This is a genomic window from candidate division KSB1 bacterium, from assembly GCA_034506255.1.
GTDB classification, from domain to species: Bacteria; Zhuqueibacterota; Zhuqueibacteria; order Zhuqueibacterales; family Zhuqueibacteraceae; genus Coneutiohabitans; species Coneutiohabitans thermophilus.
This window is the reverse complement of the sequence record JAPDPX010000001.1, coordinates 173015-230685: the sequence shown is the minus strand read 5'-3', so window position 1 is coordinate 230685 and position 57671 is coordinate 173015. Positions and strand designations below refer to the sequence as shown.

Sequence of the window (57671 nt, the reverse complement as noted above, 5' to 3'; positions counted from 1 at the left end):
GGGCAATTGCTCCGGCGGCAGCGTGGCCTCATGCAAAATCACCTTTGCGTCCAGCGCCAGCAACCGCTCCCCGGAAACAAACAGCGGATTGATTTCGATCTCCCGAATCTCGGGACGCTCCACCACCAGCCAGCTCAGGCGCACCAGCAGTTGCGTCAGGGACTCCAGATCGAGCTTGTGCTGCGTCGCGGCTTGTTGCAGCGCCGGGAAGATGCGTGTGCGTTCCATCATGCGGCGCGCCAGCGTGGTGGTGAGCGGCGGCAAAGCCAGGCTGTAATCCTGCAGTGCCTCCGCCAGCAAACCACCGGCACCGAACAGCAGAACCGGGCCGAATTGCGGATCAATCGTGCTGCCCAGGATCAATTCAATGCCGGGCGGCGGGATCATCGGCTGCACGGTGACGCCCTGAAAATCGCCGCCGCCGGCTTGCCGCGCAGCGGCAATCTCGCGAAATGCCCGGCGCACGGCCGCGGCATCGTGCAACATCAGCCGCACGCCGCCGCTGGCGGTTTTGTGTGTCACGGTCGCAGAAAGCAGCTTGAGCACCACCGGGTAACCGAGCTGTTCCGCCAGGCGGACGGCGTCCTGCTCGCTGGTCGCGGCATAGGTGCTCACCACCGGCACGCCATAGGCAGCCAGCAGGTTTTTGGCTTCCACCTCGTTGAACCAAGCCCGGCCGGCTTGCCGCACGGTCTGGATGATTGTCGCGGCTTGCTCCCGTTGGATGGCGCCGTCATCGGCATGCGCCGGCAGCATGGGCGTTTCATACAAGCCGCGCAGGTTCTCGGTGTATTGCCACATGTAGGCAAACATGCGGGCGGCCGTGTCGGGAAAGGGGAAGACTGGAATGCCGGCGCGATCGAGAATCGCCTCCCCTTCAGCCACCCCGGCGCCGCCCATCCAGCTTGCGAGAAGCGGTACGCCAAAGGCTGCCGCCTTGTCTTTGATGAGTTCTGCGGTGGCCGTGGGATCCGCGGTGGCTTGTGGCGTCAAAACAACCAACAGACCTTCGCTGTTGGCATCCTTCGCCGCCAGCGCCAGGGCTTGCGCATAGCGCGCCGCGTCGGCATCACTCAAAATGTCGATGGGGTTGCCATGACTCCAGTGCGCCGGCAGCAGGTGATCGAGCCGGTCGAGGGTATCCGGCGAGAGCGACGCGAGCCGGCCGCCGCTGGCGAGCAGGGCATCGGCTGCGAGCACGCCCGGGCCGCCGGCGTTGGTGAGAATGGTCAGCCGCGGTCCGCGCGGCCGCGGCTGTTTGTCCAGCACCTCTGCCATGTAGAACAGCTCGGCAATGGTGTTGACGCGCAGCACGCCACACCGTCGAAAAGCGGCTTCCACCACGCGATCACTGCCCGCCAAACTGCCGGTGTGCGAGGCGGCAGCCTGCGCGGCCGCAGTGGTGTGGCCGGCCTTGAGCACGATGATCGGCTTGCGGAAAGCCACTTCGCGTGCGGCCGACAAGAAGGCGCGCGCGTCATCAATGGTCTCCATGTAAATGATGATGCTCTTGGTGCGCGGATCATCGCCGAGGTAATCGATCAAATCGCCCCAGCCGATGTCCAACATGTTGCCCACCGAGATGAAGGCGCTGAGGCCGGCATTGGCCTTCAGGCTCCAATCCAGAATGGCGGCGCCCAGTGCGCCACTTTGGCTGAGCAAGGCGACATGGCCGGACTGTGCCATGGCGCGTGCAAAGGTCGCATTGAGCCCGAGATGCGGCAGCATCACCCCAAACGAATTGGGGCCGAGAATGCGCAACCGGCCGCCGGCCTGTGCGAGCACGCGCTGTTCCAAAGCGGCGCCGGCCGCCCCGCGTTCGCGAAAGCCGGCCGCCAAAATGATGGCAGCGGCCGCGCCAGCGGCGGCACATTCCGCGATCACATCCGGCACGGTTTCCGCCGGCGTGGCCAGGATGGCGAGATCAACCGGACTCGGGAGGTCAGTCACGTGGGGATGGGCCGGCACCCCCAGCACGGTTTTGCGATGGCGATTGACGGGAAAGAGGGCGCCGCCAAATTTGCCGCCCAGCAGATTCGACATCACCGCGCGGCCCACGCTGCCGGGCCGTTCGGTGGCACCGATCACGGCGATGGATTTGGGCTGGAAAATTGCCTCAAGCGACTGGCGTTGATGGCGCAAAAAGTCGTGCGTGGTGTTGCGACCGGCCTCAGTCGGATGGTTCATGGCACAAGGCTCGTCTCACGGGATAATGATCTGCGCACCGGCCCAAGGTAAGGTCTGCGATCAAAAAGTCAATGGCTGCAGCGCGGGAATTTCCGGCTGGTGCGCCGGCGCAAACAGGTGCAGATCACGCATGACTTGCGCCAGCACCCCGGGCATTGCCTGCGCCACGGCCGCGGAGAGCGGTGCGCCGGGAGTGAAATTCACACCTTCGATGCCATAGACAATCAAATGGCGCGGCAGGCGATGCAAGGCGCGCCCGAGTTCGATGGCGCCGGCCAGGCTGAAGGCGTGGGTGGAATAGTGAAACAACTGTGCGGGGATGGCCTGCAGCGCGGCGTCGCAGCGAAAGATCGTGCCGGCCGGCGCGCCGGATTGCACGGCATCGAGGACGATCACCAGCTCCGCCCCCTGCCAGGCTTCGAGCAGAGCGGTGCCGTCGCCATTGTGCTCGACAACCGCAACATGTGGCGGTGCCTGTGGCGCCAGCAGCCGGCAGAGCAGAATACCCACGGCATCATCGCCGCGGTACTCATTGCCCACACCAAGCACCAAAGCACGCTGACAGGTTGGGGATTCGTGTGCCATCTCTGTCACCCTGCCTCATGGGGAGGCAACCGGTTTGCGGAGATTGCGAGACCTGGCAAAGTGAGATGCGGGTTTGCCGGGTGAAACCGGCCTTTCCTGTCACCAAGATGGCGGTGAAAGGCGTGCACCGCGTTTTTGCAAAAAGTCATTCGCCTTGCACATCATTCTGTTGACCGGGAAAGTTGAAATGAAAAAACGTTCGATCACTCGACATGACAACCTGCGCATCCCGTTCGATCGGACGAATTCTCCCGGCGCGTGGCATACCGACCACCGCAATTGCCCTCGCAGATGGAAAGGCGGCTTGCCGTGTGACCGGGGCGGCGAGGGTGCAGGAGGGCCAATCGTGACCCGGCCGGAGAGCTACTCGCGCACCACCTGCAATTTCAGGAAATGCGTGGCACACGAAATACACGGGTCGTAATTGCGAATGGCCTGTTCACACTGCCAGGTCAGTTGCTCATGGGGCAGGTCCAGGCGGCCTGCCACAAAGTGCCGCAGGTCGCTTTCCATCGTCTTTTGATTTTGCGAGGTCGGCGGCACGATCCTGGCGTCGTGAATCATGCCATGATCGTCGAGACGGTAGCGATGATACAGAATGCCACGCGGCGCTTCGGTGCAGCCGTAGCCGATGCCGGCGCGGGCATGCACACTGACCGCGGGCTTTTGCGGCTTTTCATACGCGGCGATCAGGCGCAGGGCTTCTTCGCAGGCATAGAGGGTTTCCACACTGCGCACAATGATGCTCTTGAAGGGGTTGCGGCATTCGCGTCCCAAACCGGCATTCAATGCGGCTTCCTGGGCGAGCGGGGTGAGACGGTCAAAATTGAGATTGTAACGCGCCAGCGGCCCGACGAAATAGGCGCCGCGCGCGCGCAGCAGGGAATGCAGCGCATGGGAATGCTGCATGTGTTCTTCGACAAAATGGTTCTCGTAGTCGCGCACGGCGATGTCCAGGCCTTTGTTGGATACCAGCCGGCCCTCGTTAAACGGGTATTCCTCGGGATGGCGCAGCGCCACGAACTCATAGTCCTGCTCGAAGTCGGGATAGTCCAGCGTCGCGGTCCATTGCACCGTGGCGAGCGCGGCCGCACGCGCCCACTTCAGTTTCTCGGCCAGCTTTTCCAATTCTGCGCGCTCCGGGGCCTTGTAGAAGCCGCCAACGCGCACATTGATGGGATGAATCTCGCGGCCGCCAAGCAGGGTGACGAGATCATTGCCGATTTTTTTCAACTGCAGGCCACGCTGCACCACTTCGGGATGATCTTGCGCCATCGTAATGGCGTCCTGGTAGCCGAGAAAATCCGGGGCATGCAGCAGGTAGATGTGCAACGCATGGCTTTCGATCCATTCCCCGCAATACAGCAGGCGGCGCAAGGCGCGCAGGCCGCCATTCACCTGCACACCGAAGGCGTCTTCCATCGCGTGCACCGAGCTCATCTGATAGGCAATCGGACAAATACCGCAAATGCGCGCGGTGATGTCCGGCGCCTCGGAATAATGCCGGCCGCGGAGAAAGGCCTCAAAGAAGCGCGGCGGCTCGAAGATTTTCAGCTTGACTTCGGAGACGGCGTTGTCCTTGATCTTCACCAACAGCGCGCCTTCGCCTTCCACCCGTGCAAGATAGTCGACTTTGATCGTTTTCGTCGCCATGGTCGTTTCACTCTTTTCGCAACGCGGACGGCCGGTCAGCAACCCGAGCGGGCGGGATGCCGCAAGATAACCAGCCTGCCAAAATTGTTCCCGCCCCGTCTGAGCCGGGCTTTCCAAAAGCACACGGCTCGTGAAAAGGCCGGGGTATTTGAGGCAACGGCCAAGCCGTTGCAAGAGCATTTTTTCAAAGTTCACGTTTCGGACGGACATCAACCATGCCGGCAGGAGGCCTGCGCCGCGGCTCTTTTCTCGCGCAGCCGCGGCGGTTTTCACGCGCCGGGCAGCCGGCCCTCACGGGCCTCGCTCTCTTTGCGGAAAGCCTCGGCATAGGCATTGAATCCGCGAAACGCACGCACCAGCCCGGTTTGCGAAACACCCAACTGGGCCCAGCGCGCGCTCAACGACTCGGTGTTCGGCGTTTCCTTGGGCCCGAAGCAGGCATAACAGCCGCGATCGTATGCCGGGCAGAGAGCGCCGCAACCCGCCTGGGTGACCGGCCCCAGACAGGGAACGCCCTGCGCCACCATCACACAAACCGTGGCGCGCTGCTTGCATTCCAGACACACGCTGTAGCGCGGCACATTGGGCTTGCGGTGATTGAGAAAGGCACTGATCACCTCCACCAGTTGCCTCTTGTTGACCGGGCAGCCGCGCAATTCAAAATCGACGAACACATGATCGGCAATGGGGGTGGATTTGTTGAGTGTCGCGATGTAACTCGGCGTGGCATAGACCACCGCAATGAATTCGCGCACCTCCTTGAAATTGCGCAGCGCCTGAATGCCGCCGGCGGTGGCGCACGCGCCAATGGTGACGAGATATTTCGAGACGCGGCGGACTTGATGGATGCGTTCCGCGTCATGCGGCGTGGTGATCGAGCCCTCCACCAGCGACAGATCATAGGGCCCCTTCACCACCGCGCGCGAGGCTTCCGGGAAATTGGCAATTTCGACTGCGCCGGCCACCGCCAGCAACTCCTCCTCGCAATCCAGCAGGCTCAACTGGCAACCGTCACAGGAGGAGAATTTCCACACCGCGAGTTTCGGCTTGCGCGGGGCGCCGGAGGCAGGTTTCCTGTTGTTTGCATCCGCCATTTCAGATCTCCCACCTGGTCATCAACTCCTTCACCTCGGTGTAGGGGAAAACGGGGCCGTCCTTGCAGACGAAGGCCGGGCCAAACTGACAGTGGCCGCACCAGCCGATGCCGCATTTCATGTTGCGCTCCATCGAGACGAAGATCTGCCGGGAGAGCACGCCGCGCTTCTCCAGCTCGGCAACCGTGAAGCGCATCATCACCTCCGGCCCGCAGACAAAGGCCACGGTGTTGCGCGGGTCAAAAGGCGCCTTGGGAATCAGCTTGGTGACCACGCCAACGTTGCCGCGCCAGGCGCCGGTGGCGCGGTCAACGCTGACATACACTTCCAAATCGAACTGCGCCCGCCATTGTTCAAGCTGGCGGCGGAAGAGGATGTCAGAGGGGGTGCGCGCGCCGTAGAGCAGCACGACTTTGCCGAATTTTTCCCGCTGTGCCAGGATGGCATACATCGCCGGCCGCAGAGGTGCCAGACCAATGCCGCCCGCCACGATCAAAACATCCTGCCCCTCCGCTTTTTCCACCGGCCAGTGCGTGCCGAAGGGACCGCGCACGCCCAGCGCCTGGCCCCGTTTGAGTGCGCGCATGGCATTGGTCACCACGCCAACCGCGCGGGTGGTATGCACCAGCGGCAGGGGCCGGGTCGGATCCCCGCTGATCGAGATCGGGATCTCACCCACGCCGAAAAGATAGAGCATGTTGAATTGCCCGGGCGCAAAAGCCGGATGGTGATGGCCATCGTCGGGTTCGAGCTCGAGCGTGAAGGTATCGGGCGTTTCTTTGCGCACCTGTCGAATCACATAAGGATGCGGCAGCATGGGATGGGAAAGAGTCTCAGCCATAAAATTTCTCACTCGCACACACGACCCTCTCCGGTGCACTCATCCGGGCGGGAAATGAAATCATGACGCCACGCTTCGCCGCGGCAGGCACCGGAGCATCAGCCGCGTCAACTGCCGTAGAGATCCAAAAGCTGCAAGCGCGTGGCCTGCAGGCGCTGTTCGATGAGATGGACAAAACGTTTCAACAATTCATAGCCCAAATCGTGGTCGCTCTCGCATTTGTTGCGCAGGCATTTGCCATCCAGTGCGATGGCGCGGGTGAGCTCGAGCGCGCGCGCGTTGAAATGCCAGTGATAGGGCGGCAGCAGCCACGACCACCCCAGAACTTCGTCATTGCTCAGCGTGTCGATGATAATCGAGCCGCGCTGCGGGGTGACGATTTCCAGCGCCACCTTGCCCTGGCGCACGATGTAAAACTGATTGGCCTCCTCGCCCTCCCGGAAGATGTACTGGCCCGGATCAAAACGCACATTGGAGGCGCAGCCGACCAGCAACTGCAGTTGCGCCGGCGTCATGCCTTTCAAAAAAGGATGCTCCGCGAGAATCGGTTCGAGTGTTTCCATGGTTCTCCCTCAGTATCGTTAATCTCTGCCTGCAGGATGGGTTGCCGGTTACACCCCGGCACCGTTTCGGACTGCGGCGCACGGCCGGGACCCTGCCGGCTCACTCACTTTGCTTCGCTCTCGCGGATTGCCTGCGCCTCGGCGGTGAGATCGATGCCCACCGGGCACCACGTGATGCAGCGGCCGCATCCGACACAGCCAAAGGTGCCGAACTGATCAACCCAGGTGGCCAGTTTGTGCATCAGCCACTGGCGGTAGCGCGCCCTGGCGGAGGGCCGCACACTGCCGCCGTGGATGTAGGAAAAATCCAGCGTGAAGCAGGAATCCCATTTGCGCCAGCGCTCGGCGTGTTCGCCGCGCAAATCGGTCACCTCCTCGATCGTGGTGCAAAAACACGTGGGGCAGACCATGGTGCAGTTGGCACAGGTCAGGCAGCGGTTGGCCACGCTCTCCCAGCGGGGATTTTCGGTGTTGCGATAGAGCAGCTCTTTGAGACCCTCAGTTGCGAGCTGCCGCCCCATTTGCCGGCGGGCGCGCGCCACCTGTTCCTCGGCAAGGCGCCGTTCTTCCTCGCCCGCTTCCTGATGGGGAATTTCATTGAGCACTTCCTCGCCGGCGGCGCTGCCGGTTTCAACAACAAAATAATGGCGCTGCCCGGTGATCACCTCCGTGAGCGCCAGATCGAACCCGGCGGTGGCTTTCGGGCCGGTGTGCAGCGAGGCGCAGAAGCAGGTGGCGCCGGCCTGGCTGCAATTGACCGCCACGAGGAACAACTTCGTGCGCCGCTCCCGGTAATCGGGGTCGACATGGACGCCCTGCAGGAAAACGCGATCCTGAATCGCGAGCGCATGCAGTTCACAGGCGCGCACGCCCAGGACGGCCAGGCGCGGCATGGGGGCCTGCCCGGCTTCAATCACAAAGCTTTCGCCGTCGCGCCGGGCCTGCCATAATTTCAGCACGGACGGGAAGAGAAATTTTTTCAGGGAATGGGGGCCGACATTGTAGCCAAAGAGCGCCCGATCGGCACGCGCTTGCAAGCGGTAGTGGCCGCCCTCCTGTTCATCCGTGAGGCCGGCGGGGAGATCGGCGGCGGTCTGGAGTTTGTCATAGACGATCGCGCCGTCCCGCACCTTCGGGCCCAGGATGTCATCAAAACCGCGGCGCCTTAGGGCGGCAATCAAATGATCAATGCTGCTCGGTTCAATCGTTTTCATACCGTCTCTCGTTCTCAACCATCCACCCGTCCGGCGCCGCTGCCGCCCGGCGGCTGCAGTCAGGGCTGCAGCGCCGGGGCGCAGAAACGGACACAGGGTCATTGCAGCCGCAGGTAGCCGCTTCTGGAGTGGCGCTTGGGATCGCGCAGGAACGCCTTCTTGCAATCCGGGCACTCGAAGTAGTAGGTCTTGTCGCCGTGTTGCGCCCAGAGATTGTTGCGGAAAGCCACCGTGGTATTGAGCGGAGCGCCGCAAATTGGGCACACACCGTCGAGACTTTCGAGATTGACCGGTGTGTTGACCTTGCCATGCAGCGAGGCAATGTACTGGGTCACGGCACTGACTTCTTCCGGCGTCAGCGGAATGGGTGGCATGCGGGAGGAATCTTCCAGGCTTTGCAAATGCCGTTTGACATACAACGTGTCCATCGCCAGCATCAGGGCGGAGAGCTCGCCGCCTTGAAACTCCTCATTGCCGTGTCCAAGGCGGTGGCAATCCCCGCACTCTTCGCGCTGAAAGATTTGTTCGCCCTGCCTGATCTGCTGCACCAGATTTGCCGGCAACGGCGCGGGATCCTGCTTGCAGCCCGCCGCCAACACCAGCCCCACCATCCAACCCAGCGGTAGAGCCAACTTCAGCAACCGCATGACAGACTCCTTTCTCCCAAGAGGTGAAACAGCATTTACTGCACCAGCGATTTCCCGAACGTTTTCACCGTGAACACCGGGCAGGGTGCGTGGCGCACGACTTTTTCAGTGACGCTGCCAAGCAGCAGATGTTTGAAACCGGTCAAACCATGGGTGGCGATCACGATGAGGTCGATGCCCTGCTGGCCGGCAAAGTGCACGATGTCGTGCGCGGCATATCCCTCCAGCAGATGCGTAATCACCGGCACGCCCGTCGCCGTCAACTCTTCGCGGAGCTGTTGCAGCGCCCGTTCCACGCGCGCCTTGCGGTCGGTTGTCATCTCGGGCCCGGCAAGCTCGAGGCCGGTGTAGAAAGGAGGCAGGGCACCGCTCTCGAACACGTGCAGCAAATGAAGGTGCGCACCATAAGAACCGGCAAAGTGCTGCGCGTAACGCAGCGCCTCCCGGGCATGTTCGGAGAAATCCATCGGCACGAGAATTTGACGAATGGCATCCACCGGCCGGGGCTCCCTGCGCTCACGAATGGTGAGCACCGGGCAGGGGGCTTCGCGTACGATTTCCTCGGCGACACTGCCCAGAAAGAGATGGCCCAGGCCGCGGCGGCCGTGGGTGCCCATGACGATGAGATCGATGTCTTGCTCTTCGACATATTGCAAAATCGTGGGGGCAATGGAGATGCCTTGACGCTGCACCGGGATGACCTGCAAATCGTCCACACCCCGCCCGGCGAGCGCCGCTTTCATGCGGTCCGAGGCGATTTGCTCCAGCCGCGCCGTCAACGCCGCCGGATCGGGGAAGTGATGGCCGGGATTGTTCACATCATACTCCAGCGGCACGAGAGCGTGCAACATATGCAATTCGGCGCGATTCTGCCGTGCGAGGTACAGGGCATGATCGAGCGCCTGATCGGCACAGCGCGAAAAATCCGTGGGGAACAAAATCCGTTTAATGGTCAGCATGGTTGCCCTCCTTCCCTTGCTGTTGCCGCCGCGTACACGGCAAGCCAGTGCCCGCTGCGCTGCGGCTAGCAGCGTATTGCGCTTCACCGGCTTGGTGAGATAATCCAAAGCGCCGGCGGCCAGGACAGCGCGGCGGATCATCGCGTCACTGCAGGCGGTGACCACGATCACTTGGGACCCCGGACTCGCCTGGCGAATGTCGTGCAACAAATCGAGTCCAGAACCTTCCGGCAGTTTGAGATCCAGCACAATGACCGGATAGTCGTGTTTGCCAAGCAAAATCCCGGCCTGGCTGCCGGTGGCGGCTGTGTTTACCAGGAAACCTTCTTTTTGGAAGATCTTGGTCAGCGACCGCCGGAACTCACGATCATCGCCGATGATCAAAATGCGTTGCTGTTCGCTGGCTGGCAAGCGGACCTCCTGTGCTCTGTCCTGCCCGCTCAAATCTCAAAAAGCATACCGCTTCTCTTCCACAAACAGAAAAGCCGCTTGTAACGGTACAAACGGCTGTAAAAGAAAGCGATGGAGAATTCGCGCACCAGCGCATTTCACCCTCGATTTAGAGCATGTTTTTCTTAGGGTCAGTAAAATGATTTCGGCGGATTCCCATTTTTGAGAAGAGGCCAGCTCAATAAAATGAAATCAAGCGGGAGAGAAAGGCGGCAGTGACTTCAGGGGGGCAAAGCAGGCCGGGCCGTCAGAATAATCCTTCGGTAACATGAGGCGCAGCGCAGGCGTGTCTGCGCCAAGTCACCACACGCAACTGAAGTGTTACCCGTCAGGACGCCAACGGCCGCCGGCGCGCAAAGCCATACGGGTGTGCCGCCGCGCCGGAGCGCAGCCTCACCATCGTCCAACATTGCTGAGAGCTTGTCCTGCCTGTTGCCGGCGACCTCGCAGCCTGCCGGTCACTTTGCCGCTGGCGGGGTCGGCACAAGCGCCCTTGCTTCGCCATACCCGCAGTCGGGCAAAATTACTGCTCTTTGCCCGGACCACGCCAGCAAAGCAAAGGCGCTTTGCAGACATGACGCGAGCGCCGTGCTATTCCTTGCTGGGAATGCCCAGCTCCGCCATTTTGCGATAGAGCGTGGAAAGGCTCATGCCCAACAGGCTGGCGGCTTTGCTCTTGTCCTGGCCGGCTGCCTGCAGCGCCTTGAAAATGGCATCGCGCTCGAATTTTCGCACCGAGCCTTTCAAGCCGCCCTCGACCTCCTCCAGGCCGGGTTTGGCCAGAAACATCGGGGGAAAGTGGGCGAGCTGCAGCATGTCGCTGTCGCACATGATCATGGCGCGCTCCACCACGTTTTCCAGCTCGCGCACGTTGCCTTTCCACTCATAGGTTTTGAAAGCATTCAACACCGCCTCGTGGGCGCCGCGAATCTGCTTGTTCAATTGGGCATTGTAGACTTTGATGAAGTGATTGACCAGCTCGGGAATGTCTTCCACCCGTTCGCGCAGGGGCGGGATGTTGATGCCGACCACATTCAGGCGGTAATACAAATCCTCGCGGAAGTTGCCCTGCGCCACCTCCGCCGCCAGGTCCTTGTTGGTGGCGGCAATGATGCGCACGTCGATGATTTCCGGCCGCGTGCTGCCCACCGGCAGAATCTCCTTTTGCTCGATGGCACGCAGCAGTTTGACCTGCAGGTTGAGAGGCACACTCGAGATCTCGTCGAGAAAGAGCGTGCCGCCGTCCGCCACCTTGAACAGGCCCTGCTTGTCGCGCATCGCGCCGGTGAAGGCGCCCTTGACATGGCCGAACAGCTCGCTCTCGATCAGGTTTTCCGGAATGGCGGCACTGTTGACCGGAATGAAGCGGTTTTTGGCGCGCGGGCTTTTGCGGTGTATGGCGCGCGCGATCAGCTCCTTGCCGGTGCCGCTTTCCCCGGTGATCAAGACCGTGGAAATCAACGGCGCGACGCGCTCGACCATCTGCATGACCTGCTGAAAGGCCTGGCTCCTGCCGATGATCTCTTCATAATCGCCGCGGCCCAGTTGCGCTTTGAGATACTTGTTCTCCTGCGCCAGATTCTGGCGTTCGATGGCGCGCTCCACGGTGCTCAGGATCACCGCCTTTTTGGGCGGCTTGGTGATGAAATCATAGGCCCCCTCCTTGATCGCCTCCACCGCCGTCTCGATGGTGCCATAGCCGGTGAGCACGATCACCTCGACGTCGGGATACTTCTTCTTCAGGCTCTTGAGCAGGTTCATGCCGTCACCGTCTGGCATGCGCAAATCAGTCAGGACGATGTCGGCGGCGGCGGCGGACATGAGCGCCAGGGCCTCCTCACCGGAGCTGGCACTGCGCGTGACGTAACCCGCCTTGCGCAGCACCCGCTCCAGCGAATCCCGCACGCTTTCCTCGTCATCGACGATGAGAATGGATTTTTCCTGCACGGTGTTGCCCTCACTCGGTTTCGTGCACGGGAAGGATGATGGAAAAAGCCGTGCCCTGGCCGACCTTGCTGGTGCAGAAAATCCGGCCACCATGCTCAGTGATGATTTGCTGCACGATCGCCAGGCCCAGGCCGGTGCCGACCTCCTTGGTGGTAAAAAACGGCTCGAAAATCTTGCCGATCACCTCCGGCGGAATGCCGACCCCAGTATCTTCGATGTGAATGATCACACTTTCGCCCCGTTGTTCCACGCGAATGCGGAGCCGGCCGCCGCGTGGCATGGCCTCCGCCGCGTTGCGAATGAGATTCAATAGCGCCCGCCGCATCTGCACCCGGTCGAACTGCACCTCCCCCACCTCCTCCGGCAAATGCCATTCGACCTCCACCCGCTTCTGCCGCAGCTCATGCCGCAGAAACTCGACGGTCTCTTCGATCAGGCGCACGAGGTTGCCCCGCACCAGCCGCGATTCCGGCAGCCGCGAAAACTGCAAATATTCCTCGGTCAGCGCCGTCATACGGTCGATTTCCGCGATGATCGCGCGCAGCAGCGCACGCGCCTCCTCGACATTCACCGCCTCATAGGCGCTGATTTCATCCTGCAGCATCTCGGCGTTCAGACTGATGGAGGAAAGCGGGTTGCGAATCTCATGCGCCACCTTGGCCGCCATCTTGCCGATGGTCGCCAGGCGCTCGGCTTGCAACACCTGTTTCTCCAGCCGTTTCTGATCGGTGATGTCGATGCCGATTGCCAGCACGCCGGTGACCGCCTGGTGTTCATCACGGATGACGGTGTTGGCCCATGAAATCAGCCGTTCATCCCCCCGCCGCGTCATGATATGGTTCTCATACTGCGAAGGCAGCTCGCCCCGCACCACCGCCTGAAAAACCTCGTTGACCTCCGGACGCAGATGCTCCAGCAAAAAAATCTCAAACCAGTTCCGGCCCAGCACCTCGTAGCGGGAATAGCCGGTAACTTCCTCCGCCTTGCGGTTGAACAGCGTGATTTCGCCGGCCAGGTTGAGGCAGACAATCAGACAGTTGGCGGTTTCAATCAGCGAGGCCGAAAATTCCCGTTCGCGCTGCAGCGCGGTCTCCATCCGCTTTTTCTCGGTGAGATCGATCTCCACTCCCATGTAGCCGATCTTTTCCTCCCCCTGGAAGATCGGGGTGATGGAGAGCAGGATGGGGATCTCATGGCCATCTTTGTGCCGATTGATGATCTCGCCCACCCATTTGCCCCTGCTGTTGATCGACTCCCACATTTGCCGGTAGAAGTCATCGCTGGTGTGGCGCGAGCGCAAAATGCGGGTATTCTGGCCCACCGCCTCCTCGCGCGTCCAGCCGAACAAATTGGTGAAAGCCGGATTCGCCTCGATGATGGTTCCCTGCAAATCTGTGAGAATGATGGCGTCGGTGGAATACTGGAAGGCGTTCAGAAAAAGATGGAACCGGCGTTCGCGGCGCGATTTCTCTTTGGCGATGACCCGCATAAATACTCGGAAATCTGCGAAAAGTGATGACGTTTTCCGGAAGATCAGGCCGCTTAAGAGTAATAAGCACGCGGGCAAATCTCAAGAAATATTTCCATGCTCATTCTTTCAATCCGGCCGCCATGATGCCGCTGAGGTAGTATTTCTGCAGTGCGACAAAAATGATCATGACGGGCAGCACGGTCACCACCGCCCCCGCCATCATCAACTCGGTGTCCTGCACGTGTTCGCCGGTGAGGTTGGCCAGCGCCACCGGCAGGGTGTACATCGCGTCGTCGGTCAGTACGATCAGCGGCCAAAGGAAGTCGTTCCAGGTCCCCATGAAGGTGAAGATCGCGAGGGTGATGAGGATGGGTTTGCACAAGGGCAGGATGACGGACCAGTAAATGCGGAAATCGCCGGCGCCGTCCATGCGCGCCGCTTCCAGGAAGCTGTCGGGAATGGCAAGCGCGAATTGGCGAATCAAAAAAATGCCGTAAATGGTGGCCATGCCGGCCACCATGACGCCAAAGTAGGTGTTGATCAACCCGATTTTGTTCAGCATGAGAAAAAGCGGCAGCGTGGTCACCTGTGCCGGAATCACCATCTCCGCCACCAACAAGCGAAACAGGCGGTCACGGCCGGGAAAGCGGTATTTCGCAAAGGCATAACCCGCCATGGAGTTGAGGAACAGGGAGATCAGCGTGATGCTCACGCTCAGGATCAGACTGTTGACAAAATAGCGCAGCAGCTGCAGCCGGGTGAAAAGCGCGACATAGTGCTCGAGCGTCGGCCGTGCGGGCAGCAGCCGGGGCGGAAAGGTGCTGGCTTCGCCCGCGGCCATAAACGAGGCCGAGACCATCCACAAAGCCGGCGCCAGCGTGGCGGCAGCCAGGAAGACGGCGAGCAGGAGAAGCAAAATTTTAGCGAGACGGGGCATCAGGCCTCCCGGCGTTTTTGCAGCCAGGACTGCAGCACGGAACCGGCGAGAATGATCCCGAACAGCACAAACGCGATCGCCGCGGAATAGCCCAGATTCCACCAGCGAAACCCCTGCTGATACATCAACAGCACCAGGCTGAGCGTGCTGTTGACCGGTCCGCCCTGCGTCATCACGTAGGGCTCGGTGAACAACTGGAAGTTGCCGATCATGGCGATGATGCTGACGAACACTGTGGTGGGCATCAGCAGCGGCAGGGTGATGCGGGTGAACTGCTGCCAGGCACCGGCGCCGTCCAGGCGTGCGGCTTCATAAAGCTGATCGGGAATGTTTTGCAGGCCGGCCAGGAAGATGATCATGTTGTAGCCGAAGTTCTTCCAGATCGACAGCAGGATGATGGCGGGCATGGCCCAGACCGGATCGCCCAGCCAGTCGATCGGGTCGATGCCGAACAAGCCGAGCAGATAATTCAGCAGACCAAAACGGGGATGATAGAGAAAGCGCCAGACCACGGCCACCGCCACCAGCGTGGTCACCACCGGCGCGAAGTAAACTGTGCGAAAGAAAGCCTTCCAGCGCATGACCCGGGAATGGAGCAGCAGCGCGGCTCCCAATGAGGCGGCAATGGCGAGCGGCCCGCCGAGCAGCACGTAATAAAAGGTGTTGGCCATGGCCTTCCAAAACAGCGGGTCCTGCAAAAGCTGGACATAGTTCTTCCCTCCCACAAAGCGCATGTACTGAAAATTGCCGAGCGCATAAATGTCGAAATCGGTGAAACTCAGCACAAAGGCAGCGAGCGCCGGCACAAAGAAGAACAGGAAAATCGGAAGCAGCGCGGGTGCGAGAAAGAAGTAGGCGGCGCGCCGCAAGCTTTTGATTTCCGCCTGCAGTGTGCGCGACCGGCGGGACTCAGTCATGGGATCTCACCTCCAGCAGCCACCGCCGTTTTTCCAGAATCAAATCGACTTCGCGGTCGAGCGCCGCCAGCACCTCCGCCACCGGCCGGCGCTGCAAAGAGCCGATCTCGGCGTATTGCTGCACCTTCATCGCAATCTGCTCCCATTCGGGGATTTTGGGCGTGGGCACCACGTGCTCGAGCTGGCGATAAAACGCCTGGACATGGCGATTATTGGTGAGTGAGGTATCCTGCCAGGCGGCGCGCACTGCCGGCAAGTCACCGGTGATCCGGTAGAAGGCAAGCTGTTGCCGGGGTTCGGAGAGATAGGCAATCAGCTTCCAGACTTCCGGTTTGTGGGGCGAGCGCTTGAACATCACCAGGCTCGAACCGCCGGCGAGCGAGACGCCGGGCGTGTGTTCCTCCGGGCCGGGCAGGGGCGCCGTCATCCAATCATCCTGTAAGTCAGCCGGCAGGCGCTTGCGGAATTCGCCGATGTTCCACGGCCCGGTGAGGTACATCGCGAAGAAACCTTCGGCCATGCCCTGATAGATGTTGGTCACCTGGGTGATGCCCACCGGCGCCAGTTTCTCCCGATAAAACTGCATGAGAAACTCGAAGGCACGGGTGAAAGCCGGGTTGCTGAAATCGCCATAGCGATTGTCATCGCGCAACAGGCGCGAACCGGCCTGCAAACCGGTGATCACGAACGGCGCCCATTCATTGGTTGGCAACAACAGGGCGTATTTGTTTTCCCCGCCCGGCAGTTGTTTGATGCGGCGTGAGACCTCGAGCCATTCCTGCCAGGTGCGCGGCGCCTGCTCCCAGCCGGCTTGCTGCAGAATGTCTTTGCGATAGAACAACACCCGGGTATCAACATACCACGGAATGCCGAAGACCGCGCCCTGCAGCACGTTGGTGTCCCAGATGCCGGGAAAGTAGTTTCGCGGCTGAATCACGCGCGAGCTGTCGATCCAGGGTTGCAAATTCTCCAGTGCCTGCAGCAGTACAAACTCGGGAATCCAGGTGTTGCCGAGCTGGCACATGTCGGGCAGGGAATTGCCGGCATAGGCGGTGAGCAATTTCTCGTGCGCGGCCGTCCACGGAATGCTTTGAATCTTGACGGCGACGCCGGGGTGGCGGCGGTGGAATTCCGGCAGGAGCTGTTGCACGTATTCGCCTTCCGCGCCCATGGCCCAGAATTTAATGACAGTTTTCTCCTCCTGGTCGGATTGGCACGCGCTCAGCGCAAGTGCACACAACATCGCCAGGGCATTCTGCAGCCGGCCGGCATGCCCCGGCCTTGCAGAGCTGCCGCGGCGTGCCACACACCGCCAATTATGACAGCGCAACCGCCGCACACCGGCAGGCGCGGCCGGGCGGGTGTTATTCCACCAACTCAAAACGCGCCTCCAAAACCTCATTGGAGTTTTTGCCGACGAAGACTTTGAATGTGCCCGGTTCCGGCGTCCATTTCATGTCGAGATTGTAGAAGGCCAGTTGCATGGGGTGCAGGACGAAGGCCACGGTTTTGCTCTCCCCCGCAGCCAGCGCCACACGGCGGAAATCCTTGAGCTCTTTCACCGGCCGGGTCACGCTGCCGACCTCGTCGCGCACATAGAGCTGCACAATCTCTTCACCGCTGCGGCTGCCGGTGTTCTGAATCTCGACCGACACACGCAGGGAATCCTGCCGGCGGATTTTTGCGGCGCTCAGGCGCAAGTTGCTGTAGGTGAAAGTAGTGTAGCTCAAGCCGTAGCCGAAGGGAAAGAGCGGCGTGCTGGTGAAGTCGAGATACTTGGAGGTGTATTTGTCCTCCCCCGGCGGCCGGCCGGTTTGTTTAAAATTGTAATACAGCGGAATCTGGCCTTCGCTGCGTGGAAAGGTGACAGGCAGCTTGCCACTGGGATTGACTGCGCCGAACAGCACGTCCGCCACGGCATGGCCGTGTTGCACGCCGAGAAACCACGATTCCACCAGCGCCGGCACCTGCTCCGCGAGCCACGGCACGGTCAGCGGCCGGCCATTCATCAATACCACAATCACCGGTTTGCCGGTGGCGTGAATCAGGCGGACGAATTCTTCCTGCACCCCGGGCAATTGCAGATGCGCGCGACTGGCGGCTTCGCCGCTCATCTCTTCATTTTCACCGACCACCAGAATCACGGCCTCGGCCTGCAGAGCAAGGCGCCGGGCTGCGGCAAAGCCGCGGGTGTCATGGCTGTCCACCGGACAGCCGCGAGCGTGCAGGACTTTGGTGCCGGGGGAAACGGCGGCTTTGATGCCCTGCAAAACCGTGACCACGTCTTCGGGTTTGCCGTCGCAATGCCACGGCCCCAGGGGTGCGGAGCGATCATCGGCGAGCGGCCCCAACACCGCCAGCGTGCGCATGTCCCGGCGCAACGGCAGGAGATTTTTTTCATTCTTCAGCAGCACAATGGCTTTTTGCGCCAGCTCGCGCGCCAGTGCAATGTGCCCGGGATGCAGGAGCATGGCTTGCTCGCGAGCCTTGCTGCTTCCGCGGAAAGGATCGCCGAACAGGCCCAGCCGCTGCTTGGCCTGCAGCACACGGCGCACAGCCTGATTGATGAAATCCTCCGGGAGCCTTTTTTCGCGTACCAGGGGCGCCAGGTCCTGCAAATAGATGCGGCTTTCCATGTCCATGTCCACTCCGGCCTGCAGGGCGAGCGCCCCCGCAGCGGCGCGATTGGCGGCCACACCGTGCGCCAGCAATTCGCCTATGGCATTCCAATCACTCACCACAAAGCCGTTGAAATGCCACTCTTCGCGCAAAACTTTGGTGAGCAACCAATGGTTGGCAGAGCTGGGCACGCCGCCGATTTCGTTGAAGGCGGACATCAGACTGCCGGCGCCGGCCGCCACCGCCGCTTGAAACGGCCGCAGGTAAATTTCGCGCAGCGTGCGCTCGGACAGGTCGACCGTGTTGTAATCACGGCCGCCTTCGGCACCGCCATAGGCGGCGAAATGTTTGGCGCAGGCCAGCAGCGCATCCGGCGCTTGCAAGTCGGTTCCCTGAAAGCCGCGCACCCGCGCCACTGCCATAACCGCGCCCAGATGCGGGTCCTCGCCCGAGCCTTCGGCGATGCGGCCCCAGCGCGGATCACGCGCGATGTCAACCATCGGTGCAAAAGTCCAATGTATGCCCGCGGCCGTGGCTTCCAGCGCGCTGACGCGTGCCGCCCGTTCCACCGCCGCCACGTCCCATGTTGCGGCCTCGGCCAGCGGGATCGGAAAAATAGTGCGAAAACCATGAATCACATCCAGGCCGAAAAGCAGCGGAATTCGCAGCCGCGATTCTTTGAGGACGATTTCCTGCGCCTCGCGCGTGCCCTCCGCACCGACGACATTGAGCAACGAACCGACTTCCCCCCTGCTGATCATCGCCTTCAGTTCAACGCTCAGCGTGTCACGCCACGGGCCGGAAAGCTGATTCAGTTGACCGAGCTTTTCCTCCAGGGTCATGACCGCCAACAACGAGTCGATTCGGCCCTCGGCAGCAGGCGGGACACGCTGCTGCGTCCAAGCCCTGCCGCTGCACGTCAGGATGAGCATAAGCGATGCAAGCAGCCACCGCAACCGGATGCAATTCAACATGAACGATCCCTGCAGTATTATCACGGCGAAATTATCACGATCGCGAAGATTTTTTGAACCACCAAAAGCGCCAGGAACGCCAGGCGAATGACAGCGCTGGCTTCACGCGTTGGGGTCGCCCTGGCAACCGTGTCAGGCTTGAAGGCTGCACGAGCGCGGTTTGTGAATGAATTGCGAAGTATCGCCACCGAGTCTATATGACGGCCGGCGAATTGATGCCGGTTACCGCATTGAGATGCTCGCCGAAGGTTGTATCATCATTGAGAATAAAGCGGTCGATAAACTACTATCAATTCACGAAGCCCAACTACCGACCTGCTTGAAATTACGCGACTGCCGCCTTGAAGGCTTGTTGAACTGGAACGTCAAACTGATGCAAGAAGGCATGCAGCGAATGAGGAATAATCGCAACACATGCTTGCATGCGAAAGCATGAAGAACACAAAGAAAGCCTGCGCGCGCGTTGCGGCCTCGCGGTTGACAGGTTTGGTTGCGGCCATGGCTGCGCCAGGTATAACCGTTGAGAAACGGAAACTATGAACCAGGCCTGCCTGTGGCATAACGCAATTCCAGTCGTGCCGGAAGGGTGTGCAGGAAAATCCGATCGGAGGTGAAAGACGCGATTTTTTTGCCGTTGACCCGCACGCCTTTGAGCGCGGCCGCCAGCGGCGAACGCACCTCCAGCCTGCCCGGTGGCAGGGAGAGATCACCCTCCAATTCGACGATCACCCGGCCGTCGTGCATGTGCATCCGGTAATGCAACGTGCCATAATGCGTCGGCAGATTTCTCACTTCCACGCCGGCGGGGTCACGCACCCATGCTTCGCGGATGCCCTCGCCGATCACCAGGGCGGCGTCCTGCTCGCGCTCGAAGACGAATAGACTGCGCGCGGCGCGCATGAAATCGGAGCCGACCCAGGTGTGCGGCATGTCGCCGATCATTTTGGGGGTGGCCGGATCGCGCCACACGACTTCCGCCCAATGATTCCAACCCGGCGGCCGGCGGTCGGCCATGAAAAAATCGAGCAGGGCGTGCGCCCGCTCGCGATCATACAAGTGAATGAACGTGCCGGTCAGGCGGTGCTCGTAGGGCGTGTAGTTGCTCCAGTCGATTTCCCCACGGCGCCGCTGCTCGAAGAATTGGAAGTATTTGTCGAAGGTCTGGTGCAGTTGCGGCTCGGGAATGTTGCCCAGCTCGTTCACCGGCGACACGCCGATGGTGGTCGAAGTGGCGTCAAAATCACCCAGCTCGACGCAGCCGGGAATATAGTCGATGTTTTTGTTCGCCATCGCCAGCCGCATCGAATTGTAAAGGCAGGTTTGGAAATCATCGCGCTCGGCGGCGAACTCCCGCGCCAGCTCCCGCTCTCCCAGAATCTCCGCCATTGCCGCGGCATCCTTCAGACCGCGCAGCACGAAGAAATCATCCCAGTAGGAGTGCATGGGCTTGGCGGAATAGCCTTCGTGGCTGATCGATTCCGGCACCAAACCGAAACAGGCGCGCTGTTCCGGCGTGCCGGTGCGATAAGGTTCGGTCATGCGCCCGCGGCGCAGTTCCTGAATGTAACGCACCGCCTTGATCACGTGCGGAAATTTGCCGCGCAGCCACTCGCGATCGTGCGTGAAGCGATAGTATTCCATCACCGCATAAATCAACTGGCCGTGGCTGTCGTGCTCGGGCACGGGATCGGCGCCGCGGCTGTCGACCACGCACGGCACTTTGCCGGAGGGATATTGATGCGGCGCATACCAGTCGAGATATTCCCGCACTTCGGCGGCATGGCCGGTTTGCAGCAGCGCCGTCGCGGTGAGTGAACCGTCGCGAATCCAGGCGCGCTCGTAAGTGCGCGACCCGGGTTGAATCGCGGGACCGTCGCGATTGATCAGGATGTAGGCGATTTGCGATTTGAAGGTGTTGACGAGTTCCTGCGCCGCGCCCGGCAATCTAATCGTGAGGTTATCGAGTTTGGCCTGCCAGAATTCTCTGGTCTGCTGCAGCAGCTCCGCGACATTCCAATTTTCAGAAGCCACGCCGTCATGGAACGGCACAACCAGGGCAACCTCTTTCACCTCGCCGGGTGCGAGCGTGAAATCATATTGCAGCGCGCCGGAGGCAAAACCGGTGTGATCGCCGATCACCGTGTTGGCCGGCAGAACACCATCCTGTAAATACTCGGTGATGTCGCCCTGATCGAAAGTTGCGGCGCCGAAGCCGGTGGGCGGCGGCTGCGGAAACACCCGCTTGTGCGGCCGGACGTGAACAACGCCGCCGGCATGGCGCAAGCTGTCCAGGCGCGCGACCCCGCCGATGAGGTTGAGCTCCTGCCAGGGCGGCAGCACTTGAAACGGCCGCAGCGCGATGAACAGCTTTCCCGCCACCGCCCTCTCACTGCTGTTGCGCAGATGATAGCGCGCCACCAGCAGGGAGGCGCCCGCCTCGCCGGCAGCAAAGGCCGTTATCGTGAGTTGCACTTTGTCACTTTCCCATTGCACCGAGGGAACCGGCAAATAGTTTTGCTCGAGCCACTGGCGGCGCTTGACATCATGCCATGTCAACAGCCGGCCCTCGACATGCAAAAATGGTTCGAGCGAGAAGCAGGCCTTGTCCACCTCGAGACTGCCGGTTTCACTGAGCAGTGCTTCTTTGCTGTCACCGCTGACACCGACGATGGTCCAGTAGGTTTGCTCCCGCAAAAAAGGTCTGGGGAAAAAGCCGCGCCGCATGTCCGGGGCGGTGGCAATCGCGGTGAAGAAGGCATTCGGCGAGGCGGAGAATTCCGGGCCTTTGACTTCCAGCCGGAGCAGACCATAACCGCGGCCGCCATTGCTTTGCATGAGCTGCAGGCGCAGGAACCTGGCCTCGGCCTCGGGCAGATAGAGATGGTCCTTCTTTCCCGTGCCGTTGCGCACGGCATAGGCCGTGGTCCATTCTTTCCCGTCGTCGGACAATTCGACATCGTAGGCGGTGGCGAATTTGGAGGAATCCCAGTGAATCACCAGCCCGCCGATTTCGCGCACTTTTTGAAAATCGACCGTGAGCTGCTCGTGCTCGCTTGCGCCGGCGCTGATCCAATCGTGGATGAGGTTGCCGTCGGCAGTAATCTGCGGCGGACTGGAAGAGATGGAGGACGAGGCATGCACGCGCGGCGGGCCGGCGGGTTGGGCGGCGTCATCAATCGGCTCGAATTTGAAATCATCGACACAAATCCGGCCTTTGCCGCCGGCGCCGGCGGAAATCACAAACTCGACACGGTCAATGCGCTGCGGCATGCCGCCGCCGGCCGGCCCCCACGCAAAAGTAATGTGACGTTTTTTGATCGTGCGCTTTTGCCACTCGCGCGGATAGTCGAGGTTGAGCTGCTTGATCCAATAGACATTGTCCAGGGAATCGAGCAGCTTGAATTCGAAATTGTTGACCGGCGTTTCGCCGCGCAAATAGAAGCTGAATTTGTAATTCTCCGGCAGGGTGAGCGGCAGCCGCTTCTGTGCGATGACATAGCCGGACCCAGCCTGAAACTCGAATTCCAACGCCAGGGCCCTGCCGGTGTGGCCCGGCACGCTGGCAAGTCTGCCGGCGACGCCGTCGGAAACGATCACCTGCCAGCCCGCGAGGTTTTCGAAATCATCCAGCAGCCTGGGCTGGGCCAGGCTGTCTTCCCCCATCGCCAAAAGCGCGAGCGTGAGTACGCCAATCTGCCGCTTCATGGGCTGCTCTCATCTTTTCACATTGCGTTGTCTTCGAAGCCCGGTTGCTCACCATCGTTCCCGCGCGGGAGGCGGGCACTGCTGTCCGGTTGGGACGATGAAGGTTTGCCGCCGCCGAGACACCGTTGGCATGCGGCAGCGCCCGGCTGCAGCGTGTACCTGGATCTGCCGGGGCGCAACAGGCACCGGTCGCAGCGCACCAACCCGGCGCTGCCTCAGTCATATGCCTGCGCCAAACCTCACCCCTGCGGGAAACAAGCCTGCCACGCAATCAGAAATCGCCATACAAAAAACCGCCGGTCATTTCATAAAATTGCACTTTTCGTGGCAGGAAAATCTTGCCTCAGTGCGGCCACAACCAGCCGAACACGCCGGCCGTCAACAGTGCATAGAGCAGACCGTCCACGGTGGTTTTGAAGGTCGTGGTCCAGGAACGTTTATACCAAATCGACATCTGCCAGAGCGCAACGGCGTAGCCCAGGAAGGCAGTGGTGCCGACGAAGCGAAACACCTGCAAATAGCCTGCTTCGGCACTGAGCGCCCGGCTTGCAACATAGGCGGCAAACAGATTGACGACAATGGAATAGAGAAACCACTGCAGCAGACTGCTCCCCATAGCCATTTGGCCGGCCGGCAGGACGGTGAACACCATCACCGGGCCTTTCTTCAGCTTGTCGGCAAATTCGGGGCTGCGTGCTTCATTCATGCTGGTGGCGCGTGGCATCATGTAATCCCCCGGCGGCAGCGCGAACGGGCGCAGCGCCTCCATCACCCTGGCCTCGTTTGGCACCTTGCGGTAGTCATTCTTGTGCCAGGGCAGCGCCATGTGAATAATCGAACTCACGATGAAAATGAGCACGGCTGACAGCAGGATGGGGAGCCAAAGTGCGGTCAGTTCGGTCATGGCCTCTCCTCCGGTTAATGAGTGCATGATGGGCCGCCGCCTTGCGGCATGCGGGAGTTGGTTGTCGGCCCCAATGATTTCGTGTCCCTCACAACCGATCCGCAACGGCTTGGCCGTTGCCTGAATACCCTCTGAAATTCCTCCAGACTCGTGAAGCTTGAAAAACCCTCGACCCAGCCGAGGGTGAAACTCTTTCGTACAGGCACTATTTTACGTGCTCCAGCCAGCCGCCCCTGAAGCCGGCACGCTGCAGGCCGGTCACGATGTACTTGTTCTTCTTCATCACCTCCCACACCAGGCCGGTGCGCAAGTTTTCTATCATGATCGCGATCGGCCCCTGATCGATGCCCAGGTAATCGTGGTCGAACCAGCCGTTGGGTGTCTGTGGGGTAATGTAGGAAGGATTGAATGAATCAAGAAAGCCGTACTTCGTCCACAAACGATCGCCGTATTTTTCTGCCATCGTTTTCAGCGCCGGGATGCAAATCTCCGGCGCGAATGCGACAGAACCGCCGGCCGCGGTCGGTGCAAGGGTGCCGTCATCCTCCACCCAATCAAATGACACGCCGCGGGCGCGATAGGACCAGAATTGCCGCGTGCTGCCATCGACCACAAAGGTGGTGTCTTTGGGGCCGTCACACGCGGTGAATCCCCAGAGGTTTTCGGAATAATCACGATATCGTCGCGGGTTTTCCCTGGCATAAGCCTGCTGCGTGTAAGTCGCCCGCCGTGAGTTTTCAAAATAATCACTGCCCTTCGCGCGCATGTAATCATCCTGAATGCCGCGAAAGTCGATCCAGCAATGCGAGTACTGATGGCCGAACAACGGCCCGAAGCTGACGAACGCCAGGCCGTAATATTCGGCCCAAACGTAGGGTTTGGTCCAGGTTTGCCAGGTGCTTTCCGGCAACGGATGGGTGGGCGAGCCGAGGGCAAGAATGTAAAGAATCATGGCCTCGTCGTAGCCGTCCCAGATGTGTTTCCCGAAGCCGCGTTCCGGATACCAGGCGGTTTTCAACCCGGCGGCGTCCGCCATGAACCAGTTCCAGTCGACGCGCAGATAAAGCGAATCGGCGAGAGCGCGAAGGGATTGTTCAACGGGATCCGCTTGATCGAAATAGGACTGGCAAAACAGCACGCCGGCGAGCAACAGGGCCGTGTCTATGGTGGACAATTCGCATCGCCACTCGCGCAGGCCGCCGGGCACTTGCAAGAAGTGATAGAAGAAGCCCCGGTAACCGCTGGTGCTGTCGGGTCGGTCATTTTGCGGCAGGTGCCACAGGAAGCGCAGGGTGTTGTTGGTGCGTTGCGCCGCCTCGGCGCGTGTGAGCAGGCGGCGCTCGGCGGCGATCGGATAGCAGGTCAGGCCGAAGCCGATGGCCGCGATGCTGCTGGGACTGGGGGAGGGCCAGCGATCCCAACACAGGCCGGTTTGCAGGTCGGTGGTTTCGAGAAAAAATTTCAACGTGCGGACTTGCAGGGTGTCGAGGAAGGGATCCCAGGCGGCCACGGGAGTGGGCAGCTTTTTCGGCGCCGGGCTTTCACACCTGATGGTCAGGGCGGCAGCCCCGGCGAGCAGCAGCAAGCCGGGCAGTATCAGTGTCTTTTTTGTCATGCGGGCATCGCTGTCAGGCTGGGTGGTTCATGCACCGCGGACGGCGCCTTGTCGCGGGTGCTACTTCAGCAAGAGGACCTTGCCTATTTGTTGAAATGCTCCCGCTTGCAGTTCATAGAAATAAATTCCGCCTGCCAGATGCCGGCCGTCGAAAACAAACTCATGCGACCCGGCGGCCAAAGTGCCCTGGAACAATGTGGCCACCACCCGCCCGGCGAGATCAAAAACACGCAACTTCACGGGCATGGGCTGCGCCAGGGAAAGGCGAATGTTCGTTATCGGATTGAAGGGATTCGGATAATTCTGAAAAAGCGTGAAAGCCGCGGGGGGCTGGAAGTTTTTTGCAACGACGCCGGTGACCGGCATAAAGCCCGCACGCTGCAGACCGCGTTGAATGTCGGGGTTTTGCATGAAGCGCCGCCAGACGCGGCCGCTGCGATAATTTTCGATCATCACGATCATCGGGCCCTGATCGATGCCGATGATGTTGGGCGCCCACCAATTGCGGGTGAGATTGAAGGCATCGCGAAAGCCATAGCGGGTCCACAAACTCGGGCCGTAGTAGTCGTAGAAGTGGCGCAGGGCAGCCAGCGACTCGCGCGGGGTGAAGGGCATGGAGCTGCCGGCGGCGGTGGGCGCAATGGTGCCGTCCTCATTCTCGGGCGGCGGCGCCCCGCGCGCCTTGTAGCCATTGGGGCCGTCGCAGGCGGTGATGCCCCACACGTTCTCGCCGTAGCCCAGCCAGCCGCCGGGATTGGCGATGCAATAGGCGCGTTGCGCCAGCGTGGCCCGCCGCGAGTTTTCAAAATAATCGCTGCCCCTGGCGCGCATGTACTCGTCCTGGATGCCGCGAAAGTCGATCCAGCAATGCGAATACTGATGGCCGAAGAGCGGCGGGAAGCTGACGAACTCATAGCCATAAAGCAATTGCCAGCGATAGCCGCCGGTCCAGGCCTTCCAGATCGACGCGGGCAGCGCATGGGTGGGCGAGCCCAGCCCCAGCAGGTTCATGATCATGGCTTCATTGTAGCCGCTCCACCACCAGCCGATGAAACCGCGCTCCGGCGACCAGCCACCGGTGAGGTTGGGTTGAAAGTTGCGCATCCAGTTCCAATCGACCCGGTAATAAATCGAGTCGGCCAGACTGCGAATTTGCGTTTCCGCGGCATCGCTGCCGGTGAAATACTGCTTCATATCGAGAATGCCGGCCAGCAGCAGCGCGGTGTCGATGGAGGAGAGTTCGGAATCCCAGGTGCGCAGCGCGGTGGTCATGTCGAGAAAATGATAAAAGAAACCTTTGTAGCCGATGCGTCCCTGGGCTTCCCGGCCTTGCGGTTTTTGCCAGAAGGTGTTGAGCGTGGTCAGCACACGGTCGCGGCCCGCCGTGCGGGAAATCCAGCCGCGGTCGATGGCGATGGTGATCGCAGTCAGACCAAAGCCCACCGCGGCGATGCTGCAGGGTGCATAAGTGGCGCTGTGATCCTTGATCAAACCGTTGCTGGGATTGGCCTCCTGCCAGAAGTAATCGAAGCAGGCGCGCTGCACCAGATCGAGAAACAGGCTGTCGGTCAGAGCCGACACGTTGTGCACGCCGGCGGCGACCACGCGATCGTACAAAATGCCATGCGCCGCATCGTTGAGATGGACCCCATCACCGCTGTCGTAGGCGGGCACGATGGTACCGTCGACATTGGCGAGACCGCTCCAAAAATCGATCACCTGTTCGCGCCAGCGCGCCCGGGTGGAATCGCGCATGGCAATCAGAAGCTGGCGCTGGGTGGCCGGGAGATTGCGCGGTTGTGTGGTGGTGATCCACACCGGCACGGTGGCGGCCCGCGCCTTCGCCAGCACGGCTTCATAATTGGCGAGTTGCTCTTTCACAGGGTAGCCGCTGGCCGCGTCGTTGCTGGGCAGGTTGATGATGATGGCGCTCGGCTTGAGCGACAGCGCCTTGTTGATGTTGCGCTCGTGGTCGGGGGCAGGCCGGCCCGGCGGCGGGGTGGTGCCGTCCGGCAGGATGTGATAGGTGGTGTACCCGCCGCGCGCCAGATTGGTCACCACATTGGCGGGATTGCGGCTTTGCAGAAAGGCGCGATAACGATTGACCCAGGCATTGTTGGGATCGCGCGGGCCGGTGCCCTCGGCGGTGGAGGAGCCAAGCACGACCATGTGCAGCCCTGCCGCCTGCGTTTGCGCCGCGGTCGGAACAGCCGCGAGGGCGAGCAGCAGACACAACGAAAGGATTTTTTTCATCATCAGGGCTCCTTTTGGGATAACACCTTCGCGGTGGTCATCGCCAGCTCGCGAAAGAGCGCCTCGGCACCGGCTTCCTTTTCCGCACGGGAAAGTCCCGGCAGTGTTTCGATGCGCGCGCGGAGGGCAGCGAGTGTTTCCGCTCCGCCCTGCGCAGCGAGATGCTGTTCCAGCAGGCGATGCGCCTGTTTGCGTTCCATCACCTCCAGGCCGTCCAAAATCTGGCGATGCGGCGTGCCCTCCCAAATCTGCAGGATCATGGCTTCACGCAGCCAGCGCTCGATTCCGAACTCCGCCAGGGTGCCCGCCCCGCCGTAAACTTCCATGGCCCACTTGGCGGTTTGCACGGCCACTTCCGCCGTCCAATATTTGGCGAGATGGGCCAGCAGACGGAAGAGGTGATGGCGCTCCGAATAAGGCGGGCGCTCCTGCCAGACCGCCTCCAGCAGTTGTGCCGCCTCCCACGCCAGGGCAAACGCCGCGCGCAATTGCGCGAGTCGCTCGTCGAATTGTCGGCGCAAGAGCGGCTGCTGCAAGACCGGTTTTCCAAAAGCCCGGCGCGACGCCGCAAAATCCCGGGCGTCACCCAGCGCGCGCTGCATCAACGCCACACTCGCCAGGCTGTTGGCCACCCGGGAAAGATTCAGCACCTCGAGGATCAGATAGATTCCCTGCTCCGGCGTGCCGAGCAAATGGGCTTCGCTGTCGTGCAATTCCACCTCGCCGGTGGGAACGGCGCGCGTGGCAATTTTGTCCTTGAGGCGGCGCACAAAGTAATTGCGGCTGCCATCGTCACGCAGTTTGGGCACCAGAAAAAGCGCCAGCCCCCGCACGTCCGGCCTGGCGCCTGCGGGCCGGGCGGCCACCAGCGCCAGCTCGGCGCCCACGTTGCTGGCAAAATATTTCGCGCCGGTCAGCCGCCAGCAATCGCCGGCCCTCACCGCCGTGGTTTCGACGGCCGCGCCCAAATCGGAGCCGCCCTTGATTTCAGTCATCCAGGTGGCGCCCTGCCACACGCTCTCATCCCGGCGGAGCAAAGGTGTCAAAAAGCGGTTTTTCAAATCGTCGCTGCCATACTTTTCCAGCGCCACCGCAGTCGCCAGCGAAACCGTGTAGGGACAAAAAAGTCCGGGATCGTGAAAGGCGGTGACATAGCCCATATGGCAAAAAGGCAGCAGCGAATGCTCCTCAAACACCCGCCAGATGATGCCCTGGCAATAACCGCGCTTGAGCATGCTCCAATAGGCCGGGGGCAGGAGAATTTCATCCACCCGGGTGCCGTGGGCATCGAACATGCGCAGCCAGGGTGTGCCGCCCTGATCGATGGCCCGCGACACGGTATTCCCTTCTGCCTGCCACCACTGCTCCTGCGCCCGCAGTTGCTCCGGCGCGGGTACGGCGCCGAGCATGTGTTGCAGAAACGCGAGAGGCGAATGCAGCGCTTCGAGTGTCATGGTCAAGAGGATGATCGTGAGTTTCTGTTTGGGAAATGTTCCAACCCCGGCTGAGCCGGGGACTGCCAGCCTTCGAGTTTGCCGTCAGCCTCGGGCGTGTTGAGGCAACGGCCGGGCCGTGACAGGATCGTTTCATCCACAAATTGCCGCGCAGGACAGACACGGATTATTCCGTGCGCCTGCCCAGCGTCACGACGATGCGGTGGGTCGATCCCGCCGCAAAAACCGGCAACACGGGTTTCGAGCGCAGACACTGTTCGGCGTACTTCTCCCCGTCAACCCAAATCTCCACCACGCCGCAGTTCACGTGGTGAGGATTTCTGACTTCGATATCATACACCGCGCCGCGAAACCGTCGCCGGACTTTGAATCCCTTCCAGGTCGAGGGAATGCAGGGATCAACCACCAGGCCCTCGACTGTCGGCCGCACGCCGAGAATCCACTCCCAGCCGGCCTTGAAGAGCCACGCAGCCGAGCCGGTGTACCAGGTCCACCCGCCGCGACCATAGAATTTTGAATCAGGCCCTTCGATGTTGCCGGCCGTGACATACGGCTCAGCGAAGTACTCCTCCGGCTTCATGCCGCGGTTGACCGGGTTGATCTTGGAGAAAAGACGATAGGCGGCTTCGCCCCGCTCGAGCATGGCTTCCGCCATCACCGCCCAGGTGGCGGCATGGGTATACACGCCGCCGTTCTCACGCATGCCGGCGGCGTAGCGCGAAAGATAGCCGATGAACTGGTCGGGCGTGTCATAACCGGGATAAAGCAGCAACGGGCCGGCTTTGTATTCCAGATGCTGCTCCACCATGTTCATCACCTGTTCGGCGCGGCTGCGCTCGGCAACACCGGCAATCACCGCCCAGGTTTGGGCATTGAGATAAATCCGGCCCTGGCTGTTCTCCCGGCTGCCGATTTTCCCGCCGTTGTCCTTGGTGGCGCGGTAATACCACTCACCATCCCAGGCGTGCTCGTTCAAGGCCTCGCGCAGCCGTGCCGCGCGGGCGCGGTATGTCTGCGCACGTTCCGTGTCACCGAAGTGTTCGGCGATCGGCGCGAATGCCAGCAGCAGAAAGTGTAAAAAATGACCCAGCCACACCGACTCGCCCCGGCCATCCAGGCCGACCGCGCTCAAGCCGTCATTCCAATCGCCGGCGCCAATCAACGGCAGCCCGCGCGTGCTCGTGCGTGCCAGTGACCTGTCGAGGGCGCGCACGCAATGGTCGTAAAGTGGAACGGCGTGAGAATCATCGACAAAAGGTTCGGAAACCTGCAACAGGGAGAAATCGCCGGTCTCCTGCAGGTAGCTGTTGACCACGAAGGGCAGCCACAGCAGGTTGTCGGAGATTTGATTGTGCAATCCGACCTCCGAAATGGGATGCCACCAGTGATAGACTGTGCCGTCTTTGAATTGATGGCGGGCGTGCAGCAGAATCTGGCTTTTCGTGCGCGCGGGATCGATGGGAAGAAAAATCTGACTGTCCTGCAATTGATCGCGGAAGCCGAAGGCGCCGCCGGTCTGGTAGTAGGCACTGCGCCCCCACAACCGGCCGGAAATGGCTTGATACTTCAGCCAGGTGTTGAGCATGAGATTCATGGCGTCGTCCGGCGTGTCGCATGCCACCGTGTTCAGTAACTCGTGCCAGTGCTGCTGCACCGCTGCCAGCGCGGCCTCAACCTGGTCGGCAGCGCGGTATTTGTAACTCAGCGCCACCGCCTCTTCCACTGTTTGCGTGGCGCCCAGCAGGAAGCACACGGTTTTTTGCTCCCCGGGCTTCAGCCTGAGTTCGATTTGCAGGCTGGCGATCGGATCCAGCCAGTTGCCCGCGCGTTTGGCGAGCCTGCCGGCCTGCACTGCTGCGGGCAGGCGCAAATCGCCGTAGCGCCCGAAAAACGTCTCCTTGTCGGTGTCGAAAGCGGCCGGTTTGATGCTGGCGGCGTGAAACGCAACATAGCCCCACTCGGCATTCCAGTGGCCGCGCGCCGTGGGAATTTCCCACAGGCGCTTGGTGGCGAAAATGGCGTGGCTCATGGCGTCGTAAGCGGTTTCGATGAACGACTTGTGAAACTCGCGGTGCCAGTCCGGCGCCTGGCCCAGACACCATTCGAAAAAGGAAAACAGAGTGAGTTGCTTCGGCTTGCGCGAGCTGTTGTACACGGTCAGCTTCCAAAGCTCCAGGGGTTCGTCCCGGGGCACGAACACCACCAGGCTGGAGGCAATGCCGAAATTGACCGACTCGATCACACTGTAGCCCAGGCCGTGGCGGCAGAGGTAGCGCTCCGGTTCGTGGCACACCGGCTTCCAGCCTGCCGACCAGACATTGCCCTTCTCATCCCGCAGATAAATGTACTTGCCCCATTCATCCTTGATGAGATCCTGCTCCCAGCGCGTGAGTCGGTTGAGCTGGGCGTGGGTGCGCCAACTGTAGCCGCTGCCGGTTTGGGAGATGGCAAGGCCATAATCGCCGTTGCTGATCACATTGATCCACGGCCGCGGGGTGACCGGGGTGGTGATCACATACTCCCTGCCGTCTTTGGAAAAATGGCCATACTTGGTTTTGAAGCTTTTCAAGGGCTCCTTCCTCTTCATCATAATAATCGATGCCATCAAACTTGCGCGTGCGCGGGTGCAAGCCCTTCGCGGTGGCCCCTGCACACCTTCGAATTCGCCCGACACTGCAGAGGGCACTTGGCAAAACCAGTCCGGGAATACCGGCTGTCCTGCAGCCTCCCACCGCCGGCCGTTTCCTGCCCGTTTGCCCGCACCTCTGCTCAACAATGTCACGTTCGTTTGTGGAAGCCGGTAAACTCACCTCCGGCCGCTCTCTTGCAAAGAGAGGCGAATTTGCAGCACGCGAGACAATTTCATTCAGACTCACCTTGTTTCCCGCTTCTCTTCCCGGGAGAGGAGCGCAGGGGGATAAGTGCCACAATCGTCAGCCACAGGAGCCGCCTTTTTTGACTTGACATTGCCGGGCCGGTGCGAGCGCTGGCAGACAAAGCTCGTCGCACCTGCCAAAGCTCGTTTTGCCGGCTTCGCTCCGCATGACTCGCCCGCCCGGCCAACAGCTCGGCAACAAGCCCGCCGCCGACAGGCGCGCCATCATTTTTGGATCACCGGCTTCACGGTTGGCGCGCCGGGGAGGTCCGGAGGCCATGCCGGCCGCACGGGCCTACAAATCATTGCCGGAATAAGACTGATTGAAGGACTTGTTGCACAGCGGAAAATCCGGGACGATGTTTTTGAGCAGTGCGAAGGACAGCGCCGGCCAGTTGACGAACGAGGGGTCTTTGATTTTGACACGATAGAGCCTGCCGGATTGGTCTGCCATGACCCAATGGACAATGGCGCCGCGCCAGCCTTCAACGATACCGAAGGCGGGCGCGAAAGCGGGCAGCGGGCCGAGCGGTGCGGTCAAGGGCCCGTCTGGCAATTGTGCCAGCGCCCGTTTGATCAGGTTCACCGACTCGTGTGCTTCCTCGATGCGCACCATCGTGCGGGCATAGACATCGCCGGAATGAAAGACCGGCACATTGAACTTCACTTCGCGGTAGGCATCAAAGGGATGATCCCGCCGCGCATCCACATCGATGCCGGAGGCGCGTGCGATATAGCCGAGCACGCCGTGATCGCTGGCGGTTTTGGTGTCCAGCCTGCCGGTGCCTTCCAGGCGGTCCAGCAGGATGGTGTTGTGCAAACTGATTTCGACGATTTCCTGGAAGTCGGCGAGAACGGCATCGAGTTCGGCGGGCAAATTGAGAGCGCACGGCAAATCCTGTCCCACACCGCCGGGCACGATGCCACCGCGCAGCAGGCGGTTGCCGGTCAGCTTTTTGTTCAAGCGCAGCAGGCGCTCGCGCAGGCGGAAGCAATGCGAGTGTGCCACGGGAAAGCCGGTGTCGTTGGCGATCATGCCGAAGTCGGCGATGTGATTGTAGAGCCGCTCCATTTCCAACAGAATCAGGCGGAGATACTGCGCCCGTCCGGGCACTTCGGTTCCCGACAACTTCTCCAAAGCCTGGCAATACGCCAGGGCGTGGCCGACGGTCGTGTCGCCGGAAATCCGCTCCGCCAATTCCACGCCCTCGCCGGGCGCGCGGCCTTCGAAGAGTTTTTCCGTGCCTTTGTGGGTGAAATACAGGCGAATCTTCAAATCGATCACGGTTTCGCCGACCACGCTGAAGCGGAAATGGCCCGGCTCGATGATGCCGGCATGCACCGGCCCGACGGGAATCTCGTAGATTCCTTCCCCGCTCACCGGCAGAAAGGGAAAGGGCGTGCCGTCGTCTTCGAATTTTTCCGGCAGCACGGCATCCTTGCGCAGCGGGTAAAAATTCTCCGGCCAAAAGGCATGACGCACCAAAGGCCGGCGGTCGGGGCTGCCGGTGGCTTGAATGCCGAACAAATCCCTGATCTCACGCTCGAAGCGCGAGGCCGGATAATAAAACGTGGCCATGGAAATGATGGTGGGATGATCGGCGGGCAGTTCCTTGCTGGCGTGGGCAAACCAGTTCTCGCGGTCATTCGCGAAAAGGTAATGCACCTCGAAAACACCCTTGTCGGCGCGACGATCATTGCCGACCATGAGCATCAGCTCGGCGTGAAATTCGTTGCGCAGCAATTTTGCCAGGGGGATGGCATTGCCGCGCTTGATTTGGAAATGCAATTCGTTGCCGCGGATGACGCGGAAGCTGTTCACACGGTCTTTGAAATGTTCCACCAGCGTCTTTTGCAGACGGGAAAAATCGGGCATGGTTCGCAATCTGTTATAATGAAATCTTTGTTCAAGAACACTGAGCTTTTACCGCCGGGCTGTCCCGGGCTTCCTCTTTCTTTGCGGTCTCATGATCCCTCCATGACTTTGCTTGTGCGCGCGCATGCATTACCTCGCAATGATCGTGACGATTTGATTGAGCAGCGTCGTCAGCGGCGCGGGCTGGGTGAGGCCGAGCGTCACCAACACGGCGAGGCAGAGAAACAGCGGTGCGATCTGCCAGTGGCGCACGTCGCCCGCCGCCACGCCGTTTTTCGGCTCGCCATACAACATTTTGTTGAGATGGCTGATGAACGAAACAAATACGATGGTCAGCAGGGCGAGCGCGGCCGCCATCAGCCAAGGATGCTCGAGCGCGAAACCGGCACGGAACAGGGCAAACTCGCTGATGAAAATGCCGCCCGGTGGCAGGCCGATGAGCATGAGCAGCGTGGCGGCGAACAATGCGCCGGTCCACGGCATGGCCTTGAGCAAACCGCGCACGTTGTCAATGAGCGGCGAGCCGTACTGGCGCTCGACATGACCGGCGAGCAGGAACATGCCGGCCTTGGCGGCGGTGTGATTGACCAGATGCAGCATCGCCGCGAACGCGCCCAGGGGGCCGAGCGCGAGGCCGAGGCAAATCAAACCTGTGTGTTCGATGCTGGAATAGGCCAGCATGCGTTTGTAGTTGTTGGTGAGCACGATGCTGAACGCGGCGATGATCAGGGAGAGCAGGCCGAGCGCCATCAGGAGAGTGTCGGTGAAACGGCTCTGCAACGCGGCGTCGGCCACCACCTTCCACCGCGCGATGGCATACATGGCGACGGCAAACAACGCCGAAGACATCAACGCGCCGAGCGGGGCGGGGGCTTCACCGTAGGCGTCGGGCTTCCAGGTGTGCATCGGCGCAATACCGGCTTTGGTGCCGTAGCCGATGAGAATAAAAATGAACGCCAGTTGCATGACTTCCGGGTGCAGCCTTGGCGCGCTCTCGAGCAGGACCGGCCAATTCAACGCATTCTCGCTGCGCCCGGAGAGGGCAACAAAGTCGAAGTAGCCGAGCACCGTGCCGGTGAATGCCAGGGCAATGCCCACGGAACTGATGAGAATGTATTTCCACGAGGCCTCCACCGAAACCTGGGTGAGCGTAAGCGGCACGATGAACGCCGAGAAGATGGTAGTGGCTTCCACCCCGATCCACAGGATGCCGACATTATTGGCTGAAACGGCGAGCAACATTGCGGCAATGAACAAGTTGATGGAATAATGATAGCGCCGCAATTGCCGGGCGCTGTAAACACTTTCGCCGCCCAGGCCGGGGCTGAGCAAAAGGGTGAGGCTGGCGACCGCGGAGATGCAGAGCAGCAGCAGCGCCGAGAGACTGTCAACGCGCAACATTTCACCGGGGCCAAAGGTTGGCGCCTCCCCTCCCGCAATGGCGTGTGCGGCAAATCGCAGCGCCGCGCCCAGCGGGACGAGCGAAAGCAAGGCATTGATCCAGCCGACGAACATCCGGTAAGGCCGCACGGCCAATGCGAGCGCCGCCGCCAACAACGGGGGAGCAAGCAACAAGATGAAATTCATTTCGACTGTCCGCAGATTGATCACGGTAATGAGCGGGGAGGGAGTGAGCGGGAGCAGACACCATACACCCACTCTCCCTCTCTCAACATCACCCTCGCAGTTGATTCAAGCGATCCACGTCGATCGAATCGAAGGTGGTCTTGATTTGATAGACGAACACCTGCATGACGAGAAAACCCATGAGCACGTCCAGGAAGACGCCAAGCTCGACGATGAGCGGGATGCCGTAGGTGCCGAGCACGGCCAGGAGCGCGATGCCGTTTTCCAGCACCAAAAAACCGACGACTTGCGTCAAGGCTTTCTTGCGCGTAATGATGACGAAGAGGCCGACAAAGATCAATCCCACGGCGAGCGGCAAGCCGCCGCGCGTCGGCAGCGTGCTGACCGACACCACCGGGCGTGTGACCGCATAAGCAAACAGCACCAGCAGTCCGGCGATGATGAGCGAGCTGGCGACGTTGACGTAGGGCGTGACTTCGCGCTCGATGCCGATGCGCGCCTGCAGGCGGTCGAGATAGCGGGGAATGATCAGCACTTTGAGGCCGAAGAGCACGACGGCGACGATGTACAATTCGTGGTCGTTGCCGAAGTAGCCGATCACGGCAGCCAGCAATGCGAGCACCGCCGATTGCCATTGAAAGGCGACGACGTAGGAGTGCAAACTGCGCCGCCATAACAGCGCAATGCCGAAAAGCAGCACGAGGCTGGCGCCCAGGGTGGAGAGTTGGGAGAAGAGTGTGTCGTTCATGGAAATATTTTATGCAAAAGATGCGGCAGTCCCCTCGGGAACCGAAGTTTCACCACGTGACAGCGCCTGAAGGCGCGACGACCCAAGGATCAGCGCAACAAAAACGATGACGTCACCGCCAGCAGCGCCAGCACGAACGACAGGCCGAGCAACTCCGGGACGCGGAACAGGCGCAGCTTGGCGATGCGCGTTTCGAGCAGGGCGACGGCGAGCGCCAGCACCGCCAATTTCACCAACAGCGTGACCAGGGCTAGGCCCAGCGCGGCGGGCGTGAGCGTCGTGGCCACGCCCCAGGGCACAAAGAGATTGGCGAGCAGCGAGAAAAAGATGAAGAGCTTGAGTGCCGCGGCCCACTCGATGAGCGCGAGATAACGGCCGGAATATTCCAGAATCATCGCCTCGTGAATCATCGTCAGCTCCAGGTGCGTCGCGGGGTTGTCGACGGGCAGCCGGCCGGTTTCGGCGAGCATGACGATGAAGAGCGCGGCAAAGCCGAGCAAGTGGCCGGGGTTGATGACCGCGCCAGGATCGGCAAGTGTGTGCATGACGATGCGGCCGAGGTTGGTGGAACCCGATCCCAACGCCAGGCCAAAGATCGAGAGCGCAATGGTCGGCTCGGCAATCGCAGCCACGGTCATTTCACGGCTGGCGCCCATGCCGCCGAACGCGGTGCCGGGATCGAGGCCGGCGAGCGCGAGAAAGAAGGTTCCCAACAACAGCAGATACACGACGGCAATCAAATCGCCGAGATTGTCAAATGGCAAAGTGGCGGTGAGCAACGGAACAATGAAGGTCACCGCGACCGTGCTGCTGAAGATGAGATAGGGTGCGAAGCGGAAGAGCCACGAGGCATTGTGCGACATCACCACTTCCTTGCCGAACAATTTGCGCAACTCAAAATAGGGTTGCCACGGCGGCGCGCCGCGGCGGTTTTGCAGCCGCGCCTTCAGCCAGCGAATCAATCCCACCAAACCGGGGGCCAGCGCCAGCGCCAGCACGACTTGTGCGAGCTCAAGAAGATAACCGGTCATATTTTTGTGATCAGTTTTCAGTAATCAGTTGTCAGCGGTCAATCCAACATTTAATGACAGCAACGAATAATCGACCATTGGCTACGAACAAGTCTCACATCAATCTTGCCGCCAAAAGCAAGATCATCAGCATCGCCATCACGTACACGAGATACAAATGCACGGAGCCGGATTGCACGCGCCGCGCCTGGCGCGCCAACAGGCGCAAAAATGCGAGGAACGGCTCGTACAAAACTTTCTCAAACCACGGGGTGATCCCGCTTTTGTATTCGATCGACTGCACGAAGTATTTCGACTCCGGATGGAAATCAATCGTCAGTTCCTTGCTCGGGCGATACAACTCGGCGAAGACGCGGCGCAGCGGCTCGGCAAAGGCGGTGGCGGTGTATTCCATGCGCGGCGTTTGGCCGATGCGGCCGCAGCCCCAGGAGTCACTCACGCGCAGTTTCCAATTGCTGCGCAGCAGCCACAGCAGCAGCGGCGTGAAGCCGAGCAAAATGAGGATGCCGAGCGCCGCCAGCGTCGGCGACATTTGCCCGAAATTTTCCGGTGTTTGCAGCGTCAGGCCGAGCGTGAAAGCCGCCTGCGTGTCGGGCAGGCTATCGAATCCCGCGAGAATTGCACTCAGTTGTGGCACGACCACAAACGGCGCGAGTCCCAACACCACGCAGGCGAGCGCCAAAATTCCCATGCCGACTCGCATCGAGAGCGGCGACTCGTGTGCGTGCTCGGCTTCGTGGGAACGCGGAATGGCGAGAAAGGTGATGCCAAACGCTTTCACGAAACAGGCGACGGCGAGACCGCTGGTGAGCGCCAACATCCCGACGGCGAGCGGCATTACCATCGCCACTTCGGGCCGCGGAATGTTGAAGCCGCCGAGCAGCGATTGAAAGACAATCCACTCCGACGCAAAACCGTTGAGCGGCGGCAATGCGGAAATCGCGGCAGCGCCGGTCAAAAAGAACGCGGCGGTCCACGGCATGCGTTTGATCAAGCCGCCCATCTCTTCCATGTTGCGTGTGCGGGTTGCGTGCAGCACCGAACCCGCGCCGAGAAAGAGCAGGCCTTTGAACGCGGCGTGATTGATGGTGTGATACAAGCCGCCAATGAAACCGAGCGCGGCCAGCGTCATCAAACCGTAACTTTGAAACATCATCCCCGCGCCGACGCCGATGAGAATGATGCCGATGTTTTCGACCGAGTGATAGGCGAGCAGGCGCTTGAGGTCGTGCTCCATCAGCGCGTAGAGCACGCCGAGCAGCGCGGAGATCGCGCCGAGCGCAAGCACGGTGGCGCCCCACCAAACGGGACCGCCGCCGAGCAGATCGAGCGTGACGCGCACGAGGCCGTAAATGCCCATCTTGATCACGACGCCGGACATCATCGCAGAGACGTGACTGGGGGCAACCGGATGTGCCATCGGCAGCCAAACGTGCAACGGAATGATGCCGGCTTTCGAGCCGAAGCCGAGCAGCGCGAGAATGAAAATGGCGTTGCGGAGGCTCGGCGAAAGCGCGGTGGAGCCGGAACGCATCGCGGTAAACGAAGTGGTCAGCTCGCCGCCGGCGAGCAGGAGAAACATCGCGACCAGCGCGGCGAAACCGGCATGGGTCATGGCGAGATACCAACTCGCCGCGCGCACGGTCGTCGGCTTATCGTGCTCCACCGACACCAGCCAATATGCCGAGAGCGACATGATTTCCCAGACGACGAGAAAGGTGAGCGCATTGTCGGCCATTACCTGCAGGCTGAGCGACAGCAGCAACACGTTGAACATCGTGCCGGTGAGCCGGAGTGAATAACGATCCTCGTAAGCTTTCGAATAGCCGAAGCCATAAATCGCGGTAGCAATGCCGATTAGCCCGACGACGATGAGAAAAAAGGCGCCGAGGCCGTCGAGTCTGAGCGTGACCCCAGTGAGGGGAAGAATTTCGGCGAGGGTAAATTCAAACGAGGCGCTCGAGGTGAGGAAAATTCCCCCGAGCAGCAGCGTTGCGATGGCACCAGTAGCCGCGCCGAGGGCCACCAGCGCACGGCCAATCGCACCGCGGATTCCGAGCAGTGCCATCACCGCGCCGAAGCTGTAGCCGCAGAGCATGAGAAGAAAAAGAGTGTGCCTCATGTGAACTAAATTTAAAAATTGAATCTCCAAAAAAGAATCTCAGGCCAAGCCGCCAAGACACAAGGATATCGCAAGGAAACCGCATCCGACAAGCCACAAGCGAAAAGGGAAAATGAATTACTCACAGAGGTGGAACAGCTCACGGAAAATTTCATTCTGCATCCGTCCATTTCCGTGAGCCAAAATTTTTTGCGTTACCTTTGCGGCGCCACGTCTTTACATGAGTTTTTTATGCCGTCCTACTTCGCTTTCGGCAGGCGATCCAGCGCCGCCAGAATGCCGCGCAGAATGTCCGCCGGTTCCGGCGGGCAGCCGGGGACAAAGACATCCACCGGCACCACTTTGTCCACACTGCCAAAGACGGCATAACCACCCTTGAACACGCCGCAGGTTTGCGCGCAATCGCCGACCGCGACGACGAGTTTGGGAGCGGGGGTGGCTTCGTAGGTTTTGCGCAGCGGCACTTCCATGTTGCGCGTCACCGGGCCGGTCACCAGCAGCATGTCGGCGTGGCGCGGCGAGGCGACGAAATGCATGCCGAAGCGCTCGAGATCATACACCGGATTGGTGAGGGCGGTGATTTCGATTTCGCAGCCGTTGCACGAGCCGGCATCCACCTCACGAATCGCCAGCGCACGGCCCAGCAGGCGCCGGGTTTTTGCATCAATTTGATTGACGAGCTGCACCACCTCGGCGTCCTCGGGGGTCAGCGGCTCGGTGACGATGCCGGTTTTGAAAATTTTTTTGAACACTGATGGCATCATTCTTCCATCTTTTTTGACCTGCCGTTTTGCGACACAGTCACGAAGTTGGCGTTTGCCGTCCCCGCGGCCATGCCTCTCCAATCCAAAATAAAAATCAACCATCATTCCCCTGCGCGCGCGGTCTTCAGGCACATCGAGAGCAGTGCGCCGGTGGAAGTGGTTGATCGAGTGATCAAAAGAAAGAGCAAAGACGGGAAAAAAGCAAGAAATAAAATTACCCGCCGGGGAGCCATCCCAGTTGCGTGTGTGGGGACGTGGCACAGACATTTTCTCCGCAGGCAGGGAGGCCTGCGCTATTCCAGGCGTTACTGGGGGGTTACTGCCGGCCACTCAATCATCGTCTTCAAATCCGATTGCCTGCAGCGCCGGGGCGATTTCGGGATTGGACATGAACAGCCGCCACAACAGACCACTGCGATAATTCTCGATCATCACGGTAATCGGCGCCTGATTCAAGCCCATGAAAATATCCGCCACCCAATTTTGTCCGGGGTTGAAAGCGTCGCGCAAGCCGTAGATTCCCCAAAGCTGTGCGCCCAGGTCATGGTAGAAATGTTTGAGCGCCGCCATTGACTGCTCCGGCGTGTAGGGAAACGAGGCGAGTGCGCCGGTCGGTGTGATGGTGCCGTTGTCCTGCCGCGGCACGGCTTCATGCGCGTGATAGCCCCAGGGATCATCACTGGCGGTCAAGCCCCAGCACACCGCGCTGTAGCCGCGATGACCGCGCGGATTTTCGACGCAATAGGCATGGTTGATCAGCGCCAGGTTGCGGTTGTTTTTGAAATAGTTCGTGTAGCGATCCTTCCTGCCGCGCGGATCGAATCCCAAAAAGGAATAATGCGTGAAGAACAGCGGGCCGCCGCGGCCGACGCCGACGTCCAGTTTGATGCCGTAATAGGTGTTGCCATTGACATACTGGTTGCCGTGTGTGGTGCGGCCCCAATCTTCCCGGTAACGGCGTGCGCGCTCCGACTGTCCGGCCCAGCCGGTGTGATACAGGCTGGCCGGCACCCCATGCGTGGGTGAGGCAATGGCCAGCAAATAGACGATCATCGTCTCATTGAAGCCGATCAGGGGATGATTGATGTGCCAGCCGTAATCCGGCGACCAGTGCCAGTAGAGAAAATCACTGTCCGGCTCCCGGCGATACCAATCCCACTCGACCGTTTCCCACAGTGCGGTGATGCCGACGACGATCCGGCGCTCCACCGGGTTGCGGCCGTCGAAATACTGCCGCGCCGCCAGCAGCCCCTGCATCAAAAAGGCGGTTTCGACGAGATCACCGCCATTGTCATATTTGCCAAAAAGCGGCCACACCCTGCCGGTGCTGCCATACAGGAAGTGCGGCCAGGCGCCATGAAAGCGATCGGCACGGCTGAGGAATTCGACGATCTTCAATACGTGTGCCGCCGCCTGTTCGCGGGCAATGAAGCCGCGCTCGGCTGCCACCAGCAGCGCCATAATGCCGAAGCCGGAGGCGCCGGTTGCCACCATTTCGTCGTCACCGGGAATGTTCTCCCGTGCCAGCCCGCAAACCGGATGCGCCGACTCCCAGTAATAGCGAAAGCAGGCTTCCTGCAGCATGGTGAGCAGCTCATCATCGGACAACGGCCGGGTGTGTGCGGAAGCGGTGGCGGAGAGGGCAGATTCATTCCCGTTCAAATCGATGGCACTCACCCGATACCACGCCCGGCGGTGGGGTTCCCCAATAAAATCCGCGTAACGGTTGAAATCCACCCTCTGAATGCCGACCGGTTGAAACTGCCTGCCGTCGAAGGAACGGTAAATCTGATAGCACAGCACATCGGCGGCGGGGCTGGCCTGCCAGTGCAAGTCGATGTGGCGATCATAGGCGGTGGCGGTCAATGCCAGCGGCCGGGGCGGCGCTTGTTTGTCGGCAGGGTCACTGTATGAGATTTTGATTTCGTCCAGATAGATCGTGTGCGGCCTGCCGTCGTGCGCCCCCTGTGTAAAGCAAATGGTTTTGATCCTGCTGGGCTGTTCTTCTTTCGTGGAGGCAACTCCTTCCCCGGGCTGCAGCAGGCGGGCAAGTGCGAACTTCACCTGCCGCCATTGCTGTGCCGGCAAACCGCCGGCGAGTTTGCCCCACGCCACCGGCGGCGTGCCCACACCGTGCACGTCCTTCAGGTAGATCAGGGGCAGTTCTTCGGCAGGGATGGCTTCCGGAGTGAAACACCAGAACGACAGCGTGTCGCCGCGGAACAGGATTTCCTGATTGCGACATTTGCTGTAGTGCAGCGCCATCTCCCACTCGCCGCCAAACTCCGAGCGCCACGCCAAGCGCAGCGCATTGGGCGGATTGTAATGGCGCTCGTCCGTCACCGGCATCCGGCCGTCAATCATGTCCAGCTCACTCGGCGGAATGCAAATTCCGCTGCTGTAATAGTAGGAGACAGCCGTCAGACTGTTGGCAAAGAAAACGTGCTGATCGTAACGTGACTGACCCAGGGCAGATCCAGCACCAAGAAAAATGAGAAAACCGCACAGGCGGCGGGCAGGGCGCAAAGGCATCACACGTACCCGGCGCTTGCAACTAGCGGGCAGTTGCAGACCCAACACCAGGCCGGGGCCCGGAACCAGAGCGGTGACGAGCCGACCAAGTTGCTCCCGCACCTTCGCGAAGCCTGACGCAGGCCGCCGGCCGGCCGCCCGTGCCGCGACGAGGAAGTCCGGCAGCTCACGTCTGCCGGGGTGGCGCGCTCGTTTCAGAAAGTCACCCCCACGCTGAAACGCTGGGCGGTCTCCAGCCGGCCGTGATCGGTCCAGCCGTAATCCAGACGAAAGTCATACCCATCGACTTCGATATGCATGCCTGCCCCAAGCGTGAGTCCAACTTCCGAATCTTTCAAAAAAAGATTTTGATAGCCGCCGCGCAGCGCCACGCGCTTGAACAACCGCCATTCCGCGCCCACGCTCATGCTTTCGGTGTTGTCGCTGGGATGATGAGCCTCCGCCGCCACCTCCAGCACGCTGTGGCGGCTCACCCGCATCGGCCACGCCAGGCCGACCCGGAAGAGCACAGGCAGCGAAAAGCTTTCGGTGACGAGTGCGGCGGGCAGGCTGCTGTTGTCGCCGTAGCGGTCGGGATCACGATCATAGAGAATGCGCAAATCCCGGCCGTCATACTTTGCCGGCAGGCCGAAATTGGACAGACTGGCACCGATGCGCAGGCCGCTTTCGGAAATACGGTAGAGCGTGCCGACGTTCAGCGCAAAGGTGGCAAGTGAGCTGTGCCAGATGGTCTCGCGGATGTAATTGAGCTGCACCCCGACGGCAAAGCGGTCGGAGATCTGGCGGCCAAAACCCAGCCCCAACGCCAGGTTGGAAACGGTGTATTGCTCCCCGGTGCCCAGCGGTTGTTCCACCGTGCGCACGGCAATCTCGCCGGAGTTGAGCGCGGTGACCGTCAACAACAGGCTGCCCAGTTCGCCGGTTTGCAGCGCAGCGGCCGCATGATTGTAGGAGATATCCGCCAGCCAGGCGCTGTGGGTGAACTGTGCGCCATAGCCGCTGTGATGCCCGAGAGCAGCGGGATTGTAATAGGCAGAAAGAATTTCATCTGCGGAAGTGACGCCGGCGTTGCCCATGCCTGCCAACCGGGCGCTGGGCTCGATCAACAGGAACTGGCCGATGGTGGTGCCGGTCTTGCTTTGCGGCCATGCCGGCGGTGCGAGCGCCACCAGCGCGAGTGCCAACGGCAGCATAGAGGAGATTCTCTGCATAACCGAACTCCCTGAAGAAGAGGGCACGGCAGACGCGGCGGCGGCGCGGGCCGGCCCGCCGTGCCAAGCAGGACTACCTTTTTCCGGATTCATTTAATGATGGCAAACTTGCCGATGTGAGTCGCCATGCCGGGGGCTTCCACATGAAAAAGATACAGCCCGGGCGCCACGTCGAGATTGTCCTTGCTGCGCAAATTCCAGGGCACCATGCCGGTGGTGGAAGCGTCATGATACAGCGTTTGCACCAGCTCACCGCGCACGGTGTAAATGCGAATCGTGCAATTTTGCGGCAGGTTGCGAAACTCCAGACGGCGCTCGCCGCGGCCCGAAATGGCAAAGCGTTCCGCCTCGAAGCTGGCCATGCCAACATAGGGATTGGGCACCACATAGGGCGCCTGGGTCGCCTCCGCCCGCGCCTTTTGGGGGCTGATGAACTCGCCGGTGGTTTGGAAGCGGAACAGCTCGCCCTCCTCGAAAGGATAGATCAGCCGCGCCTCATACACGTCGCCCGGCGCCGGCAGCCGCAAGGGACCGCGCTGCGCCTGGCCGGTGGTGTCCAGCGCCACCCGCCAGGTTTCATAAGCCCGGGAATCATTCGGCAGGTAGGTGACGACGTCGATGAATTCATCCGGGAAGGGCAGGCTCAGCTTGCCATCGCCGTCCCGGTCCAGAAAGTAAAACTTCATGCGCAACTCGCCCGCGGGCGTTTGGGCATACACCCGAAATTTTGCCGGCCGTGCGCGCAGCAAGCCAAAACCGCGCAGCGAAGTGTCGATCGGCACGTCGCTGAAAGTGAGCTTCAAATCATAGGGGAAGCCGGTGCGCCGCAGATTGATCGGCAGCGCAGTGCGGTAGCTCACTTTGAGACGCGCGTTGGTACTGCTGGTCGGGGTGAAGCCGCTGCGCAGCGAATCGACACTCACCGTGCGCGGCGTGCTCACCACCGGCAGCAAGCCCAGTCCCACCTGGCCGATGCCTTTGCCCTCCAAATCGTAGCCGTTGGAGAAAATGACCCTGCCGCTGGTGCTGTCAATGAGATCATAGTAGGCCGCGCGCACGCTGTCAGCCGCGATGCCTTTAAACTTGAGATGGAAGACATGGTTGTCCGGCACCAGCGCCGAGTTCACCACCTCCACCCGCACGCTGCCGGTACCGCGGCCGGCAAGTTGGGTGGCATTGGAAGCCGCGGCGGGAACGTAGCCATGCACCCGGGGATTGGGCCGCACCGCCACGACATTCTTCGGCAAAATCGTGCCGCCCCGCGGCGTGCGCGAAACCGTAATGGCATTCTCCGAAGGGTAAAACCCCAGCGAATCCGAACCATGATCGTAGGCAGTGACGGCGTAGTAGTAAAGCTGGCCGTTGGTCACCGTGGTGTCCAGGAAGGTGTGCGACAGGCCGTCATCATTGCCGAGATAGTAGGACACGCCCTCCACCTGCTGCGGCGAGAAGCCCTTCTTGCCATTGACCAAATCGAATTGCGCGATCGGCCGGCCGTTGCCCAACGGCCCGGTGCCGCGGCCGGTGCTGATCACCTTGGGATCGCGAAACTCCGGATCGCTCGAGCGGTAAACCCGGTAGCCTTCGAAGTCATTCTCCAGCGAGACGGGATCGACGCCGCGTTCCGCGAGATCATCCCACGACAGCCGCACGTAGCCGTCGCCGCTCTCCGCAGTCACGGTGGGCAGGGGCGGTGGCACGGCAAATTGATAATTGGCGTTGTAGATGAGCTGAACGGTTTTGACGGTGTTCTCCAACTCCTGCAAATCGGCCCCATAAGCCAGCGCCAGGCTGAACCGTTCGGTTTTGCCGGCTTTCAGGGTGAAGGGCCCGGAGGCAAACAGAAACGCGATGTTGTAGTTCAAAGCCAGCGGTGGATCGAAGCGCTTGGCCTCGTCGGGATCGGTGAACTGGTCATACAACCGTTTCGGCCAGTTCTTGCCATCGTCAAAAAAGACCAGATTCTCGACTTCCTGATTGGGATTGCCGGAACCGGGGCGAATGCGGTTGAATTTGAAGCCGGTGAGGCCGATCTGATCGGATTCCTGCAGATCGGTGCGGTCAAAGCTGGGTTCGCCGGCGGTGGGCATGCGGTCGCCTTCACCGGTGTCGAAGGTGCCGAAGACGCCGTCGGCGCCGGTATCGTGCAACTCGGCGACCCAGTCCATGTCTTCATCGCCGGTGAACCAGCGCGCGGCACGGTAGGCGGCGCGGCTTTCGAGCGTGCCGATGGCGCGGGTGAAATCGGCGGCATTGTAGTTGGCGAGAAAATAGGCGCGGATGTTGTCCTGGCCTTCGAGCAACTGTCCGGGCCCGCCATCGCGCAGTTCGTCAATGATGCCGTCACGATCATTGTCGATGCGGTCGAACGGTTTGCCGGGAGTTTCCAGATAACTGTAGCCGAGATAGCCGGTGGGATAGCAGTTGGTGCCGAGCGCGTCGCCATGCCCGAGCTTGTCCCAGGTGTAAACCAGATTGAGGCCCAGCGCCTTGGTGTAGAAGGCATTGTCATCATCCGATTCCGCCACGCCGTCGCAGGAGAGCGAGGAGCCGCCGACGCCGGAGTCCATGTAGAGTCCGAAGATGATATTCTCGTTGTAATCGGTGGTGCCTTCGTTGGTGATGTCGTAATGCCAGAAGATCACGTTGGCGGCCTGCGGGTTGTTCCATTGAAAGCCGCGCACTTCGATGCGCAGCCCCAGGCCGCGGCGGGTGGAATCCCGGCTGTCGGGGTAGAAATCCCAGGCATCGTAAAAATCGTCATCCATCACGGTGAAGCTTTCCAGATCGGCGTTGGGGCGCTTGCCGAAATAGCCGTTCCAGCTTGCGCGCCAGCCCGGGTCATCAGGGTCGTTGACCTTGTCGGGCCAGAAGTCGGGCCAGGTGCGGGGGTCATTGCTCACCGCCGGCGAGCGGCCCTTGTTGATGGCGGGATCGGCTTGAAAGAAGCCCGGCCGGGGCTCGAAGCGCATGACGCGATTGCGGAAGGGGCTGATGCCCTGCCGCTCGCGGTAGCCGGTCTCCATGATATACACCTCGCGGCCGTTGCGCTCGCGCACTTTGGCCAGCACGAAGGGAGTGATGCCGTCGGTGTAATTCAAGCCGCTGCCTTTGGGCACCTCGGCCGAGTGGAAAACGCTGAGATCGACGCCGAGGGGGTCGGGCGGATAATCCCCCACCATGCCATAGTTGTAGAAGAACGTGCGAATATTGGAGGCATCATGCGTGCCCTGGCGCTCGGCATCGACACGCCCGCGCTGCTCCGGCGGCACCACCGGCTGCAATTGCGCCCGGGCGGCCGTCCCGGCCAGCAGCAGGGCCAGCAGGACAATCATTTTGACACGAGCCATTGCTTTCTCCTTAGCCATCGAATTCACAGCCCGGCATTCACCGTCAGCCCCAGTTCGATGCGCCGTGGCGGATAATAGCGCTGCGGATTCGCCAGCGTCACGCGATCGGCCACCGGATTGAGGGAATAATCAGGGCTGCCGGTGTTGCTGAACACGAAGCCGTTGGAAAAGCGCGCATCCAGCAGGTTGAAAACGCGGCCGAACACGCTGCAGTCCAAATTGGCCAGGCGAAAAAACTTCTCCGCGCGCAGATCCACCAGCACGAACGCGGGCTTGCGGCCGGAGTTGGCTTCCAGATCGGCACCGAAGCCGGAGCCGATCTCGGGGGTGTAGGGCTGGCCGCTGCCGAAGCGAATCACGGTGCTGAGCGCGTAGTGGCGCGGCTGATCGAGCGTGATGGTGGTATTGAGGGTGTGGCGCTGATCCCAGTTGAGCGGCACCTGCCGCGGCCGCGGGTCTTCGCCGGCCGCCGCGCGTGTGGCGGTCTCGCGCGGATCGCTGGAATTGCCCATCGCACGCTGCCAGGTGTAATCCAGCATCGTGCTCACCGGGCCGAGACGGCGTTGATCCAAAGACAGGGTGAAGCCCAGCACACTGCCGAAATCGACATTGGTCAGGCGGGCATATTCCGCCGCAGCATAGGTCGAAACGAACTCCACGCCCAGCAAATCGCGAATGTCCTTGTAGAACACGCTGAAATCCAGCCCGAGGAATTCGGTGATGGCGTGCTTGTAGCCGAATTCATACTGCACCGTGCGCTCGGGCTTGATGTCCGGATTGCCGAGCACGCCATAGCTGATTCCGCCCGCCTGCAGTTCATCCAGCACCTGGTAGTTGGAGTTGGCGAAAATTTGCCCCAGCCCCGGGAATTGATAGAAATGGCCGTAGGCAAAGAACAGGGCGGCGGTGGTGGTGATCGGGTAGGACACGCCCAGGCGCGGGGCCAGCGATATTTTCCGGCTGGTGGGTTTGGGGACGGAGCGCGGCGCGCCTTGAATGGCATTCGCCGGATTTTGCAAATCGCTGGGGAGGGTGGCGCGCGCGTCAAAATACTCGAAGCGTGCGCCGGCGCGCACAATCAGGTCATTCCACTCGATTTGATCCTGCGCGTAGGCCGCCAGCGAAATCGGATGATACTTTTGCGGGTCGGGATAATCCGGCGGCTCGTTGACATGGCGCACCACCAGCGTGCCGCCCGGGCTGACGAGATGGCCGGGCGTGCCGAATTTCAAATCGGAGTATTGCACTTCCGCCCCAAATTTGAGCAGATGATCGCGCCGCACCTGGCTGGTGAGGGCGGCTTTCAGCACATAGCTGTTGGTGCGCTGCACGAAGCGCGTGAAATCCACCCCCTGCACCGCCGAGCCGAGATAGAAATTGACGTCACCCTGCGCCGGCCCGGCGGCATCGTAGCGCGGGTCGAACACGTCAGCATAACGATAGTCATGGTAGTCGAACAGATTCTGCCGCAGACTCAGGTTGTAGTAGGTGCTCTTCGAAAGCGTGTGTGTCCAGTCGAAGCCGTGCACCAGCGAGGCGGTGCGCTGGGTGGCCGCGCCCTCGGGATTCAGGCGGAAAAAGAAATTGTAGCGCTTGGCATCGACCCAGTTGCCAATCGCCTGATACGACAGCTCGATGCCGGGCAGCGCGCGGTTGGTGAGCTTCACCAGGCCCGACCATTCCCGGGTGTATTCCAGCGGCACTTCTTTGCCGTCGCCGCCGGGCGTGAACACCTTGGCCTCGAAATCGGCGCGATCGGTGGGCTGGAACAAACGGGTGCCGAACACATAGCCGTCGCTGACATAACGCCGGCCGCTCACAATAAAGTAGGTTTTGGGCAGTGGCGCCGGGCCGCTCACGCTCAGTTGATAGTTTTGCTGCGCCAGCGGCCGCAGCCGGTCCTGCACGTTGCGGCGCGGTCCGCTGGCAAAGACGAAATCGCTCAAATAGGCCTCGCCACTCCAGCGGTAATTTTCCGAACCGCTTTTGAGCACGGCATTGACCACGCCGCTCATTGCCTGACCGTATTCCGCGTCGAAGGTGCCGCTGATGACCTGCACCTCCTGCAGCAGCGAGCGGTCGATGCGCAGCGTCGAGCTGTTGTCATAGGGATTGTTCACACTCACGCCGTTGATTTGATATTGCACCTCGCCCAGCCGGCCGCCCCGAAAGTGGCCGTCCACCACGCCCGCCTGGAGATTGACCACATCATTCAAATCCTGCACCGGCAAGGTGGCGAGATTCTCGGTGGTCACCGTCGCAACCGAACTGGTGAGATTGACGTCCACCACCGGCCGTTTCGCCACCACCACCACTTCCTCCCCGGTGAGCGCCTCCTCTGCGAGCGCGGCATTCAGCGTGGTGGTGTTGTTGGAGGTGATCAGCACGTTTGTCATCACCAGAGTTTGATAGCCGATGACGCTGAACTGCACCCGATAGCTGCCGGGCGGGATGTTGAGGATGTTGTAGTATCCCTGGCCGTCGGCAGCAGCACCCAGCGTGGTGCCGATGATGATGACATTGGCGCCCGGCAGGGGCTGGCCTTGCCTGTCGAGCACGCGGCCGGCGAGCTTGCCGGTGGTGCCGGCCTGCGCCACGGCGCCCAACAGCAGCAGCGCAAGCACAACCGTCAGCCGGCCGAAACCGGCTGTGCGCCCGCGGTTCGTGCTGTCCAATGCCGGGCCTTCATGCTCCCGGCTGGCGGCGAAAAATGCTCTTGCGGATCGCAGGAACATGTCTTGTCTCCCACAGCTAGGGTTCAACGCCGGAGAAATTGCTGCTTCATAGTTCTTTATATTTTCGGAGAGGAATGACTTGCCAGTTGTGAAATGGTCTGTCCCCCGGGGATGCTGCCTGCCGGCCGCGTCAGGGCTTCCCCGGGGCCGCGCGCGGGAGCTTTCGGTGCTGCCGCGCGTCACGGGAAAAGTCTCTTGATTTGTTCTGTCGAATAACCTTCCGCCCCGGTGGCACGACAGGCGGGGGCGGCGCTGGCAGCAGCCCCCCAAAACCCTGCCACGGAAATGAAGTCCCACGGAAAACCATCTTTCGGGAAAATGCTTCGCCCATGAAAAAGTGAAGTTCCACAAAAAGCTTTTTCGTGGGAGTGTATTTTCGTGGGAGAGAAAATGCGGTGATGTCGCCGCTGCTGCCAGGACAATACCTGCCGGCGTAACGATGACACGGCGTGCTGAATCCGCGGACCACACGCCGGGCTTTCCCGGCAAACGCCTGCCGCTCTGGTTTTGCCGTCCGGGCGGCAGCGGCATGCCGCTGCCGCCCGGACGGCTCGAATCGACGGAGATCACTTCAGCAACATCATGCGGCCATAGAGCGTGCGCGCCGTCTGGTTGCTGCCACGCGCGGTCATCTCCAGCCGGTAGAAGTAGATGCCCGACTTCAGCTTGCCGGCATCCACCAGGATCTCGTGCCGGCCGGCAGATTGCAGGCCGAGAGGCCTGACCATCACACTGCGGCCGAGCAGATCATACACCCTCAGCGTCACCAGCCCGTCGGCCGGCATGCCGTAGCTGATGGTGGTGGTGGGATTGAAGGGATTCGGATAATTGCCGTACAGCGTGAAGACATCCGGCACGCCGCCGGTGCCGCGATCCGCCACGCTCACCACCGTGCCCTTGTCCATCAGAGCCCAGGCGGGCGCCGCGTCGATTTCACGCTCGCGCATCCACCACACGCGGTTGCCGTAGTTGTCCGCCGGGTTGGCAAAATTATCGCCGTCGAACAGCGTGGCACTGAGGAACAACACGCCGTCGCCCAGGCCGGTGGGATAACCGAACTTGGTCAGATCGAGCGCCATCTCGATCCAGTACCCTTCATCCACATCGTTGAAGTTGTTGAGCGTGGTGTTGGGTTTCAGGGCATACGCCACTTGCGCACCGCCCGTGGCCAGCAAATTCACCAAATCGCCGGTGGCGAGCAGCGCCCCGCTGGAGTCGATGTGGACTTCCAGGTTGCGGCGCAGCAGCACATGATTGTCGCTGTCCAACGCGGAACGGTCATTGATGATGAAGCGGATGCCGTCCCACTGGTCGAAGTTGCGGTTGCCCCACACCGCCTGGTCGCGTACGTCCACCCCCAGGTAAAGCATGTCGCCCTTGAAGAACCATTTGATCGTGGCGTCCGCCGGATCCAGCACCGCGGCGCGGATGCCGTTGATCTCCGGCTGAAATTCGCCGCTGCGATAGGGCCCGACACTGGAATAGGAATCCCGCAGCGCGCCGTCGCCGTAGCGCAAATCCAGCCCCGGCACCTTCTGCCATATGCCTTCCTCGAGTCTGCCGTCAATTGCCGGTGCCGGATTGTTGCCGGCATTGGGAATGACGACCTCCGGCCCGATGGCCGGCAGGGTGGTGGAATTGATCGTCACATCCGGCCGGGCGTGAATGCGCAGCACGTTGAACCAGTTGGCATTGCCCCACGGCCCCTGCAGCCAGGTGCGGTTGCTGCTGAACTTCGCAGCGTCGAACGGCCACTGCCAGTCGGCATCATAAATCGAAATGTTCAGCTCCACGATGTCTCCCGCCGCCCGGGTCACGTCATAGCCGCGCGGCGTCAGGTTGATCGCTATCTCGGACGTGTAGCTCTCGTCCAGGATCGAATCCGAGTTGGTCAGACCCACCACCGTGGTGGCGGCGTTCCAAATCTGCGACTTCACCGCATCGCGCGGCCCGCCCTCGCTGCCAAAGTAACCCGGCGAGGCGCCCACCAAACCGGTGGTGGGATCCGCCCACGGCTCCGCCAGCCAGGCATAGAAAACCTCGAAATGCGGCGCCGGCCGGCTGGCCTTGGAATGATCGCGAATATTCATCAAAAAGCCGTCGAACTGGTTGAACAGCTTGCCGCCGATCGACTTGTCCTTGCAGGTGATGCCCAGCCACAGCCAGTTGTCCTGCACCAGGAATTTGATGGTGGCGTCGGTGGGATCGCTGGTCGTCACCCCGCCCTCATCCTTCCAGCCGCTGCCGGGGATGATGGCCGTGGATTGCGGATACTTCACGCTCACCGTCTGGGCCTTGCTCCAGGCGGCCTCATCGAGTTTGCCGTCGAGCGTGAGCGCGGCACCGGCGGTGGAAAGCGCCCACACGGCATCCAACCGGCTGGTGGTGTTGAGCGGCGGTTCCACCACCGGCAGCAGGGTATTGGGATCCATGTAGCCCCAGGCGGGCGCCGCGTCGATTTCACGCTCGCGCATCCACCACACGCGGTTGCCGTAGTTGTCCGCCGGGTTGGCAAAATTGTCGCCGTCGAACAGCGTGGCACTGAGGAACAGCGCGCCGTCACCGCGGCCCGCAGGATAGCCAATCTTGGTCAGGTCGATGGCCATCTCGATCCAGTAGCCCTCGTCCGGCACGAAATCGTTGAGGGTGGAATTGGGCTTCAAGCGATACGCCACTTGCGCGCCCTTGACGCTGTCACTCAGCAGCACGCGCAGGTGGCCATCCGGAACCAACGCGCCGCTGGAATCGATATGCACCGTGATCTCGCGGCGCTGCATCACGTGGTTGTCCTCATCGAGCGCGCTGCGGTCATTGATGATGAAGCGGATGCCGTCCCACTGGTCGAAGTTGCGGTTGCCCCACACCGCCTGGTCGCGCACGTCCACCCCCAGGTAAAGCATGTCGCCCTTGAAGAACCATTTGATCGTGGCGTCCGCCGGATCCAGCACCGCGGCGCGGATGCCGTTGATCTCCGGCTGAAATTCGCCGCTGCGATAGGGCGCGATGCCGGAGTAGGAGTCGCGCAGCGCCTGGTCGCCGAAGCGCAGATCGAGACCCGGCGCCTTCTCCCAGGCGACTTCATCCAGCTTGCCGTCGATGGCGGGGTCGGCATGCAGCGCGGCATTGGGAATGATGACATCGGCACCCACCTGCGGCACGGCGCCGGAGTTGATGGTCACGTCCGGCCGGGCATAAATGCGCAGCACGTTGAACCAGTTGGCATTGCCCCATGGCCCCTGCAGCCAGGTGCGGTTGCTGCTGAACTTCGCAGCGTCGAACGGCCACTGCCAGTCGGCATCATAAATCGAAATGTTCAGCTCCACGATGTCTCCCGCCGCCCGGGTCACGTCATAGCCGCGCGGCGTCAGGTTGATCGCTATCTCGGACGTGTAGCTCTCGTCCAGGATCGAATCCGAGTTGGTCAGACCCACCACCGTGGTGGCGGCGTTCCAGATCTGCGACTTCACCGCATCGCGCGGCCCGCCCTCGCTGCCAAAGTAACCCGGCGAAGCGCCCACCAAACCGGTGGTGGGATCCGCCCACGGCTCCGCCAGCCAGGCATAGAAAACCTCGAAATGCGGCGCCGGCCGGCTGGCCTTGGAATGATCGCGAATATTCATCAAAAAGCCGTCGAACTGGTTGAACAGCTTGCCGCCGATCGACTTGTCCTTGCAGGTGATGCCCAGCCACAGCCAGTTGTCCTGCACCAGGAATTTGATGGTGGCGTCGGTGGGATCGCTGGCCGTCACCCCGCCCTCATCCTTCCAGCCGCTGCCGGGGATCAACGCGGTGCTGGTGGGATATTGCACCTGGATCGCCTCGGCCTTGCTCCAGGCGGCCTCATCGAGTTTGCCGTCGAGCGTGAGGGCGGCGCCGGCGGTGGAGCGGGCCCACACCACATCCGGCCGGTTGGTTGGCTGCGCCAGCACGGGCAGCGCCGCCAGCAGGAGCAGAAGGCTAAAGCGCGCAACAAATATTTTGGGCTTCATGACCGCAGACCTCCTTTTGTTTGGATTGAAGTGGGATTGCCTTGGCTGCGTACGTATGAGAAACGGTTGGGAAACCGGTTCAGCTTGCAGGCGAAGGGGACGGCACGCCGGGCGCAGCCGCCGCGCGGCCGGCCTCCTCAGCCGGCACCGGCCGCGCGGTCCGCGGGCAGCCGCACGATTCCCGCAGCACCAGCCGCGTGGGAATGATGGCACGCTGCCTGGGGTAGCGGCTCTTTTTCTGCAAGACCTGAAACAGGCGGTGGATCGCCTGCGCGCCCAGCTCACTGATGGGAACATGCACCGAGGTCAGCGCGGGCGAGAGATAGCGCGCCAGCGGAATGTCGTCGAAGCCGGCCAGTGCGATATCCTCCGGCACCCGCACGCCCATCTCGCGCAGGGCGCTGAGTGCGCCCAGTGCCATGGAATCGTTCGAAGCAAAGATGGCATCCGGCCGCGGGCTGAGCGTCATGAGGCGGCGTGCCGCCTCGTAACCGGAGGCTTCGGAAAAATTGCCCGGCACCACCAGTTCCCCGGCGCAGGCCGCGCCGCCGTCGCCGAGCGCCTGGCAGTAGCCGCGCAGACGCTCTTCGGCATCGAGATTGTGCTCCGTGCCCTTGATGATGGCGATGCGCTGAAAGCCGTGGCCGAGCAGATGGCGCACCATCTCGTAGGCCCCGTGGAAATTGTCGATGTTGAAGGAGTCGAAACTGACATCCGCCACGTTGCAATTGAGCAGAACCACCGGCAGGGTCCTGGGCAGGTTGTTCTTGAGCGTTTGTGCGTCGATGTGGGGGGACATGATGATCAGGCCGTCGACGCGGCCGCGCATCACCTGCAGCGCGCCGGCCAGGGCCTCGCGCGTGGTGTGCGAGCTGGAGACCAGCAGATGGTAGCGGTTCTGCTGCGCCGCCTGATCGGCGCCGCGGATGACTTCGGAGAAGAACTCCCCGTAGACGTCGGGCAGCAGCAGGCCGATGGCGTCGGTGCGTTTCATGCTCAGACTGCGGCCGGCGGCATGGGGGGTGTAATGCAGCCGGCGCGCCACCGCCAGCACATGGCGGCGCGTGTCCGCGTCCACCGCCGGCGCGTGGTTGAACACGCGCGAGACCGTGGCGGTGGAAACGCCCGCTTTCCTGGCGACCTCTCGGATGGTCACGCTCATGACGGCGATTTTCCCTTCGGTACAGCCGGAAACAGCCGCGGGAATGCCGGACTACCGGCTTGCTGTAAACGCTTACATTTTTCCGCCCCCCCGGGCGGGGGGCAAGTCGCGCTGAAATGTAAACGGTTACATGATAACCCGAAAAATGAAAATGTCAAGCGGAAATTGCACGGTGCAAAAAATCTTTTGGACATGAGTGAAGTCCGACTCGGGCGCGGCGCGTTTTTAAATTTCGCAAAATCTGCTGCCCAAGTCGGACTTCGCCCTTTCGCTATTTGGTCTGTGCCAGCTCCTGTTCCATGATGGCGAGCCAGCCGGCGTTGGCGGGCGGGAGTTTGCCGTTTTTTTGCAGGGCGCGCAGAATCTGCAGCCCGCGGTTGAGGTAGTCCCGTTTTACCGGCGGGGGAGAAATGAGGCCGAGTTTGTAAAAGCTGACCACGAGATCGAGCTGGGGTTCAAGGAGATTGGGCTCCTGGGCCGCCAGTTTCAACCGAATGTCCAAAGCTTTCTCATAATACTGCCGCGCCGCAGAGCCCTCGCCGAGGCTTCTCAACAAATCCCCCATCTTACTGTAACTCACCGACAGGTCGCGGGCGTAGTCCGCCCGATTGGGCTCCTGGGCCGCCAGTTTCGCCGCGATTTCCAAATCTTTTTCATAATACTGCCGCGCCGCAGAGCCCTCGCCGAGGCTTCTCAACAAATCCCCCATGTTATTGTAACTCACCGACAGGTCGCGGGCGTAGTCCGCCCGATTGGGCCCCGCCTGCGCCAGTTTCAACCGAATATCCAAAGATTTCTCATAATACTGCCGCGCCGCAGTGCCCTCGCCGAGGCTTCTCAACAAATCCCCCATTTTATTGTAACTCACCGACAGGTCGTGGGCGTAGTCCGCCCGATTGGGCTCCTGGGCCGCCAGTTTCGCCCGAATCTCCAAAGCTTTCTCATAATACTGCCGCGCCGCAGAGCCCTCGCCGAGGCTGATCAACAAATCCCCCATCTTATTGTAACTCACCGACAGGTCGCGGGCGTAGTCCGCCCGATTCGGCTCCGCAGCCGCCAGTTTCGCTGCAATCTCGAGAGCTTTCTCATAATACTGCCGCGCCGCAGAGCCCTCGCCGAGGCTGCTCAACAAATCCCCCATCCGTTCATAGCTCTCCGACAGGTCGCGGGCGTAGTCCGCCTGATTGGGCTCCTGGGCCGCCAGTTTCAACCGAATGTCCAAAGCTTTCTCATAATACTGCCGCGCCGCAGAGCCCTCGCCGAGGCTTCTCAACAAATCCCCCATCTTACTGTAACTCACCGACAGGTCGCGGGCGTAGTCCGCCCGATTGGGCTCCTGGGCCGCCAGTTTCGCCCGAATGTCCAAAGCTTTCTCATAATACTGCCGCGCCGCCTGAGAATTGCCATAGTCAACCCAAATATCGCCGAGTGCCCTATAAGCGCGAGCCTTTTCGCTTTCATCGCCAGCGTCCTCAAAAGCATCTCGTGCTTGTTCATAGTATCTCCGGGCATCTCCACTTTGACCGGCAATCTCATAAAGAATCCCCAGTTTGTAGGCAATACGGCCGCGTGCCAGAAGTTCTGCCGGAGAATTTCCCGTGGCATATTCTTCCAGCAGACTGTGAAGCAACGCGAGGCGCTCGTGTCGTTCCGACTCACTGAGGTTTTCTTCCGGCAGTTCTCTGGTTTTCACCGTCTTCTCAAACAGGGTATCACGCAGGGGTGAGGGGATCGCAAACTCATAGAGGCCGCTGTGCCAGTCCCAAAAATCCGGCGCCCCCTCGGCCAAAAATCGAACAATGGACTCCGGTATCCAAAAAATCAGGGGGCGATGCAGCCGCTGCAGGCGTCCACGCTGCCAATTGAGAATATCCAAAGCCTGGTGGCGCTTCTGGGGGTCATGGGAGGGCACGAGTCTTTCCAGGCCGGTGATGAACAAGATCGCATCCGGAGGTGAAGCGTGCGCTGCTTGTTCGAGTGCCGATAAAAAGCCAAAATCGTCGGGCAATTCGACGTCGATCACCGGTCGGCCAACAATGGCCCGCAGCCGCGCCATCAATTCCAGCCGGTAAACCGGCAAGTTACAACGCACGAAATAAAGCGCAAAGCCCTGCGCTCTTTTCAAGGCACGAAGCAAACGCCGAAAATCCGGCGATTCCAAAATCTCCTCGAACCCGGTCTCGACGGCTTCTTGGGCTGGCGTGATGGGCTCGAATATGGCGGCAGCTTTTTGCAGCTTTTCAGTCATTGTGGTGCCATGAATTTATGGGTGTATTGCCTGCTGCACGCGCGGGCTCAGGCGCACCGCCGGGTGCAAATCGGCCCAGCGCTCGCCATTGACGTATTCCAATACCAAACGGTGATGCAAAAGCCGGCCGGAAGCTTCATCACCTGAGACGCGCCGCGCCTGGCTGATTTTGGTCAAGAGCCCCAGGTCATCATCTTTCACCAAACGGTCATATTCGCGCACCAGCCGGCGAATGGCGCTTTCGGCTTGCTCAGGACTGATTTGGGTGTCGGATTCATCGCAGGCAAACCGCAGCAGGCGCAACAGATCGCGCACCGAGCCGCCGCTGGCCTCGATGAGTTGCATGACGATGTCAGAATTGACAAAGATGGATTCAACCTGCACACGCCTGGCAACGACGGTTTGCAAAGCCTGGCGACCGGCCTGGCACGGGGTGAGGCCATCCGGCTCGT

General features: G+C 61.0%; 36 protein-coding genes (2 of these 36 running past the window's edge). 1 reads left to right on the top strand and 35 read right to left on the bottom strand.

Annotation, left to right across the window (positions count from 1 at the left end; translation table 11 throughout):
• The 15 genes from ONB52_00870 to ONB52_00800 all read right to left on the bottom strand — a co-directional run.
• Positions 1-2187 carry the 5' portion of a bifunctional acetate--CoA ligase family protein/GNAT family N-acetyltransferase gene (locus ONB52_00870; protein MDZ7414691.1) on the bottom strand. Its footprint begins 561 nt before the window's first position, so 2187 of the gene's 2748 nt are visible here — the first part of the coding sequence; it begins with the start codon at positions 2185-2187; its stop codon lies beyond the left edge, outside the window.
• Between the two features lie 60 nt (positions 2188-2247).
• Positions 2248-2772 (bottom strand): hydrogenase maturation protease, encoded by a 525-nt coding sequence (locus ONB52_00865; GenBank protein MDZ7414690.1) that lies wholly within the window; start codon positions 2770-2772, stop codon positions 2248-2250.
• A 363-nt stretch (positions 2773-3135) separates the two neighbouring features.
• Positions 3136-4425 (bottom strand): Ni/Fe hydrogenase subunit alpha, encoded by a 1290-nt coding sequence (locus ONB52_00860; protein ID MDZ7414689.1) that lies wholly within the window; start codon positions 4423-4425, stop codon positions 3136-3138.
• Between the two features lie 269 nt (positions 4426-4694).
• Positions 4695-5519, bottom strand: a complete 825-nt coding sequence (locus ONB52_00855) for an oxidoreductase (GenBank protein MDZ7414688.1) — start codon at positions 5517-5519, stop codon at positions 4695-4697.
• A 1-nt stretch (position 5520) separates the two neighbouring features.
• Positions 5521-6360, bottom strand: coding sequence for an FAD/NAD(P)-binding protein (locus tag ONB52_00850; protein MDZ7414687.1), 840 nt, complete (start codon positions 6358-6360; stop codon positions 5521-5523).
• A gap of 107 nt (positions 6361-6467) precedes the next feature.
• Positions 6468-6923, bottom strand: a complete 456-nt coding sequence (locus ONB52_00845; protein ID MDZ7414686.1) for a cyclic nucleotide-binding domain-containing protein — start codon at positions 6921-6923, stop codon at positions 6468-6470.
• 104 nt (positions 6924-7027) lie between these two features.
• Positions 7028-8137, bottom strand: a complete 1110-nt coding sequence (locus ONB52_00840) for a 4Fe-4S dicluster domain-containing protein (GenBank protein MDZ7414685.1) — start codon at positions 8135-8137, stop codon at positions 7028-7030.
• 98 nt (positions 8138-8235) lie between these two features.
• On the bottom strand, positions 8236-8784 hold the full coding sequence (locus tag ONB52_00835; GenBank protein ID MDZ7414684.1) for a hypothetical protein: 549 nt from the start codon (positions 8782-8784) through the stop codon (positions 8236-8238).
• 35 nt (positions 8785-8819) lie between these two features.
• A complete protein-coding gene (locus tag ONB52_00830; protein MDZ7414683.1) occupies positions 8820-10154 on the bottom strand; it encodes a universal stress protein in 1335 nt (444 codons plus the stop codon).
• Positions 10155-10784: 630 nt separating this feature from the next.
• Entirely contained in the window at positions 10785-12140 is a 1356-nt protein-coding gene (locus ONB52_00825) for a sigma-54 dependent transcriptional regulator (GenBank protein MDZ7414682.1), read from the bottom strand.
• A 10-nt stretch (positions 12141-12150) separates the two neighbouring features.
• Positions 12151-13629, bottom strand: a complete 1479-nt coding sequence (locus ONB52_00820) for a PAS domain S-box protein (protein MDZ7414681.1) — start codon at positions 13627-13629, stop codon at positions 12151-12153.
• 100 nt (positions 13630-13729) lie between these two features.
• Positions 13730-14548 (bottom strand): carbohydrate ABC transporter permease, encoded by an 819-nt coding sequence (locus tag ONB52_00815; GenBank protein MDZ7414680.1) that lies wholly within the window; start codon positions 14546-14548, stop codon positions 13730-13732.
• Positions 14548-15465, bottom strand: coding sequence for a sugar ABC transporter permease (locus ONB52_00810; GenBank protein MDZ7414679.1), 918 nt, complete (start codon positions 15463-15465; stop codon positions 14548-14550). Before ONB52_00810 ends, ONB52_00815 begins: the two co-directional genes overlap by 1 nt.
• Positions 15458-16846, bottom strand: a complete 1389-nt coding sequence (locus tag ONB52_00805) for a sugar ABC transporter substrate-binding protein (GenBank protein ID MDZ7414678.1) — start codon at positions 16844-16846, stop codon at positions 15458-15460. The genes ONB52_00810 and ONB52_00805 overlap by 8 nt, the downstream gene beginning before the upstream one ends.
• Positions 16830-19016: a glycoside hydrolase family 3 C-terminal domain-containing protein gene (locus ONB52_00800; GenBank protein ID MDZ7414677.1), complete on the bottom strand. Its 2187-nt coding sequence runs from the start codon at positions 19014-19016 to the stop codon at positions 16830-16832. Before ONB52_00800 ends, ONB52_00805 begins: the two co-directional genes overlap by 17 nt.
• A gap of 208 nt (positions 19017-19224) precedes the next feature.
• Here ONB52_00800 and ONB52_00795 point away from each other — a divergent pair, with 208 nt between their 5' ends.
• Positions 19225-19494, top strand: coding sequence for a GxxExxY protein (locus tag ONB52_00795; protein MDZ7414676.1), 270 nt, complete (start codon positions 19225-19227; stop codon positions 19492-19494).
• Positions 19495-19592: 98 nt separating this feature from the next.
• On the opposite strand, the gene ONB52_00790 is transcribed toward ONB52_00795, so the two are convergent.
• The 20 genes from ONB52_00790 to ONB52_00695 all read right to left on the bottom strand — a co-directional run.
• Positions 19593-22763, bottom strand: a complete 3171-nt coding sequence (locus ONB52_00790; GenBank protein MDZ7414675.1) for a discoidin domain-containing protein — start codon at positions 22761-22763, stop codon at positions 19593-19595.
• Positions 22764-23106: 343 nt separating this feature from the next.
• Complete coding sequence (locus ONB52_00785; protein MDZ7414674.1) at positions 23107-23667, bottom strand: hypothetical protein; 561 nt, start codon at positions 23665-23667, stop codon at positions 23107-23109.
• Positions 23668-23872: 205 nt separating this feature from the next.
• Positions 23873-25282 carry a Tat pathway signal protein gene (locus ONB52_00780; GenBank protein MDZ7414673.1) on the bottom strand — a complete coding sequence of 470 codons (1410 nt, stop codon included), beginning with the start codon at positions 25280-25282 and terminating at the stop codon, positions 23873-23875.
• 60 nt (positions 25283-25342) lie between these two features.
• Positions 25343-27538: a GDSL-type esterase/lipase family protein gene (locus ONB52_00775; GenBank protein MDZ7414672.1), complete on the bottom strand. Its 2196-nt coding sequence runs from the start codon at positions 27536-27538 to the stop codon at positions 25343-25345.
• On the bottom strand, positions 27538-28989 hold the full coding sequence (locus tag ONB52_00770; GenBank protein ID MDZ7414671.1) for an acyl-CoA dehydrogenase family protein: 1452 nt from the start codon (positions 28987-28989) through the stop codon (positions 27538-27540). The genes ONB52_00775 and ONB52_00770 overlap by 1 nt, the downstream gene beginning before the upstream one ends.
• Before the next feature lie 166 nt (positions 28990-29155).
• Entirely contained in the window at positions 29156-31558 is a 2403-nt protein-coding gene (locus ONB52_00765) for a glycosyl transferase family 36 (GenBank protein MDZ7414670.1), read from the bottom strand.
• A 601-nt stretch (positions 31559-32159) separates the two neighbouring features.
• Positions 32160-33740, bottom strand: a complete 1581-nt coding sequence (locus ONB52_00760) for an NADH-quinone oxidoreductase subunit C (protein ID MDZ7414669.1) — start codon at positions 33738-33740, stop codon at positions 32160-32162.
• 129 nt (positions 33741-33869) lie between these two features.
• Positions 33870-35327, bottom strand: coding sequence for a proton-conducting transporter membrane subunit (locus ONB52_00755; GenBank protein MDZ7414668.1), 1458 nt, complete (start codon positions 35325-35327; stop codon positions 33870-33872).
• 88 nt (positions 35328-35415) lie between these two features.
• Positions 35416-36075: a hypothetical protein gene (locus tag ONB52_00750; GenBank protein MDZ7414667.1), complete on the bottom strand. Its 660-nt coding sequence runs from the start codon at positions 36073-36075 to the stop codon at positions 35416-35418.
• Positions 36076-36164: 89 nt separating this feature from the next.
• Positions 36165-37106, bottom strand: coding sequence for an NADH-quinone oxidoreductase subunit H (locus ONB52_00745; GenBank protein ID MDZ7414666.1), 942 nt, complete (start codon positions 37104-37106; stop codon positions 36165-36167).
• A 94-nt stretch (positions 37107-37200) separates the two neighbouring features.
• Positions 37201-39228 (bottom strand): hydrogenase 4 subunit B, encoded by a 2028-nt coding sequence (hyfB, locus tag ONB52_00740; protein MDZ7414665.1) that lies wholly within the window; start codon positions 39226-39228, stop codon positions 37201-37203.
• A 239-nt stretch (positions 39229-39467) separates the two neighbouring features.
• Positions 39468-39989 (bottom strand): NADH-quinone oxidoreductase subunit B family protein, encoded by a 522-nt coding sequence (locus tag ONB52_00735; GenBank protein ID MDZ7414664.1) that lies wholly within the window; start codon positions 39987-39989, stop codon positions 39468-39470.
• Between the two features lie 333 nt (positions 39990-40322).
• Entirely contained in the window at positions 40323-42524 is a 2202-nt protein-coding gene (locus ONB52_00730; GenBank protein ID MDZ7414663.1) for a hypothetical protein, read from the bottom strand.
• A gap of 194 nt (positions 42525-42718) precedes the next feature.
• The gene (locus ONB52_00725) at positions 42719-43735 is read right to left on the bottom strand and encodes a PorV/PorQ family protein (protein MDZ7414662.1); all 1017 of its coding nucleotides are present in this window, start codon (positions 43733-43735) and stop codon (positions 42719-42721) included.
• Between the two features lie 89 nt (positions 43736-43824).
• Positions 43825-47085: a hypothetical protein gene (locus tag ONB52_00720; protein MDZ7414661.1), complete on the bottom strand. Its 3261-nt coding sequence runs from the start codon at positions 47083-47085 to the stop codon at positions 43825-43827.
• Between the two features lie 23 nt (positions 47086-47108).
• The gene (locus ONB52_00715) at positions 47109-49820 is read right to left on the bottom strand and encodes a TonB-dependent receptor (protein ID MDZ7414660.1); all 2712 of its coding nucleotides are present in this window, start codon (positions 49818-49820) and stop codon (positions 47109-47111) included.
• A 566-nt stretch (positions 49821-50386) separates the two neighbouring features.
• Positions 50387-53809, bottom strand: coding sequence for a T9SS type A sorting domain-containing protein (locus ONB52_00710; protein ID MDZ7414659.1), 3423 nt, complete (start codon positions 53807-53809; stop codon positions 50387-50389).
• Between the two features lie 79 nt (positions 53810-53888).
• Positions 53889-54971 (bottom strand): LacI family transcriptional regulator, encoded by a 1083-nt coding sequence (locus tag ONB52_00705; protein ID MDZ7414658.1) that lies wholly within the window; start codon positions 54969-54971, stop codon positions 53889-53891.
• Positions 54972-55242: 271 nt separating this feature from the next.
• Entirely contained in the window at positions 55243-57219 is a 1977-nt protein-coding gene (locus tag ONB52_00700) for a tetratricopeptide repeat protein (protein ID MDZ7414657.1), read from the bottom strand.
• A gap of 15 nt (positions 57220-57234) precedes the next feature.
• Positions 57235-57671: the end of a hypothetical protein gene (locus ONB52_00695; protein ID MDZ7414656.1), read on the bottom strand. It continues 883 nt past the right edge of the window; the window shows 437 of its 1320 coding nt (coding positions 884-1320); the start codon falls outside the window, past its right edge — the gene reads right to left on this strand; it ends in the stop codon at positions 57235-57237.

Coding starts and splice junctions, on each gene's coding strand:
- ONB52_00865 (MDZ7414690.1), bottom strand. CDS start 2,772: ATGGCACACGAATCCCCAACCTGTCAGCGTGCTTTGGTGCTTGGTGTG.
- ONB52_00860 (MDZ7414689.1), bottom strand. CDS start 4,425: ATGGCGACGAAAACGATCAAAGTCGACTATCTTGCACGGGTGGAAGGC.
- ONB52_00855 (MDZ7414688.1), bottom strand. CDS start 5,519: ATGGCGGATGCAAACAACAGGAAACCTGCCTCCGGCGCCCCGCGCAAG.
- ONB52_00850 (MDZ7414687.1), bottom strand. CDS start 6,360: ATGGCTGAGACTCTTTCCCATCCCATGCTGCCGCATCCTTATGTGATT.
- ONB52_00845 (MDZ7414686.1), bottom strand. CDS start 6,923: ATGGAAACACTCGAACCGATTCTCGCGGAGCATCCTTTTTTGAAAGGC.
- ONB52_00840 (MDZ7414685.1), bottom strand. CDS start 8,137: ATGAAAACGATTGAACCGAGCAGCATTGATCATTTGATTGCCGCCCTA.
- ONB52_00835 (MDZ7414684.1), bottom strand. CDS start 8,784: ATGCGGTTGCTGAAGTTGGCTCTACCGCTGGGTTGGATGGTGGGGCTG.
- ONB52_00820 (MDZ7414681.1), bottom strand. CDS start 13,629: ATGCGGGTCATCGCCAAAGAGAAATCGCGCCGCGAACGCCGGTTCCAT.
- ONB52_00815 (MDZ7414680.1), bottom strand. CDS start 14,548: ATGCCCCGTCTCGCTAAAATTTTGCTTCTCCTGCTCGCCGTCTTCCTG.
- ONB52_00810 (MDZ7414679.1), bottom strand. CDS start 15,465: ATGACTGAGTCCCGCCGGTCGCGCACACTGCAGGCGGAAATCAAAAGC.
- ONB52_00800 (MDZ7414677.1), bottom strand. CDS start 19,016: ATGCTCATCCTGACGTGCAGCGGCAGGGCTTGGACGCAGCAGCGTGTC.
- ONB52_00795 (MDZ7414676.1), top strand. CDS start 19,225: ATGAATTGCGAAGTATCGCCACCGAGTCTATATGACGGCCGGCGAATT.
- ONB52_00790 (MDZ7414675.1), bottom strand. CDS start 22,763: ATGAAGCGGCAGATTGGCGTACTCACGCTCGCGCTTTTGGCGATGGGG.
- ONB52_00785 (MDZ7414674.1), bottom strand. CDS start 23,667: ATGACCGAACTGACCGCACTTTGGCTCCCCATCCTGCTGTCAGCCGTG.
- ONB52_00780 (MDZ7414673.1), bottom strand. CDS start 25,282: ATGACAAAAAAGACACTGATACTGCCCGGCTTGCTGCTGCTCGCCGGG.
- ONB52_00775 (MDZ7414672.1), bottom strand. CDS start 27,538: ATGATGAAAAAAATCCTTTCGTTGTGTCTGCTGCTCGCCCTCGCGGCT.
- ONB52_00770 (MDZ7414671.1), bottom strand. CDS start 28,989: ATGACACTCGAAGCGCTGCATTCGCCTCTCGCGTTTCTGCAACACATG.
- ONB52_00760 (MDZ7414669.1), bottom strand. CDS start 33,740: ATGCCCGATTTTTCCCGTCTGCAAAAGACGCTGGTGGAACATTTCAAA.
- ONB52_00755 (MDZ7414668.1), bottom strand. CDS start 35,327: ATGAATTTCATCTTGTTGCTTGCTCCCCCGTTGTTGGCGGCGGCGCTC.
- ONB52_00750 (MDZ7414667.1), bottom strand. CDS start 36,075: ATGAACGACACACTCTTCTCCCAACTCTCCACCCTGGGCGCCAGCCTC.
- ONB52_00745 (MDZ7414666.1), bottom strand. CDS start 37,106: ATGACCGGTTATCTTCTTGAGCTCGCACAAGTCGTGCTGGCGCTGGCG.
- hyfB (MDZ7414665.1), bottom strand. CDS start 39,228: ATGAGGCACACTCTTTTTCTTCTCATGCTCTGCGGCTACAGCTTCGGC.
- ONB52_00735 (MDZ7414664.1), bottom strand. CDS start 39,989: ATGCCATCAGTGTTCAAAAAAATTTTCAAAACCGGCATCGTCACCGAG.
- ONB52_00730 (MDZ7414663.1), bottom strand. CDS start 42,524: ATGCCTTTGCGCCCTGCCCGCCGCCTGTGCGGTTTTCTCATTTTTCTT.
- ONB52_00725 (MDZ7414662.1), bottom strand. CDS start 43,735: ATGCAGAGAATCTCCTCTATGCTGCCGTTGGCACTCGCGCTGGTGGCG.
- ONB52_00720 (MDZ7414661.1), bottom strand. CDS start 47,085: ATGGCTCGTGTCAAAATGATTGTCCTGCTGGCCCTGCTGCTGGCCGGG.
- ONB52_00715 (MDZ7414660.1), bottom strand. CDS start 49,820: ATGTTCCTGCGATCCGCAAGAGCATTTTTCGCCGCCAGCCGGGAGCAT.
- ONB52_00710 (MDZ7414659.1), bottom strand. CDS start 53,809: ATGAAGCCCAAAATATTTGTTGCGCGCTTTAGCCTTCTGCTCCTGCTG.
- ONB52_00705 (MDZ7414658.1), bottom strand. CDS start 54,971: ATGAGCGTGACCATCCGAGAGGTCGCCAGGAAAGCGGGCGTTTCCACC.
- ONB52_00700 (MDZ7414657.1), bottom strand. CDS start 57,219: ATGACTGAAAAGCTGCAAAAAGCTGCCGCCATATTCGAGCCCATCACG.